The sequence below is a fragment of the Salinivibrio sp. EAGSL genome (assembly GCF_013366455.1).
In the GTDB taxonomy this organism is placed as follows: Bacteria; Pseudomonadota; Gammaproteobacteria; order Enterobacterales; family Vibrionaceae; genus Salinivibrio; species Salinivibrio costicola.
In genome coordinates, this window is the sequence record NZ_JABWMG010000009.1 from 1 (window position 1) to 57,671 (window position 57,671).

General features: G+C 49.8%; 54 protein-coding genes and 1 tRNA gene (1 of these 55 running past the window's edge). 38 read left to right on the forward strand and 17 right to left on the reverse strand.

What is annotated here, in order from left to right:
• The 7 genes from HLG76_RS07105 to purF all read left to right on the forward strand — a co-directional run.
• On the forward strand, positions 1-1,342 hold a 1,342-nt coding region (locus tag HLG76_RS07105; RefSeq protein WP_303245981.1), incomplete at its 5' end, for a FimV/HubP family polar landmark protein.
• A gap of 137 nt (positions 1,343-1,479) precedes the next feature.
• Positions 1,480-2,316: a tRNA pseudouridine(38-40) synthase TruA gene (gene truA, locus HLG76_RS07110; protein WP_021022873.1), complete on the forward strand. Its 837-nt coding sequence runs from the start codon at positions 1,480-1,482 to the stop codon at positions 2,314-2,316.
• A 116-nt stretch (positions 2,317-2,432) separates the two neighbouring features.
• Positions 2,433-3,365 (forward strand): acetyl-CoA carboxylase, carboxyltransferase subunit beta, encoded by a 933-nt coding sequence (gene accD / locus HLG76_RS07115; RefSeq protein WP_077576274.1) that lies wholly within the window; start codon positions 2,433-2,435, stop codon positions 3,363-3,365.
• Positions 3,366-3,430: 65 nt separating this feature from the next.
• The gene (folC, locus tag HLG76_RS07120; RefSeq protein WP_175993361.1) at positions 3,431-4,681 is read left to right on the forward strand and encodes a bifunctional tetrahydrofolate synthase/dihydrofolate synthase; all 1,251 of its coding nucleotides are present in this window, start codon (positions 3,431-3,433) and stop codon (positions 4,679-4,681) included.
• Between the two features lie 12 nt (positions 4,682-4,693).
• On the forward strand, positions 4,694-5,251 hold the full coding sequence (locus tag HLG76_RS15190) for an SPOR domain-containing protein (RefSeq protein WP_021022876.1): 558 nt from the start codon (positions 4,694-4,696) through the stop codon (positions 5,249-5,251).
• 61 nt (positions 5,252-5,312) lie between these two features.
• Entirely contained in the window at positions 5,313-5,810 is a 498-nt protein-coding gene (locus tag HLG76_RS07130; protein ID WP_021022877.1) for a CvpA family protein, read from the forward strand.
• A 31-nt stretch (positions 5,811-5,841) separates the two neighbouring features.
• The gene (gene purF / locus HLG76_RS07135) at positions 5,842-7,356 is read left to right on the forward strand and encodes an amidophosphoribosyltransferase (RefSeq protein WP_175993362.1); all 1,515 of its coding nucleotides are present in this window, start codon (positions 5,842-5,844) and stop codon (positions 7,354-7,356) included.
• A gap of 55 nt (positions 7,357-7,411) precedes the next feature.
• On the opposite strand, the gene HLG76_RS07140 is transcribed toward purF, so the two are convergent.
• On the reverse strand, positions 7,412-8,011 hold the full coding sequence (locus tag HLG76_RS07140) for a Yip1 family protein (protein WP_077460340.1): 600 nt from the start codon (positions 8,009-8,011) through the stop codon (positions 7,412-7,414).
• Positions 8,012-8,518: 507 nt separating this feature from the next.
• Here HLG76_RS07140 and HLG76_RS07145 point away from each other — a divergent pair.
• The gene (locus tag HLG76_RS07145) at positions 8,519-9,574 is read left to right on the forward strand and encodes a response regulator (protein WP_077774223.1); all 1,056 of its coding nucleotides are present in this window, start codon (positions 8,519-8,521) and stop codon (positions 9,572-9,574) included.
• A gap of 160 nt (positions 9,575-9,734) precedes the next feature.
• Positions 9,735-10,235, forward strand: coding sequence for a transcription/translation regulatory transformer protein RfaH (gene rfaH / locus HLG76_RS07150; protein ID WP_077646337.1), 501 nt, complete (start codon positions 9,735-9,737; stop codon positions 10,233-10,235).
• Between the two features lie 109 nt (positions 10,236-10,344).
• On the opposite strand, the gene folD is transcribed toward rfaH, so the two are convergent.
• Positions 10,345-11,205, reverse strand: a complete 861-nt coding sequence (gene folD, locus HLG76_RS07155; protein WP_077460343.1) for a bifunctional methylenetetrahydrofolate dehydrogenase/methenyltetrahydrofolate cyclohydrolase FolD — start codon at positions 11,203-11,205, stop codon at positions 10,345-10,347.
• Between the two features lie 298 nt (positions 11,206-11,503).
• On the opposite strand from folD, the gene HLG76_RS07160 reads away from it, so the two are divergent.
• The 10 genes from HLG76_RS07160 (at position 11,504) to HLG76_RS07205 (ending at position 23,153) form a co-directional block, all read left to right on the forward strand.
• Positions 11,504-11,580, forward strand: a tRNA-Arg gene (locus HLG76_RS07160).
• A 340-nt stretch (positions 11,581-11,920) separates the two neighbouring features.
• On the forward strand, positions 11,921-13,225 hold the full coding sequence (gene tig, locus HLG76_RS07165; RefSeq protein WP_077460344.1) for a trigger factor: 1,305 nt from the start codon (positions 11,921-11,923) through the stop codon (positions 13,223-13,225).
• Positions 13,226-13,502: 277 nt separating this feature from the next.
• Entirely contained in the window at positions 13,503-14,126 is a 624-nt protein-coding gene (gene clpP / locus HLG76_RS07170; protein WP_021022248.1) for an ATP-dependent Clp endopeptidase proteolytic subunit ClpP, read from the forward strand.
• A 144-nt stretch (positions 14,127-14,270) separates the two neighbouring features.
• Positions 14,271-15,548 carry an ATP-dependent protease ATP-binding subunit ClpX gene (clpX, locus tag HLG76_RS07175; protein ID WP_021022249.1) on the forward strand — a complete coding sequence of 426 codons (1,278 nt, stop codon included), beginning with the start codon at positions 14,271-14,273 and terminating at the stop codon, positions 15,546-15,548.
• Positions 15,549-15,686: 138 nt separating this feature from the next.
• On the forward strand, positions 15,687-18,059 hold the full coding sequence (lon, locus tag HLG76_RS07180) for an endopeptidase La (RefSeq protein WP_077460345.1): 2,373 nt from the start codon (positions 15,687-15,689) through the stop codon (positions 18,057-18,059).
• Positions 18,060-18,245: 186 nt separating this feature from the next.
• The gene (gene hupB / locus HLG76_RS07185) at positions 18,246-18,521 is read left to right on the forward strand and encodes a nucleoid-associated protein HU-beta (RefSeq protein ID WP_077460346.1); all 276 of its coding nucleotides are present in this window, start codon (positions 18,246-18,248) and stop codon (positions 18,519-18,521) included.
• Positions 18,522-18,690: 169 nt separating this feature from the next.
• Positions 18,691-20,574: a peptidylprolyl isomerase gene (gene ppiD, locus HLG76_RS07190; protein ID WP_175993363.1), complete on the forward strand. Its 1,884-nt coding sequence runs from the start codon at positions 18,691-18,693 to the stop codon at positions 20,572-20,574.
• Positions 20,575-20,786: 212 nt separating this feature from the next.
• Complete coding sequence (locus HLG76_RS07195) at positions 20,787-21,095, forward strand: helix-hairpin-helix domain-containing protein (RefSeq protein ID WP_021022253.1); 309 nt, start codon at positions 20,787-20,789, stop codon at positions 21,093-21,095.
• A 110-nt stretch (positions 21,096-21,205) separates the two neighbouring features.
• Complete coding sequence (yfbR, locus tag HLG76_RS07200; protein WP_021022254.1) at positions 21,206-21,808, forward strand: 5'-deoxynucleotidase; 603 nt, start codon at positions 21,206-21,208, stop codon at positions 21,806-21,808.
• Entirely contained in the window at positions 21,798-23,153 is a 1,356-nt protein-coding gene (locus HLG76_RS07205) for an anti-phage deoxyguanosine triphosphatase (RefSeq protein ID WP_021022255.1), read from the forward strand. The genes yfbR and HLG76_RS07205 overlap by 11 nt, the downstream gene beginning before the upstream one ends.
• Here the strand turns inward: HLG76_RS07205 and HLG76_RS07210 are convergent.
• Both HLG76_RS07210 and HLG76_RS07215 read right to left on the reverse strand, forming a co-directional pair.
• Positions 23,143-23,772 (reverse strand): tRNA-uridine aminocarboxypropyltransferase, encoded by a 630-nt coding sequence (locus HLG76_RS07210; protein WP_077774289.1) that lies wholly within the window; start codon positions 23,770-23,772, stop codon positions 23,143-23,145. The two genes, HLG76_RS07205 and HLG76_RS07210, sit on opposite strands and share 11 nt — an antisense overlap.
• Positions 23,773-23,848: 76 nt before the next feature.
• Positions 23,849-25,069: a pyridoxal phosphate-dependent aminotransferase gene (locus HLG76_RS07215; RefSeq protein ID WP_021022257.1), complete on the reverse strand. Its 1,221-nt coding sequence runs from the start codon at positions 25,067-25,069 to the stop codon at positions 23,849-23,851.
• Between the two features lie 292 nt (positions 25,070-25,361).
• On the opposite strand from HLG76_RS07215, the gene HLG76_RS07220 reads away from it, so the two are divergent.
• The 6 genes from HLG76_RS07220 to HLG76_RS07245 are packed head-to-tail and all read left to right on the forward strand — an operon-like array spanning position 25,362 to position 32,548.
• A complete protein-coding gene (locus tag HLG76_RS07220; protein WP_158011317.1) occupies positions 25,362-26,660 on the forward strand; it encodes an isochorismate synthase MenF in 1,299 nt (432 codons plus the stop codon).
• Positions 26,660-28,429 carry a 2-succinyl-5-enolpyruvyl-6-hydroxy-3-cyclohexene-1-carboxylic-acid synthase gene (gene menD / locus HLG76_RS07225; RefSeq protein ID WP_175993364.1) on the forward strand — a complete coding sequence of 590 codons (1,770 nt, stop codon included), beginning with the start codon at positions 26,660-26,662 and terminating at the stop codon, positions 28,427-28,429. Before HLG76_RS07220 ends, menD begins: the two co-directional genes overlap by 1 nt.
• Positions 28,429-29,211 carry a 2-succinyl-6-hydroxy-2,4-cyclohexadiene-1-carboxylate synthase gene (menH, locus tag HLG76_RS07230; RefSeq protein WP_077576285.1) on the forward strand — a complete coding sequence of 261 codons (783 nt, stop codon included), beginning with the start codon at positions 28,429-28,431 and terminating at the stop codon, positions 29,209-29,211. The genes menD and menH overlap by 1 nt, the downstream gene beginning before the upstream one ends.
• A 60-nt stretch (positions 29,212-29,271) precedes the next feature.
• Positions 29,272-30,138 carry a 1,4-dihydroxy-2-naphthoyl-CoA synthase gene (menB, locus tag HLG76_RS07235; protein ID WP_077576286.1) on the forward strand — a complete coding sequence of 289 codons (867 nt, stop codon included), beginning with the start codon at positions 29,272-29,274 and terminating at the stop codon, positions 30,136-30,138.
• 8 nt (positions 30,139-30,146) lie between these two features.
• The gene (menC, locus tag HLG76_RS07240; protein WP_077774287.1) at positions 30,147-31,166 is read left to right on the forward strand and encodes an o-succinylbenzoate synthase; all 1,020 of its coding nucleotides are present in this window, start codon (positions 30,147-30,149) and stop codon (positions 31,164-31,166) included.
• Complete coding sequence (locus tag HLG76_RS07245; RefSeq protein ID WP_175993365.1) at positions 31,163-32,548, forward strand: AMP-binding protein; 1,386 nt, start codon at positions 31,163-31,165, stop codon at positions 32,546-32,548. The genes menC and HLG76_RS07245 overlap by 4 nt, the downstream gene beginning before the upstream one ends.
• Here HLG76_RS07245 and HLG76_RS07250 read toward each other — a convergent pair.
• Positions 32,545-34,407 (reverse strand): MFS transporter, encoded by a 1,863-nt coding sequence (locus HLG76_RS07250; protein WP_175993366.1) that lies wholly within the window; start codon positions 34,405-34,407, stop codon positions 32,545-32,547. The genes HLG76_RS07245 and HLG76_RS07250 overlap by 4 nt on opposite strands.
• Positions 34,408-34,522: 115 nt before the next feature.
• Positions 34,523-34,918 (reverse strand): TM2 domain-containing protein, encoded by a 396-nt coding sequence (locus HLG76_RS07255; protein WP_021022265.1) that lies wholly within the window; start codon positions 34,916-34,918, stop codon positions 34,523-34,525.
• A gap of 188 nt (positions 34,919-35,106) precedes the next feature.
• Here HLG76_RS07255 and HLG76_RS07260 point away from each other — a divergent pair, with 188 nt between their 5' ends.
• A complete protein-coding gene (locus HLG76_RS07260) occupies positions 35,107-35,976 on the forward strand; it encodes a Tim44 domain-containing protein (RefSeq protein ID WP_175993367.1) in 870 nt (289 codons plus the stop codon).
• 97 nt (positions 35,977-36,073) lie between these two features.
• Here the strand turns inward: HLG76_RS07260 and HLG76_RS07265 are convergent, their stop codons facing one another.
• Positions 36,074-36,340 carry a YkgJ family cysteine cluster protein gene (locus tag HLG76_RS07265; protein WP_021022267.1) on the reverse strand — a complete coding sequence of 89 codons (267 nt, stop codon included), beginning with the start codon at positions 36,338-36,340 and terminating at the stop codon, positions 36,074-36,076.
• Between the two features lie 164 nt (positions 36,341-36,504).
• Here HLG76_RS07265 and HLG76_RS07270 point away from each other — a divergent pair, with 164 nt between their 5' ends.
• The 8 genes from HLG76_RS07270 (at position 36,505) to HLG76_RS07305 (ending at position 43,041) form a co-directional block, all read left to right on the forward strand.
• On the forward strand, positions 36,505-36,945 hold the full coding sequence (locus tag HLG76_RS07270; RefSeq protein ID WP_175993368.1) for a YcgN family cysteine cluster protein: 441 nt from the start codon (positions 36,505-36,507) through the stop codon (positions 36,943-36,945).
• A gap of 101 nt (positions 36,946-37,046) precedes the next feature.
• The gene (locus HLG76_RS07275) at positions 37,047-37,406 is read left to right on the forward strand and encodes a hypothetical protein (RefSeq protein ID WP_077460358.1); all 360 of its coding nucleotides are present in this window, start codon (positions 37,047-37,049) and stop codon (positions 37,404-37,406) included.
• A gap of 49 nt (positions 37,407-37,455) precedes the next feature.
• Positions 37,456-39,579 carry a protein-disulfide reductase DsbD gene (locus tag HLG76_RS07280; protein WP_175993369.1) on the forward strand — a complete coding sequence of 708 codons (2,124 nt, stop codon included), beginning with the start codon at positions 37,456-37,458 and terminating at the stop codon, positions 39,577-39,579.
• Entirely contained in the window at positions 39,576-40,094 is a 519-nt protein-coding gene (locus HLG76_RS07285) for a protein disulfide oxidoreductase (protein ID WP_175993370.1), read from the forward strand. The genes HLG76_RS07280 and HLG76_RS07285 overlap by 4 nt, the downstream gene beginning before the upstream one ends.
• 29 nt (positions 40,095-40,123) lie before the next feature.
• The gene (locus tag HLG76_RS07290) at positions 40,124-40,855 is read left to right on the forward strand and encodes a DsbA family protein (RefSeq protein WP_175993371.1); all 732 of its coding nucleotides are present in this window, start codon (positions 40,124-40,126) and stop codon (positions 40,853-40,855) included.
• A gap of 119 nt (positions 40,856-40,974) precedes the next feature.
• A complete protein-coding gene (gene dusC / locus HLG76_RS07295) occupies positions 40,975-41,955 on the forward strand; it encodes a tRNA dihydrouridine(16) synthase DusC (RefSeq protein ID WP_021022274.1) in 981 nt (326 codons plus the stop codon).
• Positions 41,956-41,963: 8 nt separating this feature from the next.
• The gene (locus HLG76_RS07300) at positions 41,964-42,599 is read left to right on the forward strand and encodes a YecA family protein (protein WP_175993372.1); all 636 of its coding nucleotides are present in this window, start codon (positions 41,964-41,966) and stop codon (positions 42,597-42,599) included.
• Between the two features lie 4 nt (positions 42,600-42,603).
• Positions 42,604-43,041, forward strand: a complete 438-nt coding sequence (locus HLG76_RS07305) for a (deoxy)nucleoside triphosphate pyrophosphohydrolase (protein ID WP_077660657.1) — start codon at positions 42,604-42,606, stop codon at positions 43,039-43,041.
• 85 nt (positions 43,042-43,126) lie between these two features.
• On the opposite strand, the gene dsbB is transcribed toward HLG76_RS07305, so the two are convergent.
• The gene (gene dsbB, locus HLG76_RS07310; protein WP_077460364.1) at positions 43,127-43,666 is read right to left on the reverse strand and encodes a disulfide bond formation protein DsbB; all 540 of its coding nucleotides are present in this window, start codon (positions 43,664-43,666) and stop codon (positions 43,127-43,129) included.
• Between the two features lie 88 nt (positions 43,667-43,754).
• Positions 43,755-45,347 carry a Na(+)/H(+) antiporter NhaB gene (gene nhaB, locus HLG76_RS07315; RefSeq protein WP_077460365.1) on the reverse strand — a complete coding sequence of 531 codons (1,593 nt, stop codon included), beginning with the start codon at positions 45,345-45,347 and terminating at the stop codon, positions 43,755-43,757.
• 393 nt (positions 45,348-45,740) lie between these two features.
• On the opposite strand from nhaB, the gene fadR reads away from it, so the two are divergent.
• Positions 45,741-46,592 (forward strand): fatty acid metabolism transcriptional regulator FadR, encoded by an 852-nt coding sequence (gene fadR / locus HLG76_RS07320; protein ID WP_077660655.1) that lies wholly within the window; start codon positions 45,741-45,743, stop codon positions 46,590-46,592.
• A 136-nt stretch (positions 46,593-46,728) separates the two neighbouring features.
• Here the strand turns inward: fadR and HLG76_RS07325 are convergent, their stop codons facing one another.
• Genes HLG76_RS07325 through HLG76_RS07335 form a run of 3 tightly spaced genes read right to left on the reverse strand, consistent with a single transcriptional unit; the run spans position 46,729 to position 51,557 of the window.
• Entirely contained in the window at positions 46,729-48,276 is a 1,548-nt protein-coding gene (locus HLG76_RS07325; RefSeq protein WP_077576297.1) for a SpoVR family protein, read from the reverse strand.
• A 41-nt stretch (positions 48,277-48,317) separates the two neighbouring features.
• The gene (locus tag HLG76_RS07330) at positions 48,318-49,589 is read right to left on the reverse strand and encodes a YeaH/YhbH family protein (RefSeq protein ID WP_077460368.1); all 1,272 of its coding nucleotides are present in this window, start codon (positions 49,587-49,589) and stop codon (positions 48,318-48,320) included.
• A 33-nt stretch (positions 49,590-49,622) separates the two neighbouring features.
• Entirely contained in the window at positions 49,623-51,557 is a 1,935-nt protein-coding gene (locus HLG76_RS07335; protein WP_021022282.1) for a PrkA family serine protein kinase, read from the reverse strand.
• 279 nt (positions 51,558-51,836) lie between these two features.
• On the opposite strand from HLG76_RS07335, the gene HLG76_RS07340 reads away from it, so the two are divergent.
• On the forward strand, positions 51,837-52,595 hold the full coding sequence (locus HLG76_RS07340) for a MipA/OmpV family protein (RefSeq protein ID WP_175993373.1): 759 nt from the start codon (positions 51,837-51,839) through the stop codon (positions 52,593-52,595).
• Positions 52,596-52,679: 84 nt separating this feature from the next.
• Here the strand turns inward: HLG76_RS07340 and HLG76_RS07345 are convergent, their stop codons facing one another.
• The gene (locus HLG76_RS07345) at positions 52,680-53,561 is read right to left on the reverse strand and encodes a D-hexose-6-phosphate mutarotase (protein WP_175993374.1); all 882 of its coding nucleotides are present in this window, start codon (positions 53,559-53,561) and stop codon (positions 52,680-52,682) included.
• Between the two features lie 113 nt (positions 53,562-53,674).
• The gene (gene gap, locus HLG76_RS07350) at positions 53,675-54,670 is read right to left on the reverse strand and encodes a type I glyceraldehyde-3-phosphate dehydrogenase (RefSeq protein ID WP_021022285.1); all 996 of its coding nucleotides are present in this window, start codon (positions 54,668-54,670) and stop codon (positions 53,675-53,677) included.
• Between the two features lie 185 nt (positions 54,671-54,855).
• Between gap and HLG76_RS07355 the strand changes: the two genes are divergently transcribed.
• Positions 54,856-55,032 (forward strand): hypothetical protein, encoded by a 177-nt coding sequence (locus HLG76_RS07355; RefSeq protein ID WP_158011824.1) that lies wholly within the window; start codon positions 54,856-54,858, stop codon positions 55,030-55,032.
• Here HLG76_RS07355 and HLG76_RS07360 read toward each other — a convergent pair.
• Positions 55,006-55,854, reverse strand: a complete 849-nt coding sequence (locus tag HLG76_RS07360; RefSeq protein ID WP_175993375.1) for a DUF2989 domain-containing protein — start codon at positions 55,852-55,854, stop codon at positions 55,006-55,008. The two genes, HLG76_RS07355 and HLG76_RS07360, sit on opposite strands and share 27 nt — an antisense overlap.
• 153 nt (positions 55,855-56,007) lie before the next feature.
• On the opposite strand from HLG76_RS07360, the gene HLG76_RS07365 reads away from it, so the two are divergent.
• Positions 56,008-56,289, forward strand: coding sequence for a YeaC family protein (locus HLG76_RS07365; RefSeq protein WP_077460372.1), 282 nt, complete (start codon positions 56,008-56,010; stop codon positions 56,287-56,289).
• Positions 56,290-56,443: 154 nt separating this feature from the next.
• Here the strand turns inward: HLG76_RS07365 and ansA are convergent, their stop codons facing one another.
• Positions 56,444-57,457, reverse strand: coding sequence for an asparaginase (ansA, locus tag HLG76_RS07370; protein ID WP_077576339.1), 1,014 nt, complete (start codon positions 57,455-57,457; stop codon positions 56,444-56,446).
• A gap of 132 nt (positions 57,458-57,589) precedes the next feature.
• Positions 57,590-57,671: the final stretch of a signal peptide peptidase SppA gene (gene sppA / locus HLG76_RS07375; RefSeq protein ID WP_175993376.1), read on the reverse strand. Its footprint extends 1,805 nt past the window's final position; 82 of the gene's 1,887 nt are visible here — the last part of the coding sequence; its start codon lies off the right edge, out of view — the gene reads right to left on this strand; its stop codon occupies positions 57,590-57,592.

Genomic DNA, 57,671 nt, shown 5'->3' on the forward strand with positions numbered 1-57,671 from the left:
TGATCAGCCAGTAGACGCTCAACCCGAAGAAACGGCTGAGCCGGATGACGCCGCCAAGATTGAAGACACATCCGACACTGCACCTGAAGAGTCAGTCGATGACACTGCAGAGCCCGAGACTGAGGACGATGCACAGGATGACGTGGACGAAGCGCCAGTTGATGACACTGCAGAGCCCGAGACTGAGGACGATGCACAGGATGACACGGACGAAGCGCCAGCCGATGACACTGCAGAGCCCGAGACTGAGGACGACGCCCAGGATGACACGGACGAAGCGCCAGCCGATGACACTGCAGAGCCCGATACTGACGACGATGCACAGGATGACGCGGATGAAGCGCCCGTCGCCAACGAGCAGCCTGATCAAGGCGAAAACCTCGATGATATTAAAGAGGAAGATTTACTCGATTTAACCAATCTGCCTGAATATGACGAAGAAGCCGCACTGGCAGATGCAGAACCGGTTGACGAAGAAGAACAAGCTGCACTTGATAGCGTGCCAGAGCCAGAGCCAGAGCCAGAGCCAGAGCCAGAGCCAGAGCCAGAGCCAGAGCCCACCTCAAAAGAGGAACGTGATTACACGTTTGATTCTCTGTCGTTAGACGATTTGGGTGAGTTTGATGAAAACGATGCGCTAGGGGCGGCACTCGATGAACAACGAGAGCTCGAGTCTTATCTCAATGAGCAGCAAGACAACGCGCCAACCTCTGAGGCGCCCGAGCGCGATACACGCAATATCAGTGATCTGGATGACGATGATCACCAGGTAGGTGGTCTGAATATGGAGGCCTTGCTATCGGAATCCGATGACGATGAGCCTCTCGATCTTTCCGCTTTATCCGACGAAGAAGCAGCGGTTTGGCAAGCCGACAATGAACCAGAGCCAGAAGCCGAAAGTGAAGATTGGAGCCAACAACCCGCCATTGATCCGGCCTCGCTTGAAACCTTTGAACTGGAACAGGCCTTGGATGATGATCTGCTCGGTGAGGGTGATGCTGAAAGTGAGCTTATCGGCGAAGAGCAGGAAGATGACGACTACATTAGTATCGAAGAGCTTATGCGCGATGACGGCTCGACGCCAGATATTGATCCCGATAAGGCGGAGATGAACCTTGACGTAGGGTTGGATGAATTCCCTGATGTGTTAGAAGACATTAGTGCGATTGATGTTGATGGCGACACCGCCAGCACAGAGGCATCGACCAATCTCGACTTGGCGAAAGCTTACTTGGAAATGAATGATATGGATGGCGCGATTTCCTTATTAGAAAAAGTGATTCAGTCAGGCAATAAGGCCTTGCAGCAAGAGGCTCGGCAACTGCTTGAACAACTTAGGTGACACCACAATCAGGTAGCACAGGCTACCTGATTGCTTATTAGGCCTCAGAATAGACAGTCGATGTTAAGACCTGCAACAGGCCGGCTTTATGGGTATAATGCTGCGCCTTGTTGAGCAGTAACTAAAAAGGCACAGGCATGAGATTCGCGTTAGGCATTGAATATGACGGCGCCCAGTTTTACGGTTGGCAAAGGCAACGAGAAGTCACCAGTGTCCAAGAACATTTGGAAAAGGCCTTGTCGACCGTCGCTAATCACCCTGTGGCAGTACAATGTGCGGGGCGTACCGATTCGGGAGTCCACGGCACCGGACAGGTGGTGCATTTTGATAGCGATAGCCAACGGCCATTAAAAGCCTGGACGATGGGAGTGAATGCAAACTTGCCTGATGCGATTGCCGTACGTTGGGCCACGCCTGTTCCAGACGATTTTCATGCGCGATTCAGTGCGACAGCACGCCGCTATCGCTATGTGATATACAACCACTCTTTGCGTCCAGCGATACTGGGTAAAGGTATTAGTCACTATCATAGCGAGTTGGATGAAACCTTAATGGCGCGAGCGGGTCAGTACTTACTAGGTGAGAATGATTTCTCGTCATTTCGTGCGGCACAATGTCAATCTCACTCGCCATGGCGGAATGTGATGCATTTATCTGTCACGCGTCAGGGGCGGTTTATCGTGATCGATATAAAAGCGAATGCCTTTGTGCATCACATGGTGCGCAATATCGCGGGCAGCCTCATGGCTGTCGGTCGTAAAGAACAGCCGCCAGAGTGGATCGCATGGCTACTGGCACAAAAAGATCGCACCTTGGCGGCCGCGACGGCCAAAGCGGAAGGTTTGTATTTGGTCGAGGTGGATTATCCGGATCAATATGGCTTACCACGCCCGCCGATAGGGCCTTTGTTTTTGCCCGATCAGGTGATGGAATCCGAGAGCATACTCGGCGCAAAGCGTACGGAGACAGAATAGGTAGTACCAGTTTTTTATCCCAAGTCTGGCAGACTTGTGATTTAATTCGGTCTAATTTGTTACGAATCCAAGATGGTTGTCTAATTGTGATAGCCATGACTAAGTAAAGGTTGTCCATGAGCTGGCTAGAGAAAATATTAACCAAAAGTAATATTGGTTCATCACGCAAGGCGTCGATCCCTGAAGGGGTTTGGACCAAGTGTACGTCGTGTGATCAAGTACTTTATCACGCTGATGTCGAACGTAATTTGGAAGTTTGTCCCAAGTGTGACCACCATATGCGTATGCCAGCACGCCGTCGTCTGGATGTTTTTTTGGATCCTGAAGGACGTGAAGAGATTGCCGGTGAACTGGAGCCTAAAGACGTATTAAAATTTCGTGATTCGAAAAAGTATAAAGATCGCCTGTCAGCCGCGCAAAAGTCCAGTGGGGAAAAAGATGCACTCGTGGTCATGAAAGGCAGTGTGCTAGACGTGCCCGTGATTGCTTGTGCGTTTGAATTTAAGTTCATGGGCGGTTCGATGGGCGCAGTCGTCGGCGCTCGGTTTGTTAAAGCGGTCGAGCACGCGATCGAAAACCATTGTGGCCTGGTGTGTTTTTCGGCCAGTGGTGGGGCGCGCATGCAAGAAGCCTTGATGTCATTGATGCAAATGGCGAAAACCAGTGCGGCACTTGAGCGTTTATCGCGTCACAACTTGCCATTCATCTCGGTACTCACTGATCCAACTTACGGTGGGGTGACCGCGAGCTTTGCTATGCTCGGAGACATTAATGTCGCAGAGCCAAAAGCGATTATCGGTTTTGCTGGCCGTCGTGTCATTGAGCAAACCGTACGCGAGAATCTGCCAGACGATTTCCAAACCAGTGAGTTCTTGCTTGAGCATGGTGCGATCGACATGATTGTTGATCGTCGTGAGATGCGCCAGCGTTTGGCGGGCCTATTGGCGAAGCTGGGTAACATTAAGTCGCCATTAGTCGTCGATGTTGAGCAAGATAAACCTCAACCTCCAGAAGAGCCTGAAGTGGCACCTTCCTCTCAAGAGCAATAATTGACCGTGTTCCATGGCGTTATCCTTGGTATCATTTGCCCATCATCGAGTAACTGACCAAGTCAATGTCTGAACTACAGCATCCAACAGCCACATCCTCAATGGATACGTGGCTGTCTTATCTAGAAAATATCCATACCAGTGCCATCGATCTTGGCCTTGAACGCGTCGCGGCAGTTGCGGAGCACGCCCAATTGACCAAGCCTGCGCCTAAAGTGATTACCGTTGCAGGGACCAATGGCAAGGGGACCACCTGCGCCTTATTAGAGGCAATATTACAGCACGCGGGTTACCGTACGGGGGTTTACAGCTCACCACATCTTATTCATTACAATGAGCGGGTCCGTATCAATGGCGACGTGCTGGCCGATAGTGAGCATACTCAAGCGTTTGAGGTAATTAACCAGGCACGTGGCCAAACCAGTCTGAGCTTTTTTGAATTTGGTACCTTAGCCGCGTTACAGCTATTTAAACATCATGCGCTTGATGTCGTGATCCTCGAAGTGGGTCTCGGTGGCCGTTTAGATGCCACCAATGTGGTGGATCATGACGTATCAGTGATCACCAGTCTCGCGCTCGATCATTGTGATTGGCTGGGCAATGACATTAATCAGATTGGCTATGAAAAAGCAGGCATATTCCGGAAAGATAAACCGGCGATATGTGGTCAGCCTGCGCCACCTGCGAGTGTTGCCGCGCATGCTGATGCGATTGGCGCGGAATTAAATCAGTTAGGCTATCAGTACCACTATGCCATGACAGGCGATACGTGGCGTTGGGCGGTCGGTGCTTTTGAACTGACAGAGCTACCTATTCCGACTATTCCGCTACAAAATGCGGCAACGGCTTTAATGGCGCTGGGCGTCGCTGACCTCGACATTGCTGATACACACATTACTGAGGGATTAGCGTCTGTCGCGGTTACTGGTCGGATGCAAGTTATTGCTGACGCCCCTTACACGATTTTTGACGTCGCCCATAATCCGCATGCTGCCGCTTACCTAGCAAAGAAACTCGCTGAGCAAAAAGCGAGATTGACAGGACGCGTGCATGCTGTGGTGGCGATGTTAGCAGACAAAGATATAGAGGGTACCTTAGCCTGTTTTGATGGCATTGTGGATTGCTGGTACCCCGCTTCTTTAGCCGTACCTCGTGGCGCGTCAGCCGATAAATTGCCGGTGGTGGCATCAATGCAATTCAGCTCACCGAGTGACGCCTATCAACATGCGTTGAGTCAGGCTGAACCTGAGCGAGACTGTGTGGTCGTATTTGGGTCGTTCCATACCGTTGGGCAGGTGATGGAAACGCTTAATTAAAACGGAGTCATTGTGGCCAGTAAGTTACAAAAAAGAGTGGTCGGCACCCTAGTGTTAGTCTCTATCGGTGTGATAGTGCTACCTGATGTGCTCGATGGCAAAAAAGAGCATTACCAAGAAAACTATCAAAGCATCCCCCTGCGGGATGACTTTGATGGCACAGTGAGCCAAATGCCGGTTGAAGAACCCGAGGTGATTGAGGTGACAGCGCCCGATACCCAGGTAAACGATACGCGTTCAGCTGACACAAATGCGCAGGCTGAGACGGAAAAAAGTGACCCAACGCCCACGCCATCAAGTACAGCGTCAGTCAACGACGGAGACAGCGCATGGATGATCCGTTTGGGGACCTTCCGTAACCAAGAGAATGCTCGTCGCTTGGTTAAGCAATTACGTGACAAAGGGTATCAAGCACATATCTTACCCAGAGACATTCAACCCGGTGACTTAGCAAAAGTGGTCGTCGGGCCACATGTTTCTAAAACCACACTCGAATCGCAACTGACTGATCTGCAATCGCTGACAGGATTGAAAGGACAGTTGCGCAAATTTGACCCACTTACCCAATAAGAAAACGTTTGCGTGAGCATTTTTTCTGTTAGAATGCGCACGTCTCGAGCAAGTGAATACGATGAATTGGATTGATTATCTTATTATTGGCGTCATTGGTTTTTCGGCGTTAGTGAGTGTGATTCGAGGCTTTGTAAAAGAAGCCTTGTCATTAGTGATTTGGTTTGGGGCGTTTTTTATTGCCAGCCAATTCTACACGCAGCTAGCGGTGTATTTGACCAATATCCAAGATGCGGTTATCCGTAATGGTAGTGCTATCGCCTTGTTGTTTATTGCCACCTTATTGGTCGGCGCAGTAGTCAATTATGTGATTGCCCAGTTAGTAGAAAAAACGGGATTGTCTGGCACGGATAGAGTGCTTGGTATGGTGTTTGGCAGTGTGCGCGGCGTGTTAATCATCGCGGCGGTGCTTTTCTTCCTCGATGCCTTTACATCGGTCGCCAACAACCAAGCGTGGGGACAATCGCAACTTATTCCTAACTTTGCGGTAGTGATCGAATGGTTCTTCCACTATCTCGAGAACAGTTCCAGTTTCTTACCTGAGATCGCAGGATCTTAGGCTGATATTCGCGTAACAAGGAATCGCTGACATGTGTGGTATTGTTGGAATCGTTGGTAACACTCCGGTCAATCAGTCCATTTACGATGCACTGACTGTGCTTCAACATCGAGGACAAGATGCAGCCGGCATTGTCACTATCGATGACAATCGTTTCCGGCTTCGAAAAGCCAATGGGTTAGTCCAGGATGTGTTCCAACTGAAGCATATGCAGCGCTTGCAAGGCCAGGTTGGAATAGGGCATGTAAGGTATCCAACAGCGGGCAGCTCTAGTGCATCAGAAGCACAGCCTTTCTATGTCAACTCGCCGTATGGGATTACTCTCGCCCACAATGGTAACTTGACCAATGCTGAGGCGTTGCGCCAATCTTTATTTGAAAAAGATCGTCGTCACCTTAATACAACGTCTGACTCTGAAATTCTCCTCAATGTCCTTGCCCATCAACTGTCGACTGCGACTTCTCATCCTCTTACTGTTGATGATATGTTTACCGCGGTGAAAGCGGTCCATCGACAAGTCTCCGGCGCTTATGCCGTTGTGGCAATGGTGATTGGGCATGGCGTTATCGCTTTTCGTGATCCTAAAGGCATCCGCCCGCTTTGTTTAGGGAAGCGCGATACGCAAACAGGTACCGAGTATATGGTTGCGTCTGAAACCGTTGCATTGGATGCCGTGGGTTTCGATTTCGTGCGTGATGTCTCACCCGGAGAGGCGGTTTATATCACCTTAGAGGGACAACTTCATACCTGTCAGTGTGCGGACTCACCGAGTCTTAACCCTTGCATCTTTGAGTTCGTTTACTTTTCTCGTCCCGACTCATTTATCGATAAAGTATCCGTTTATGGGGCCCGTATTCGTATGGGTCAAAAGCTTGGCGCTAAAATTCAGCGCGAGTGGGAAGACGTGGATATTGATGTCGTCATTCCTATCCCTGAGACATCTTGTGATATCGCGTTAGAAATTGCGCAAGTGCTAGGTAAACCCTACCGACAAGGCTTTGTTAAAAATCGCTACGTAGGTCGTACGTTTATTATGCCGGGGCAGCAGATGCGTCGAAAATCCGTACGTCGTAAACTCAATGCCATCCGTTCAGAGTTTAAAGACAAGCGCGTACTCTTGGTCGATGATTCGATCGTGCGAGGCACAACCTCAGAGCAGATCATCGAGATGGCACGTGAAGCAGGCGCCAAAGAAGTTTATATGGCCTCCGCGGCCCCCGAAGTGCGCTTCCCCAATGTCTATGGCATTGATATGCCGACCGCCAACGAGTTGATTGCTCATGGTCGCGAAGTGGATGAAATTGGCCAATTAATTGGTGCCGATGGCTTGGTTTATCAAGATCTGCCTGATCTCGTCGCCGCTGTTGGTGAGGCCAACCCAGCGATTGAGCGCTTCGAAACATCGGTGTTTAGTGGCGAATATGTCACCCAAGATGTGGATCAGGCGTACCTCGAGTATTTACAAAGCTTACGTAGTGATGATGCTAAAACTGTACGAGAGCAGCAACAAGAGCTTGCGAACTTAGAGATACATAACGAAGATTAAACAAATACGCCGCGAGATTATCGCGGCGTATTTGTCTTTTTAGCGAGAGAAGGTCTTAGTGTGTGAAAACAGGCCCCATGCCGACATTCCACAGAATCACGGAGGCGGCAAGGATAGCGACCAACAGGACTAAGCCGCAGGTGACGACGGAGCTTGCATAAATAAAACCGCGCTCTTCAGGGATCTCCATGAGTATCGGCACGCCGGTATACAGCAGATAAACGGAATAAGCGACACCGATCAAGCCGACAATCATGACAAACCATACCACCGGATAGAGCGTTGCAAGCCCGACCATAAAAATCGGCGTCGCCGTGTAAGCGGCCAGCTCAAGGCATTGCGTATAGTTAGGCGCAGAGCCAAATGTTCGACTCATCCACAAGGTTAGGTAGGCAAGGGCAGCAACCCCACCGAGTAACGCTAAATACATAGCACTGGCAATAAAAAGCGCGCTTTGTGGCGTCATGAAAATGGGCTCTCCCGCGCCGATTTGCCAGCCGATATTGACACTCGCGTAGTAGGCACACACAGGTGGGATCAACGCTAACAATAGCGCATGTCCGATGCTACTTGAAACGCCCTCGTGTCGTTCGCCAATTGTTTTCCATTCTTTTTTGGGATGGGTATATAACCCGACTAAGTGACCTAAAATCATAGTAACCCCGCTCGTTATTCCCTAAATATAAACAAAGGTGCAATGGTCGGCGCACGACAGCTGGGTAACGGCTAGCTCGGCTGTGCGAAGACAGATGCCCAAATCTTCTTTCCTTACCTAACGAATAGCTCTTGACATCATAATTGGCAAGTTTTGTGCGCTATAACAACCTTCCTCACGAGGCAAAGGGCGAAGTCGCTCCGAAATAAAGCGAGGAAAATATGCATTATGTGATGATTGTCATGTATTAATTGTTGAACATCTCACTTTTAATACAGAGTGGCGTACCCTGGAGTGTTGCTGATTTTTAAGTGTTTTTATCGTACTCCTTGTTGTACGTTAAGATGCATGTGAGTTTATATTGATAAAATTGTTATTTTAAACAGCTGTTTATTGTTCGCTATCAAATTAAATATCATAAGCAGGCACGGGGTGTCTGAGTTCAGCTACGATTAGTACAGAGCGATTTAAAACAGCCGCTGCTTTGCAGTCCGGGAGGAGAGCGTCGTGTTGCACAGTAAAGATATTTTAATTGTTGAAGATGATCCCGTCTTTAGTCGAATGATTGCCTCGTTTCTTGAAAGAGAAGGTGCGACGGTCCGTGAAGTAGAAAATGGGCTAGAAGGGCTACAAGCATTGAGGCAATCCATCCCTGATTTACTGATCAGCGATCTTTCCATGCCGGTCATGACGGGGCTTGAGTTCGTTGAGGAAGTGAGTCTCGAATACCCGATGCTGCCCATGATTGTGATTTCAGGTACCGGAGGCATGGCCGACGTTGCCCAGGCGCTTCGCTTTGGAGTAAAGGATTTTTTACTCAAGCCCATTGAAGACATCAAATCGGTTAAAAAAGCCATTGAAGCGGTGATTGATGATGCCAACGATGATGTGCATGCCAGTGATGACTTTAGTCAACAGTGGTTTAAAGTGAGTGGAGATGCGGACAAAGGCGCCTCAGAAAGCGAACTAAAATGGCACCTTGATGCGCTACGTCATAATCCTGGCAGTGCGCGAGAGTTGCTGATGGGGTTGATGCCTGAGCCAGACTCACAACAAGGCGCGTGGCGTTTGTCATATCACTCGCTGCAATCGGCAGACGCCAACCCTATTGTGCTCGATTATGCTTGGCTGCTCGGCGGGAAAATGGCGTTCTATGTGGTTGACTCAGCGTCAGCTGAAGAAGATGGGACGGCAACGACTTTGATGATTCGGGCCTTTTTTAATGATTTTGTCCGCTCAAGTGATGTGAATGAACGCGGATTCCTGACGCTGGTAAAACGGATTGAAGATGCGATTCGTGCATCGGCTTATACATCACCGGTCCGTGCCATGTTTGGTGTCTTAAACATGGTTGATAGCCAACTTGATATTCTGCCAGCAGGTTTAAAAGCCACGATTGATAGTAGCGGAACCACGAAATTAGTTCGTAGTGAGCATTGGCTAGGTCGCGATGCCTTTAGCAGTGAATTCCAAACTGTGGATATGCAATCAGGCGATGCGCGTGTGTCTTTAAACGAAGTCGGCCTGAATAGCTTTAGCGTTGATATTCAAAAGATTGCCTAATATAGGCCATCAATGATTGTGGTGTCCTGTCATCTCCATATCACCAGTTCAAGCGATGCACGTCCCGCTCTGCTTGCTGGTGATGATTTACATCCGTATACTCACGTCGCTCTGGATGGGTTGTTACCTTACCTTCGATAGATATCAGGGACAGATCGGCATGAAACATTGGTATTTACTTTATTGTAAACGCACGGAACAACAACGTGCGGAACAAAACTTGAAGCGGCAAGGCGTGGACTGTTACTACCCGATAGTCACAGTCGAAAAGTTGCGTCGAGGCAAATACCGGCAAGTTGAAGAACCGCTCTTTCCGAATTACATCTTTGCTTGTTTTGATCCTGAATCGGTTCAATACACGTCTGTTCGCTCTACACGTGGCGTTGTTGATTTTGTTCGCCAAGGTGCGAAGCCAATCCACGTCGATATTCAATTAATTCAACACTTGATGATGATGGAAGACAGTGATGAGCAACGAGAATTACTGTATCAAGGCTTTAAGCCTGGTCAAAAAGTGACCGTTGAGAGTGGCCAGTTTGCTGGGGCTGAAGCGATTTTTAAAGAAAAAGACGGCGAAAAACGCTGTATCCTTTTAATCAAAATACTCAATCAACAAACAGAATTACGGATCAATAACTCAGATATAAAAGCGTCATGCTAAGCGACTTACGCGTCGTAGAACGTGCCGATAGGTCGTTGTATCAGGCCAAAAAAGATGGGCGAAATCAATGTGTGAAAGCTAATCAAATTGACTTCGCCACCTTGTGATGCTAGCCAACGTCGTGATACTGCTCGCACGCCATGAGTGTGTTTTCAATCAAGGTGGCGACTGTCATAGGGCCGACCCCGCCAGGTACAGGGGTGATATGACTGGCTCTTTCATACGCGACATCGTACTCAATATCCCCGATTAATTTACCGTCATCCATGCGGTTGATGCCCACATCAATCACGATTGCCCCGGGTTTTATCCAATCGCCAGGGATGAACTTAGGTTTACCGACCGCAACCACGAGCACATCGGCTTGTCGAACATGCGTTTCTAAATCTTGGGTAAATCGATGGCAGGTGGTGGTGGTGCAGCCGGCGAGCAACAGCTCCAACGTCATCGGGCGACCGACAATATTGGATGCTCCCACAACCACAGCATGTTTACCACGTAGCGGTACATTATAACGATCGAGAAGAGTAATAATTCCTTTCGGCGTGCACGAGCGTAGTGTCGGCATACGTTGGCACAAGCGGCCCACATTAAAAGGATGAAAACCATCTACATCTTTATCTGGGCGGATTCGTTCCAATACGGACGTGGCATCAATCCCCGCCGGCAACGGCAGTTGAACGAGAATACCATCAATGCAGTCATCGTCATTCAAAGTGTCAATCAACGAGAGTAGCTCATGCTGTGAGCAAGAGGCTGGGAGGTCATAGGAGCGTGATACAAATCCGACTTCGTCACAGACTCGGCGTTTACTCCCCACGTAAACTTGTGATGCAGGGTCCGATCCGACCAAAATAACGGCTAAACCAGGTGCGCGGCGACCTGCCTCTGTGCGGGCGGCGACGCGTGCAGCGACCTCACGACGCACCGTTTGCGCGATCAGCTTTCCATCAATCAATTGTGCGGCCATAACTATCCTTTGGCTAAAGCAATATTCGTCAGTATTGTGACAAAAATCGCGGCTAAAAGCTATTACGCAAACGTTTGCTTTGGTTTTGATGGCGGAATATGCCAGATATCCTATTGAGAGAGAATATCACGTCATTGTCTAGCCCTTCGCGTCATTAGGTTGGCAAAGTGGCTCAAAAAAGCGATAGACGGTGATTGACAATAAAATGGCGCGGTTTTGAGCAACTAGGTCAACATTTTAGGGAAAAGCGTTGACGGGACCTGACGTCGCTTTATAATCCACGCTGCATATCGTTATTGCGCCCTTAGCTCAGTTGGATAGAGCAACGGCCTTCTAAGCCGTGGGTCACAGGTTCGAATCCTGTAGGGCGCGCCATTCTTATGCGTCTCCCCGTATTTGCCTTGTCTGAGTGCTCTGAAAATAATCAATCGCGCATAAAACAGTAAAATCTGTGATCTTACGCGGTTGAATTGTGAGATATCACCCCAATTTCGATATTGAAACGCCATCGGTTGCCCCTTGTCTCGACTCAGTTGACGGGTGCCGCTATAATAGCGCGTCTTAATTTTCAGTCTCGGATGAGATAGCTCGATACGCCAATTGCGTGTATCCGGATTCGCAGGGGCTATGACGGACTCATAGCTCGGATGATGCCACCAGTCAAACTGGTAAACATCACTCAGTACCCCTGAGTAAATTTGAGGTTAAATTTATAATGCAAGTTACCGTTGAAACCACCGAAGGCCTTAAGCGCCAAATGACCATCACAGTGCCTGCTGCCAATATCGATGATGCAGTCACTAAAGAGCTACGCAATATCGCTAAGAATCGTCGTTTTGATGGTTTCCGTAAAGGTAAAGCGCCATTGAAAATGGTGTCACGTATGTACGGTGATACCGTGCGTCAAGACGTGCTGGGCGAAGTGATGCAGCGTCACTTTATTGAAGCGATGATCCAGGAAAAAGTGAACCCAGCGGGCGCACCAACCTTTACCCCTGTAGAGAACGAAGCAGGAAAAGATCTGGTATTTAAAGCTGACTTTGAAGTGTATCCAGAGGTTGAGCTACAAGGCCTAGACGCGATCAGCGTCGAAAAGCCAAAAGCGGACGTGCAAGAAAGCGACGTTGAAGAAATGCTCACCACCTTGCGCAAGCAACAAGCGAGCTGGGTAGAAGCAGAAGGTGAAGCGAAAGATAACAGCCGTGTGACGCTGGACTTCGTCGGCACCATCGACGGTGAAGAATTTGAAGGCGGCAAAGCCGAAGGCTTCCAGCTAGAAATGGGTCAGGGTCGCATGATCCCAGGCTTTGAAGACGGTCTTGTCGGCAAAAAAGCCGGCGAAGAATTCACCATCGACGTGAACTTCCCTGAAGACTACCATGCTGAAAACTTGAAAGGCAAAGCGGCTCAGTTCGCGATTAAACTGCATCAAGTAGAAGAGCAAGAGCTACCCGAGCTAACAGAAGAATTCGTTCAGCGCTTCGGCATTGCAGATGGCAGTGTTGAAGGCCTGAAAGCGGAAGTACGCAAAAACATGGATCGCGAACTCAAGCAAGCGATCAAAAACAAGGTAAAAGAACAAGTACTGGACGGTCTGGTTGAGCAAAACCAAATCGACGTACCGTCAGCCTTGATTGACCAAGAAATTGGCACATTGCGTCAGCAAGCGGCACAACGTTTTGGTGGCAACATGGATAGCGCTTCTCAGCTACCGCGTGAGCTATTTGAAGAGCAAGCGAAGCGTCGTGTTAGCGTCGGCCTGCTGCTTGGCGAAGTGATCAAGTCTGAAGAGCTTAAAGCCGATGATGAGCGCGTTAAAGCACTGATCGAAGAAATGGCGTCTGCGTATGAAGACCCATCAGAAGTTGTCGCTTACTATGAAAAAGACGAGAAGCTGATGGAAAATATGCGTAACGTTGCGCTTGAAGAGCAAGCGATCGATGCGTTATTAGCAAAAGCAACCGTTACTGAAGCTGAAGTCGGTTTCAGTGATCTAATGAACGCTTCTCAGCAAGCGTAATTCGGATTAAAAAACGTCTGTGTTTTATTGACACTGCGTAAACGTATCTGCTTACAATGGCCCTAATGACTTGTCATTCGGGCCATTTTTTCCATCTATTGGTCGCAATGGTGATGAAACCAATCGACGTTAGAGAGCCTTGTTTTTAAGTAAAAACTCTCGATGGATCATCAAGCTGCATACACCGATATAAGATTTTAGTGACCTGTTACAGCATTTTGTGCTAAACCTTGGTTAAGGCAAGAGTGATAACAAATTCGATTAGGGATATTACGTTATGAGCCATCAAGATAGAAATGCCATGCCACCCATTACGGACGCCCTTGTCCCTATGGTGGTGGAACAAACCTCGCGCGGTGAGCGCTCTTACGATATTTACTCTCGCCTACTCAAAGAACGCATTATCTTCCTGACAGGGCAAGTGGAAGACCAAATGGCGAACTTGATTGTGGCGCAGATGCTGTTCTTGGAATCTGAGAACCCAGAAAAAGACATTTATCTGTATATTAACTCACCAGGCGGCGTGGTGACTGCGGGGATGGCGATTTATGACACCATGCAGTTTATTAAACCGGACGTGAGCACCTTATGTACAGGCCAAGCCTGTTCGATGGGCTCTTTCCTGCTTGCGGGTGGCGCCAAAGGTAAGCGTTATTGTTTACCAAACTCGCGCGTGATGATTCACCAGCCGCTAGGGGGCTTCCAAGGCCAGGCGTCTGATATTGAAATTCATGCGCAGGAAATGATCAAAACGAAGCACCGTCTCAACACTATATTGGCTGAACATACTGGCCAGCCGATGGAAGTGATCGAGCGCGATACTGACCGTGATAATTTCATGGCGGCGCAAGAAGCGGTGGACTATGGCTTAGTTGACGCCGTATTGAGTCAACGAGACTAAACCCAATTCGCCGCAGAGCGTTGAAATGAGACAAACTTCGCTCATTAGCCAAGGCTTGATGGTTGTTGGGTCGGAAAAAGTGGCCGATTTGTTGTAAACTCAACATAAGGCAACGACGGGCAAGTGCCCCAAAGAGGTTAGCGAATGACAGACAAGCGAAAAGACGGTGGAAGCGGAAAGCTGCTTTACTGCTCATTCTGTGGTAAGAGCCAACACGAAGTTCGCAAGTTAATTGCTGGGCCATCGGTCTACATTTGTGACGAATGTGTTGACCTATGTAATGACATTATCCGTGAAGAGATCAAAGAAGTGATGCCGAAGCGTGAAGGTGATTCTTTGCCTGCGCCAAGCGAAATTCGCGAGCATCTGGACGATTATGTCATTGGCCAAGAGCAAGCCAAAAAAGTGCTTTCGGTTGCGGTATACAACCACTACAAACGCTTGCGAAACGGCGATAAAAGCGCCGAGGGCGTGGAGCTAGGTAAGAGTAATATCCTGCTGATTGGCCCCACAGGGAGTGGTAAAACACTGCTGGCTGAAACCCTCGCCCGCTTCTTGGATGTGCCATTTACGATGGCTGATGCAACGACATTAACCGAAGCCGGTTATGTGGGTGAAGACGTCGAAAATATCATCCAAAAGCTGTTGCAAAAGTGTGACTACGACGTCGCTAAAGCAGAGCGCGGCATCGTGTATATCGATGAAATCGACAAGGTGTCACGTAAATCGGATAATCCATCGATTACCCGTGATGTTTCTGGCGAAGGCGTACAGCAAGCCCTGCTTAAACTGGTCGAGGGAACGGTTGCATCGATCCCGCCACAAGGTGGGCGTAAACATCCACAACAAGAGTTTCTCCAGGTTGATACCTCGAAAATTCTATTTATTTGTGGTGGTGCGTTTGCAGGACTAGACAAAGTGGTGGAGCAGCGTGTTGATACCGGCTCTGGCATTGGTTTTGGCGCGCAAGTAAAAGGCGCGACTGATCGGTCAGTCGACGAGTTCTTCGGCAAAGTAGAACCAGAAGATATGGTTAAATATGGCCTGATCCCTGAGTTCATCGGCCGTTTGCCAGTGACCGCTGTGCTTAGAGAGCTTGATGAAGACGCACTCGTACAGATTTTGCGTGAGCCAAAAAATGCCATCACCAAACAATACAGTGCGCTGCTTGAGCTAGATGGTGTCGAGCTTGAGTTCCGTGATGACGCCCTACGTGCGATCGCCAAAAAAGCGATGACCCGCAAAACAGGTGCACGAGGTTTGCGTTCGATTGTGGAATCTGTGCTGCTAGATACTATGTATGATCTGCCATCCATGAAAGGGGTGACCAAGGTCGTCATTGATGACTCAGTGATCCGAGGCGAATCCGCACCTCTATTGATGTATGAGCACACTGAGAATCAAGCCGCAGGCGGTGAATAACGCTTTCACTTGTTTTATCAGCGATAAAGAAAAAAGGGAGTTATCACTCCCTTTTTTATTTTCTGACGGTTGAGCCGTTGAAACCTGTCCAACAGACCCCATATACTCTTAATCAGATTGAACGGAAGAGAGAAGCATATGAACTTGGAGCGTTCCGAGCGCATTGACATTCCGGTGCTGCCACTTCGGGATGTGGTGGTTTATCCTCACATGGTGATCCCGCTCTTTGTGGGAAGGGAAAAGTCGATACGCTGCCTTGAAGCGGCGATGGACAACGATAAGCAGATTCTATTGGTGGCGCAAAAAGATGCGGCAACCGATGACCCAAGTATCTCAGATTTATATACCGTTGGTACGGTAGCAACCATCCTACAGCTTCTTAAACTTCCAGACGGAACGGTAAAAGTTCTGGTCGAAGGGATGCAGCGTGCAAGTATTGACCAGTTTAGTGAAGACGATTTCTTCACCGCGCAAGCTGATTATCTAACCACGCCAAGTTTGGATGAGCGCGAGCAAGAAGTCTTGGTACGGACGGCGATCAGCCAGTTTGAAGGCTTTATTAAGCTCAATAAAAAGATTCCGCCGGAAGTACTGACGTCGCTAAATGGGATTGAAGAGGCGGCCCGTCTCGCTGATACCATTGCGGCCCATATGCCGCTTAAGCTTGAAGATAAGCAACAAGTTCTTGAGCTTGTTGATATTTCCGAGCGTCTAGAATATCTGATGACGATGATGGAATCTGAGATTGACTTGCTGCAAGTCGAAAAGCGGATCCGTGGTCGCGTCAAAAAACAGATGGAAAAAAGCCAGCGCGAGTATTATCTCAACGAGCAAATGAAGGCCATCCAGAAAGAACTGGGTGAGCTAGACGATGCGCCGGATGAGTTTGAAACGCTGAAGCAGAAAATCGAAGAATCAAAAATGCCGCAGGAAGCACGGGAAAAAACCGAGCAAGAACTGCAAAAGCTTAAAATGATGTCGCCGATGTCTGCCGAAGCCACAGTGGTGCGCAGTTATATTGACTGGATGATCAGCGTACCTTGGGCGAAACGCTCGAAAGTGAAGAAAGATTTAGCGCGCGCTGAAGAAGTATTGAATGCCGATCATTACGGCCTTGAGCGTGTCAAAGACCGGATTTTGGAGTATCTTGCGGTTCAAAATCGGATGAAAAAACTAAAAGGTCCGATTCTTTGTTTAGTCGGTCCTCCGGGGGTCGGTAAAACGTCTTTGGGGCAATCTATCGCTCGGGCGACGGGACGTAAATATACCCGTATGGCACTGGGCGGGGTTCGCGATGAAGCGGAAATCCGAGGTCACCGTCGTACCTACATCGGTTCGTTGCCCGGTAAATTGATCCAGAAAATGTCAAAAGTCGGCGTGCGTAACCCACTATTTTTGTTGGATGAGATCGATAAAGTCTCCTCTGACATGCGTGGCGATCCTTCCTCTGCGTTGTTAGAAGTGTTGGATCCCGAACAAAATAACGCCTTCAACGATCATTACTTAGAAGTGGACTATGACCTTTCTGATGTAATGTTTGTAGCAACATCGAACTCGATGAATATCCCTGGCCCATTGTTGGATCGGATGGAAGTGATTCGTCTATCGGGTTACACCGAAGATGAAAAATTGAATATTGCCAAGCGTCATTTAGTGGATAAACAAGTTTCACGGAATGGTTTGAAGCCGCACGAGATCACTATCGAAGACTCGGCGATTATCGGCATTATTCGTTACTACACTCGTGAAGCGGGCGTGCGTAATCTAGAGCGTGAAATTTCTAAGCTGTGCCGTAAAACGGTTAAAGAAATTTTGCTCGATAAAGACCTAACGCAAGTCACGGTAACCAATGACAATCTATCCGACTATTTGGGTGTGCGTCGCTTCGATTATGGTAAAGCCGATGAGCAAAATCGTATCGGTCAAGTTACCGGTCTCGCTTGGACCGAAGTGGGCGGTGATCTGTTAACGATTGAAACCGAGTCCATGCCTGGTAAAGGTAAACTGACACATACCGGCTCATTGGGTGATGTGATGCAAGAATCGGTGCAAGCGGCCATGACAGTGGTGCGTAGCCGAGCCGATAAGTTGGGGATTAATAGCGACTTCTATGAAAAGCGTGACATCCATGTGCACGTTCCAGAAGGCGCGACACCGAAAGACGGCCCCAGCGCGGGCATCGCGATGTGTACAGCTTTGGTCTCAAGCCTCACGGGTAACTCAGTGCGCTCCGACGTGGCGATGACTGGCGAAATCACGCTGCGCGGCGAAGTGCTTCCTATTGGTGGATTGAAAGAGAAGCTGCTAGCGGCACGGCGCGGTGGGATCAAAACGGTGGTGATTCCAAAAGAAAATGAGCGTGACTTGGAAGACATTCCAGCCAATGTGAAAGAAGAATTATCGATTCATCCAGTACGATGGATTGATGACGTGTTAACCATCGCATTAGTGAATAATCCGCTTGGGATTGAGCTGGTTGACGCTGAAAAGAGTGACATGCAGCAAAATTAAGCAACGTAAAACGCTGACAGACCGCAAAAGGCTTGTCAGCGTTTTTTTTGCTCGCTAACGTTGCTCAGGCGTACTGTCTGCATGGGGCAGGCAGTTGCTTACAACGTCTTGCGTCGACAAAGCGTCTGTTATTGAAACCGCAATGCGCATAGGATTTGCGGAGAAGTTATTTAAGGGGATGAAAAAGTGAATAAGTCGGAACTGATTGATCATATTGCAGAGAGTGCTGATATTTCTAAAGCCTCGGCGGGGCGAGCACTGGATGCGTTCGTAGACTCTGTCTCTGACACACTCAAGTCAGGTGATCAAGTCGCACTCGTCGGTTTTGGTACCTTCTCAGTGCGCGAACGTGCCGCACGTAAGGGACGCAACCCGCAAACCGGTGCTGAAATTGATATCGCCGCTGCAAAAGTACCGGGCTTTAAAGCCGGTAAAGCGTTAAAAGACGCGGTAAACGAGTAATTATCACGTGAGGTCGTGCCGAATTATTCGCGTTTGACAGGGTGTTGGAGCTGCAAAGCCACTAACAACCGCGTATAATTCGGTGCACAAGAGCGTAAAGGCGCATCAAAAGATGCGCCTTTTTAGTTGAAAAACAACCAGTCCAAACCAGTTGGAGTACCGGCCCGTTATGATGGAACGTATACGCGAAGGCACCAATAGTCTTCCGGTTAAGATCATTTTAAGCCTTATTATCTTTTCCTTTGCTTTTGCCGGTGTCGGTAGTTATCTGGCCGGTGGATCTACACCGCCTGCTGCAACCGTCGGTGATAAAGAAATTAGCCGAGCGGAACTGGATCGCGCGTATCAAAATGAGCGTGCACGTATGCAGCAACAAGCGGGCGAGCAATTCAATCAGCTTCTCGGTAACCCCGAATACGTAAAACGTTTTCGCCAAAATATTCTTGATCGTATGGTGAATGACTTGCTTTTAGAGCACGAAGCCAGTGAATTAGGATTACGCGTCAGTGATGCACAAGTGAAAGCGGCGATCCGTGCCATGCCTCAATTCCGTCAGGCGGGTCAGTTTAATAACGAGCGTTATCAAGCGGCATTGCGTCAAACCGGTATGAGTGCAGATGAATTTGCTAACTATATGCGCACGGATTTAATGCGCCAGCAGTTGGTCAATGGCTTACAAACAACTGCATTCGTATTACCTAGCGAACTGGAAAGCTTATACCGTCTCGAAGCACAGAGCCGTGAAGTGCGCACTTTAACCTTGCCAGTTGAGGACTTTGCCAACCAGGTGTCGTTAACGGATGAGGAGCTGGAAGCCTATTACCAAGCGAATCGTGATGATTATATTCAACCACGTATGGTGAAAGTCGCGTATGTGGAATTAACCGGTGAAGGGCTAGCCAGTGACATTCAAGTCACGGATGAAGACATTGCCACTTACTACCAAGACAACCAATCTCAGTATGGCTCACAAGAGCGCCGTAAGGTTAGCCACATCTTAATTGAAGGAACAGGAGACGACGCCAAAGCTCGTGCTCAACAAGCGTTAGATCGCCTCAATCAAGGTGAAGCGTTTGCGACCTTGGTCAAGGAAGTTTCTGATGACACCTTTAGTGCCGAGCAAAACGGATCATTGGATTGGATTGAACCAGGTGTGATGGATCCTGCGTTTGAAAAAGCCGCTTACGCACTGGCGCAAAAAGGCGATATTAGTGGCTTAGTTAAATCTGATTTCGGCTATCATATCATTCGCTTAGATGATATTGACCCAGCCGATGTTACGCCATTGTCTGACGTAAAAGACGACATTCGTCTTGCTCTGCAACAAGAGCAAGCGGCGGATCGTTTCTATGCACAGTCAACGCAACTGGCTGAAGTGGCGTTTGAAGAGGCGAATGGCCTTGAGCCAGCCGCAGAGGCGGTGAATGCGAAGGTGCAGTTTACGGATTACTTTGCGCTCGATAATGCCCAAGGCTTAATGGCGCGCCCTCAAATCCAGCAAGCGCTTGATAGCTATGATGTGCGTGAAAATGGCCTTAACTCTGAGCTGATTGAGCTGTCAGGTGAGCACGCGATTGTGGTTCGTCTCGACGACGTGAAGCCTGAAAAGCAATTGAGTTTTGCCGAAGTAAAAGACCAGGTGCAGGCGACGCTCGTGGCAGAAAAAGGCCGTCAGCAGGCGCAAGAAAAAGCGGACCAATTGGTCGCGCAACTTGAGCAGACCGGTACGCTAGATCAGGGTGATTATGTGTTCAGTGATGCGCAAGTGATCAATCGTGTTTCTCAGCAGCAAGCGGTGTCGGAGCTCGCTTTCTCGTTGCCTCAGCCTAACGATACAGGCGCAAGTTATGGGGTGACGCAGAACCGTCAGGGCGATATTGTGGTGATTGCGCTGGATAACGTGATTAACCCAGCGATGCCAGACATTAGCCCACAAAGCCAAATGGCGGATCGCGTTGCACGTGCGATGAGCAATATGTCTTTGTCTGCCACACTCGAAGCGCTGCGTGAGCAAGTGGATGTGACTTATGCAGAGGTTGACGCACAACAATAAGCGAGTGCAGTGAGCGTTTAAACGCGAGAAAGCGCTCAGCGTGAGCGCTTAACAGGATCGCAGAGAGTTAGACGTCTCTCGCATTCGTTTGTGTGAAAATAGAAAAACGACGCTAGGATTTTGTCCTGCGTCGTTTTTCTGTTTGCGGGGACATGAAAAGGCGCAAGCAGTGATTTACCGTGTCGGCGATATTGATGACATGGAGATCAAAAATGAAACACCTACTATCCAGTATTCTATTTGTGTTGGCACTAGTGACTGCACCCACTGTGCTAAGCGCCAGTCAAGATGCGTCTCAGTCCTCTGAACAGGTTGAGACGCGCTCGGTGGATATTAACACTGCCAGTGTACAAATCCTCTCAGAGCAGCTCCGCGGTATTGGCCCTGCTAAAGCGAAAGCCATCGTCGACTATCGCCAGAAACACGGAAAGTTCGCCTCACCAGACGATTTAGTCGAAGTAAAAGGCATTGGCGCATCGACACTGGAGAAAAACCGCGACCGAATTAACGTGTCGTCATAGTGATGGAGAGTTCAGCGCAAAGGCGTCACCGTCTTTGCGCGAATAATCCTTGTGTCTGCCGGCCGGAATGCACACAATGAAATCTGGTTGTAGGAAAGTAGCAGGACGCAATGACTCACAAACAAAGTCACTTTTTTGCTCATCTTGCCCGGATGAAGCTGATTTACCGTTGGCCTTTGATGCGCAATGTTTCCGTCGAAAATATCTCTGAACACAGTTTACAAGTCGCGTTTGTCGCCCACGCCTTAGCGCTTATTCACAATAAACGTTTTGAAGGGCAGTACCAGCCAGAACGTATTGCGGTACTGGCGATGTTTCATGACTGTAGCGAAGTCATCACAGGCGATTTACCCACCCCGGTCAAATACTTTAATCCGTCGATTGCCGCTGAATATAAAAAAATCGAGAAAATGGCGGAGAAAAAGTTGATCGCCATGCTGCCGCCAGAGCTGCAGGATGAATACAGCGGGTTGATTGATTCAGACCATATTGATCCAGATGATTATTTGTTGGTGAAACAAGCGGATATTTTATGTGCTTACTTAAAGTGTCTGGAAGAAATCGCTGCCGGTAATCATGAATTTGAGCAAGCTAAGAAGCGACTTGAAGCATCACTAGAAAAGCGTCGTTCGCCAGCCACCGATTACTTTATGGCCACCTTCGTGGATAGCTTCACCTTATCGCTGGATGAGATCAGTGACGATGGATTTTGAACTACCAGATACCTGGCAAACACGCCAGATGAGCAATGAGAACAAGAAGCGCCGTCATGATAAGCGTACCGTTTATCAGCGTGACCGTGCGCGTATTTTACATTCAGCCGCATTTCGCCGCTTACAAGCCAAAACACAGGTGTTGGGGGCTGAGCATAGCGACTTTTATCGCACCCGTTTAACCCACTCGCTCGAGGTGTCACAAATTGGCACCGGCATTGTTGCGCAGCTTAAAGAAAGACAGCCTGAGTTTCGGCCACTTTTACCGTCCACTGGGCTGATGGAAAGCTTATGTCTTGCCCATGACATTGGCCACCCGCCATACGGACACGGTGGTGAAGTGGCATTAAATTATATGATGCGAAACGACGGTGGCTTCGAAGGCAATGCCCAGACATTTCGGATCGTGACGCTGCTTGAACCTTATACCCAACATCATGGCATGAACTTGGCGCGTCGTACTTTGCTGGGCGTAATGAAATACCCCGCGTTTATTAGCGCCGCACACAATGGTTCACAGCCAACGCCTGTCAGCGACTTTCGTCATCTCAAAGCGCGTGATTGGCAACCTGCTAAAGGTATTTATGATCATGACAGTGTACGCCGAAACTGGGTACTTGAGCCGTTCAGTGCCGCCGATCGGGCGTTATTTTTGACGTTCAGAGACAACACGCCTGCTGACCAGCATCGCAAGACGCGTTATAAGTCGTTGGATTGCTCCATTATGGAGTTAGCGGATGACATCGCTTATGGTGTCCATGATCTGGAAGATGCAATTGTGATGGGATTGGTCACCCGCGAACAATGGCAAGAGGCCGTGGCAAGTTATATCGCTGAATGCGGCGATCCTTGGTTAGAAGCCAATATTGGTGAACTGAGCGAACAAATGTTCGGTCCTCCGTATGAGCGCAAAGATGCGATCGGGGCCTTGGTCAACACCTTATTAACCTCCGTCGAGGTGGCCCCGACGGTTCAAGATGGTACCTACCGCTTTACGTCTCCTTTGTTAGCCTGGAACGCCTATCTAACCGAGGTGATGGCTGGCGTGCTGGAGGTACTGAAGCGATTTGTCAGTGAATTTGTAGTGAAGCAGCCTGAGCTTCAGGTGGTTGAGTATAAAGGTCAGCAATTGGTGATGGAGTTGTTTGACGCCTTTGCCTCTGATCCCGAGCGCCTGTTGCCTAAAGACTATCGACAAGATTGGTTAACAGCACAAACCGCAGGGGAGTCGGGCATGCGCGTGATTGCCGATTACTTATCGTCGATGACAGACAGTTTTGCTCAGAAGCTACACAGCACCATGTTTACCGCCGCGAGTAACGGTCCCCTGTACGCTATTCGCTAGGACGGGGATGATTGGATGATGCCGGCATAAAGGCAAGCTGGCGTTCGATCATCGCCTCAAAGCTTGTGAGTAAGGGCTGATAATGTTCACGATCACCACTTAACTCACTCAGTGCAGCAAATCCGGCCTCAAGGGTCGAAAGGGCCCCTAGCTTACTACTTTTGCGGATGGTGTATTGGCTCGGTGGCATGGTGGTAATCTTGACTGTGGGTAAATCATGGAGATTCTTTGATAACTGATACAGTTTGTAAGCTTTTTTCCATGTTCCGTCGAGTAATATGATCCCCCATGGTATCTCGCGGTCGCTTTCTTTGGCTGATGCTAATGGCTTGGTCAGCGATGATAGAGCGATAGCATGCTCGCCCGGATATAACACTGCATAGCGGCGCTGGGACCGTGCGAGCCTTTCATTCAGCGCGCGGTGCTCGCTAAAATCTTCTCCTATCCAACGCTCACAATGCTCTAATGCTAACGCGAGTAAACAAGCACTGTTTTTCGGGTGCGAGACTTCATCGGGATGCTGCAAGATAATCACCGGGATTGTATTGGTGATTGGTGTAATGGCATCGCATACGCAAATGGCTTTCGCTTTATGGCAAGATGAGCAGTATCGAGACATGATGGTCACTGTTTAATAACGGAATCAAGCAGCGTTTTACCGCTGCTTGATAATAAACGCAAGGTCGATCAAGCCGTTAGGTGGCTTGGCTATAACCGCAGAGAAAACGCTCAAAACGACTGATTGCCATTTCCAAATCATCCACCCGCGGGAGCGTGACTAACCGGAAATGGTCCGGCTGTTGCCAGTTAAAGCCGGTGCCGTGCACCATGAGGACTTTTTCTTGCAACAAAAAGTCGAGCATCAGCTTTTCGTCGTTATGGATGCTGTAGCGCTTGGTGTCGATTTTAGGAAACAAATACAATGCTCCCTTGGGTTTTTTACAACTGACACCAGGGATCTGATTGATCAGCTCATAGGCTTTGTCGCGCTGCTCCAGTAATCGACCGCCCGGCAGGATCAATTCGTTAATGCTTTGATAGCCGCCGAGCGCAGTTTGAATTGCATGCTGCATCGGTACGTTGGCACACAGGCGCATCGACGCCAGCATTTCAAGCCCATCGATATAACCACGCGCATGCTGTTTGGGCCCGGTCACGAGCATCCAACCGGCACGAAAACCACAGACTCGATACGCTTTAGACAAACCGTTAAAGGTCAAACAAAGCACATCGGGAGCGAGGGTAGCGATAGAATAATGCTGCGCCCCGTCATAGAGAATTTTATCGTAAATCTCGTCGGCAAAAATGATCAAATTATGCTGGCGGGCCAGCTCGACAACCTGCAACAAAAAGTCACGGCTATAGACGGCGCCGGTCGGGTTATTGGGGTTAATCAGCACCAGTCCGCGAGTCTTTGGCGTAATTTTGCGCTTGATATCGTCTAAATCTGGATACCAATCAGATTCCTCATCACACAGATAGTGGACTGGATTACCGCCTGATAACGATGCTGCGGCTGTCCAAAGTGGATAATCCGGCGAGGGCACGAGTAGCTCATCGCCATTATTCAGTAACGCTTGCATGGCCATGACGATCAGTTCGGAGGCGCCATTGCCCAGGTAGACATCTTCGACATCCAGATCCATCAAGCCGCGCTTTTGGTAGTGCTGTACAACGGCTTTTCGGGCTGAATAAAGGCCTTTCGAATCACAATATCCTTGCGAGGTCGGCAAATTCCGAATCACATCGACCAGGATTTCGTCTGGGGCATCAAAACCAAACGGCGCAGGATTGCCGATATTGAGCTTTAAAATCCGGTGGCCTTCCTCTTCTAGCCGTTTGGCTTCTTTCATCACTGGGCCGCGAATGTCATAACAGACATTATCCAGCTTGGCGGACATACCGATTGGTTGCATTACCCTTCCTGTCAATCAAAGGTGAAAATTGTTATTAGGCTTTTTAAGTAACTTACACTATTTCTCACCCTCTTCGAAAGATGGTTGATCGATTTGATCAGTATTGGTTGAATCGAGTGCTGTTTCGCTTGTGTCGGCAAAAAATCAGCCAATTTTAACCGAAGACTGATCTAGCGCATATTTGTCTTATGCCCTGACAGGTTAGACTGACAAGCAAGAATAACGTGCTACATAAATAGCAGCAGGTACAGACTTGCGAATAGGACTGCCGCCTAGGCGGTTGGAGGATGTCGTGACTACCTTGATTCAAGCGGCCAATCACTTGCAAAGCCAGTTGGCGATCAGTCAAGCGCCAACACAGTTGCAAACCGATTTTACTTGGCCAGGAGATTTATCACCGATTGCGTGGCTAGACGCCCAGCCTGTCTACCCGAAAAGCTATTGGCAGTCGCGTGATGGCCGGGAAGAGGTGCTAGTACTGGGCGCTTGTCGTCAGTTTACGCAAATTCAGCAGGCGCAGGCTAGCTTATTACCCGAGCAGCGAATCTGGGGATGCGTTGCGTTTGATGATACACCAGGCAGTGGTGATTTCTTTCTTCCCGTGGTGGAGCTTATTCGTCGCGATAAGCAGTGGCAGCTTTGTGTCAATCTTATCGCTGAAACCGACAGCCAAGCTATTCTCAGCCAAATTATCTGGCAAGGCCGACCCCTCGCGCCGATGGCTGGACGGATCCGTCAAGAAGTACATACCCCAAACCATCATCAATGGTGTCACTCGGTGACGCGTGCATTGTCAAACATGGCCCACACTGAGCTGAAAAAAGTGGTGCTTGCGCGGCAAACCCGTTTAACCTTGGACGGGGCGGTGAGCGGTGGACAGCTTCTTAGCCACAGCCAACAACATAACAGCGAGAGTTTCCATTTTCTGTTCGCAACGGGACCTGAAGATGCTTTTGTCGGATCGACCCCAGAGCGACTCTATCGGCGTCGAGATTGTCGCGTGACCACAGAAGCGGTCGCGGGCACCGTACGTCGCGGCGCGAGCTTTAGTGAAGATCATCATCTCGGTGAGTGGTTGCTAAACGACAGTAAAAACGTTCATGAGAATCAGTTGGTCGTTGATGATATTTTTGCCGGCTTACGGCGTCATTCGTTAACGATTACCGTTGATCCTGAACCCCATTTGATTGTGCTCCGTCATCTTCAGCATTTGCGTCGTCGTATTAGTGCCATCGTTGGTCCTGGTGTCGATGACAGTGTGATCTTGGGCGCGCTTCAACCGACTGCTGCGGTGGCGGGACTTCCTCGTGATACGGCCCGCGCGTTTCTCGCCGAACAAGGGATCACACGCGGTCGTTACAGTGGAGCCGTGGGCTATATTTCACAACGTGAAAGCCAATTTTGTGTGGCGATCCGAAGCGCGCAATTGACCGATAATACGGTGGATTTATTTGCGGGGGCAGGAATTGTTCCCGGCTCTGATCCTGAGGCTGAGTGGCAAGAGTTAGATAACAAACTGACGACCATGCGTCAGTGTCTCCCTTATCGTCATGCCCACGAGCACGACGACGCCATTGTTGGAGTGTGTTAATGTCGCTGACACTCACGCATATATGGGCCGAAACCCTTATCGACGAGTTATCGCGCTTGGGCGTCAAACATATTTGTATTGCCCCAGGATCGCGATCGACGCCGCTCACACTGGCCGCCGTGAAACAAAGTCAGCACCCTCAGCGTCCGGTGACCTTACATTGTCACTTTGATGAACGTGGTCTTGGTTATCTTGCCTTAGGCTTAGCCAAAGCCGGACAGGCACCGGTGGCGGTGATTGTCACTTCCGGAACCGCGGTGGCGAATTGTTTGCCTGCAGTAGTCGAGAGCGGGTTAACCGGTGAGCCATTAATTATTCTGTCTGCAGACCGTCCGTTTGAATTGGTCGATTGCGGGGCGAACCAAGCGATTGTGCAGCGCGATCTGTTTTCGTCCCATGTTACTGCCCAACTGGATTTACCTACGCCAGACGCGGGGATGCCACTGAGTGCTTTATTGACCAAGGTGGATCAGGTGCTTGCCCATCAAGCGGCATGTGGTGGCAGTGTGCATATTAATTGCCCGTTTCGAGAGCCATTCTATGGCGAACGAGATGCAGCGCTTGAGGCTGAGATCCGTGCGCCGATTGCTAACTGGTATCAAAGCCAACAAAGCTATACGCGCCATCATGGACGGTTTTCTACGCCGATAGAGCGAGATAGCCTCCCGCCCAGTTTGCCATCCGATCGCCCCGTAAAAACGGTGATTGTGGCGGGTGCGCTGCCGCACGGATTATCAGCATCGGTTAACCGCTTAGCCACAGCGCTGAATGCGGTGGTATTAGCCGACCCGCAATCGGGCATCACGAGCACAGCACCTGGCTACGATCTTTGGTTAAACCATCCCAACTTGCAGGCGCAGTTGTCTCAGGCGCAATGGGTGATCCAGCTCGGCGGGCGTTTAGTGTCAAAACGCTTGGGACAATGGTTGGCGCAAACCTCTGCGCAATATTGGTTGGTGACGGATAATGCGCAGCCACTTGATCCTCATCATCGGGCTATTGAACAGTGTGTTGTCGACAAGCGCCACTGGTCGTTATGGCTTGATGCACTGACTGACCAGGTGAGTGCGGCGTGCTCAACGTCTGAAGGGTTCACATCGTCGGTGGGCTCGCCCCTTGTTTGGCAACAAACATTGACGAATGAGGCGAGAGCACAGATGGAGAAAGCGACTGACAGGCTCTCTCCCTCATTGCTGTCAGAGCACCGCTTATTTCAACAATTACCCACGATGCTTCCCGAGCACGTCGATATTTTTATCGGCAACAGCCTAGCGATTCGTTTGGCGGATATTTGGTCGCAACTTGGCGCCTATCCGGTGTTTGCCAATCGCGGTGCGTCAGGCATTGATGGGCTATTTGCCTGCGCTGCAGGCGTTCAGCGATGCCGACGTCAGCCGATGCTGGTGGTGCTTGGCGACACGAGCGCGCTTTACGATCTTAATAGTCTTGCACTATGGCGTGAGACGGCTGCCCCGGCAGCCATGCTTATCCTCAATAACAATGGCGGCGGCATTTTTGATTCCTTGCCAGTCGATCCGCAGCTTTGTGACGCCTATTATCGCATGCCGCACGGTCTGCACTTTGAGCAGGTTGCCGCGCAGTTTTCCTTGAACTATCAACAACCAACCTGCGAATCTGATCTCGCTGCTGCGCTCGTCCAAGCGTTTAATACACCAGGGACTGATGTGATTGAAGTGGTGACGCCCGCGGGTGAAGCGGGGAAAATCTTAACAGAGCAACTTGCCAATATGGCAGCGCAGGAGGGGTGATGTTGGGATATCAGCAGGGGGGCAAGGTGGACGGTCCCAAGGTGGTTTTTTTGCACGGTTTGCTGGGGAGTCAACAAGATTGGCAAGGTGTTACCTCGCGCTTAAAAGCCTGTCACTGGCTCTGTCTTGATTTACCCGGCCATGGTGACAGTGTTGATTGTCCAAGCGTTGATTTTGCCACTACTGTCGACGCGGTGCGCCAGACCTGTGACCAGGTGTGGGGTAATCAGCCAGCGTATTTAGTGGGGTATTCGCTTGGTGCGCGCATCGCGATGCATTTAGCCACCGCGTATCCAGCTCGTTGGCAGGGCGTATTCCTCGAAGCGGGACACCCTGGTTTACTGCATCGCCATGAACGTCATCAACGGTTGGCCCACGATCAAGCCTGGGCTCAGCGCTTTACGCATGAGCCGCTCTCGATGGTATTAAACGATTGGTATCAGCAATCGGTGTTTCAATCCCTTGATGCGACGCAGCGCGCCAAACTGATGACAGTGCGTGGTGACAACCATGGGCCCGCGATTGCCGCTATGCTCGATGCCACATCGCTCGGTCGGCAAGCTGATCTGCGTCCCGCATTAGGTGATGCGTTGCGACAAGGGTTGTCGATTGACTACCTTTGTGGGGAGCAAGATCCTAAGTTTATCTCGTTGGCCCACTCGCTACAGCGCACAACCGGGATCCCCTTCACTTTGATAAAAGGGGCGGGACATAATTGTCATTGGGCCAATCCGTCGTCGTTTGTGCAGGTGCTATCAGATAACGACCGGTTATCAGCGTAACGATTTTTATCTTCCAATTTTCGGGGCCTTGTACCCCATCAACCAATTAAGGGGAAAGCCATGGCTGTAACGCCGGGAATGACCGAACAAGAACTGTATGCACCCATTGACTGGATGCCGACTGAGCTAACGTTTAGCGATATTTTGTATCACAAATCCGCCGATGGTATTGCGCGTATCACTATTAACCGCCCTCAGGTTCGTAATGCGTTTCGTCCGCAAACCGTTAAAGAAATGATGCAAGCGCTCGCTGATGCTCGCTATGACAGCCGAGTAGGCGTGATCATTCTGACCGGTTTAGGCGAAAAAGCATTTTGCTCTGGGGGCGATCAATCGGTACGTGGTGATTATGGCGGCTATCAAGACGACGAAGGCACTCATCACCTGAATGTGCTCGACTTCCAGCGTCAGATCCGCACCTGTCCCAAACCTGTGATTGCCGCGGTTGCCGGTTATGCTGTCGGTGGTGGTCATGTTCTGCATATGATGTGTGATCTAACCATTGCGGCCGATAACGCCCAATTTGGTCAAACAGGCCCCAAAGTAGGCAGTTTCGACGGCGGCTGGGGTGCCTCTTATATGGCGCGGATTGTGGGGCAGAAAAAAGCGCGTGAAATCTGGTTCCTTTGCCGTTTTTACAATGCGCAAGAAGCGTTGGACATGGGACTGGTCAATACAGTGGTGCCCTTGGACGAGCTCGAGCGAGAGACCGTACGCTGGTGTCGCGAGGTGCTGCAGCATAGCCCAATGGCATTGCGGTGTTTAAAAGCGGCACTCAATGCCGATTGCGATGGTCAAGCAGGGCTTCAAGAATTAGCCGGCAACGCCACCATGATGTTTTACATGACCGACGAAGGGCAAGAAGGGCGAAATGCCTTTAACGAGAAACGTCGGCCAGAGTTTGATCGTTTCCCACGCAACCCATAGAGGTCTTTATGAGACAGGCACGGATATATCAATACACCTTGCCGGTCACTGCCGGTCTATTTTTACGTGACCAGCGTTTAACCCAGCGTGAAGGCTTGGTGGTGGAATTAAGCGAAGGCGCACAACGCGGGTGGGGCGAAATTGCCCCTTTGCCTGGATTTAGTCAGGAAACCTTCGCCGAAGCACGGCACGCTCTGATTGCCGCGACTGCTGTTTGGTGTGATCACCGTAATATCGCCATGCCCCAATTGCCACCTTCGGTTGCATGGGGGTTAAGCATTGCCCAAGCGGAGTTGGATCAACGCTTGCCGACCCCGTCCTCGTTTCAGACGGTGCCCGTGTGTACCGGGGATCCGGACGCGCTATTCGCCGCACTGGGACATGTGTCGGGTGGCCCGCATTCGGATGGCCCGCACTCGGATGATCCATCCGATCAAGCCAAAGTTAAAGTGGGTGAGTATGAAGTGGCGCGTGATCGCTTAATGGTGACCACGTTGCTCGATGCCATTCCTCACCTTAGGTTGCGTCTTGATGCTAACCGTCGTTGGCGGCCTGAACAATTTGCGGCCTTTTGGTGTGGTCTGAGTCAGGCGCATCAAGCGCGAATAAGCTGGATTGAAGAGCCCTGTCGTGATCCTTATCAGTCTCTTGCTCAAGCAGAGGCATTAGGGGTGCCATTAGCATGGGATGAAACCTTGCGAGATAGCGACGACACAGGGTTAAAAGAAAGTGATCATGTAAGGACTTGGGTGATCAAACCAACAATGATGGGTGATTTCGCGCAGGTGAGTCAATCCGTTACACGCGCACACGCACTCGGTAAAATAGCCGTCATTAGCTCATCACTTGAAACCAGCTTGGGACTGACGCAATTATCGCGCGTTGCCAGCTCGCTCACCCCGAATGTTGTGCCTGGGCTCGATACCTTGGGCGTGTTTGAACAACAGCTGGATCGAACCTGGCCTGGCGCCAATCAGCCTTTGATTCCACTCGATGACCAGCCGTTAATTTGGGTCAATACCTTGTGACGTCGCCATGCTTTGCTTTTAACACCTGGCCGTGGCGTTACTGGGCGGCTGACGCGCCTGATGCCATCGCGATAGATAGCGAGACCCCCCTCACATGGCAGGCGTTGCGTGCTTTAGTCGATGCCCAGCATCGGACGTTCAATGATGCGCCAGTGGTGGTATTAAATAGCCACGATGCCCTGCAGTCTTTGGTGGTCACCTTGTTGGCTGCTTGGCAAGCCGGTAAACAAACCTTGGTGTTAAATCAGGCATTAAGTGCGGATGTACAAACGGCAGTGCTCGATAATCTAGGTCCTTTTCAATGGGCCCACGCTCACCAATCGGTGCCTGACGCGCAATCGGCACGCAATATGGCGCCTTGGCATATCGACATGCCGTTAACCCTTACCTTGACGTCAGGATCGACTGGCGCGCCCAAAGCGGTGGTACACGGCGCGCGTCAGCATCTTGCCAGTGCTGCCGGTCTGATCAAGCGGCTACCGTTTACAGGCGTCCGTGCCTCTCAAACGCCGGATCGTTGGTTGCTTTCTTTACCGCTTTATCACGTCTCTGGTCTTGCCATTGTGTGGCGTTGGTTGTTAGCCGGGGGGGAGCTTGGCATTTATCCGTGTCGAGGCGAGCACTTAGTCAATGCGTTAAAACGGGTGACCCATGCATCACTGGTCCCAACCCAGCTCTATCGTGTCTTGCCCGCATTGAAGGACGAGGCCGAACCATGGCGTTTGGCCCATGTATTATTAGGCGGTGCGGCGATCCCTACCGCTTTAACCCAAGACGCCGAAGCGATGGGTATTGCCTGCTGGTGCGGCTATGGTATGACGGAAACGGCATCAACCGTGACGTTAAAGCGTGCCGATGGTCAAGATGATGTCGGCGCGCCGCTGCCTTATCGTGATGTGCAGATACGTGACGATGGTGAGATTATCCATCGTGGTGAGACGTTAGCTTTGGGATATTGGCAAGCGGGCCAGCTACACCGCTTAGATGCAGAGCAAGGCCTTGCGTCGCGGGATCTCGGCCGTTGGCAGACCCAGCAGGCGGTATCGGTACTGCGCGTTGTCGGACGTCTAGATAATCAATTTATTTGCGGCGGCGAGAATGTTCAACCTGAAGCGATCGAAGCGCATTTACAGCGGTTGAGAGGCGTGACGCAAGCGATGGTTGTTCCGATTGTCGATCGCGAATTCGGTCATCGCCCACTAGCCATTGTGCAGAGCGCGAGCCCTTTTTCGCCCCAAATATTGGCCGAGCATTGTGCCTCACTGGCGCCGTATCAGCGCCCGGCACATTACCTTTGTTGGCCTGAGACGCAACAAGACGGCCAAATCAAACCGTCTCGTCACGCTTTGGCCCAATGGGCGCAAGCTTATATGAAGAGTTAAGCGTTATCTTCTTGGAGGCGAATCACTTCGTCACGCAAATAGTCAGCATTTGCTTGCTCAGGTTCAACCGCTGGCCCGGCGGCAACCGTCACCTTAGACCAAAACCGTTTTGGAAGCTTTAACATCGCTTTGCCGCCATGGCGGCTGAAGTAACTGCCCCACAATCCTTGCAATGCAAGGGGCACAACGGGGACAGGTGAGCGTTGCAATATCATGTCCATACCCCGGCGGAACTGATCAACCTCCCCATCATAAGTAAGGTGTCCTTCAGGGAAAATGAGCACGACTTCGCCATTATCCAGCGCACGTTGGATCTCATTCATCGCGGTACGAATTGTGCGGCCACGATGACTAATAGGGATCACTTTTGAGGTGCGGAAAAACCAATGGAGAACCGGGATCTTGTATAAGTCTTCAAACATCACAAAGCGTATAGGGCGATGACAGGCGCCCGCGAGTAAAGGGGCATCCATATAACTGACATGATTACAAATCAGCAGTGCGCCCCCTTTGTCGGGAATATGGTGCAGATCTTTGTGCGTCACACGGTATAAGGTGTGCGTGATCATCCAGGTAAAAAAGCGTAGAGCAAAAATAGGCACGAGCTTACTGACGTAAAGTGCGACCACCAGATTGAGTGAAGTGAGCAACAGAAAAAATTCCGCAATCGAGAGCTCAACGACCACCAACATGGTGATCCCCAGTATGGCACTGGCCACCATAAACAAGGCATTAAAGATATTGTTCGCGGCAATCACACGCGCACGTGCGGCTTTATCGGCGCGTTGTTGCATCAAGCTATACAGGGGCACAATAAATATGCCACCAAAAACGCCGATCATCAGCAGATCAATAAACACCCAAGTTAACGCCGGGTCGGTGACAAAAGCGAGCAAATCGGCGTGAGGTGTTGGGTTGGCCGGAGTAGCAAAAAATAGATGCAGTCCAAACACCGTTAAACCGATGCTGCCCAATGGCACAATCCCAGGTTCGATACGATGGCCAGAGAGTTTGTCGCACAATAATGCGCCGACCGCGATCCCAATCGAAAATAGCGTCAATAAAAACGAGACACCTGTTTCACCGCCCCCGAGCAGTGCCGTGTATTTCGGAAATTGTGTGAGATAACTTGCGCCTAAAAACCAAAACCAGCTTATGCCTAGTATCGCTTGCAGGGTTACCTTATCTTTACGCGCAAAGCGCAAGGTTTGCCGCATCAGTGATACGGGTTTGTAGCGTAAGTTGAGTCCGGGGTTACCTGCTGGCGCGGGGGGGATAGCATGAGCGGAGAGCACCCCCAGTAAAGCAAAGACGAGTACCGCAATCCCCGCAATAAGATTGGAATCAGGATGATGGGCGATAAATCCCGCTAATAATGTCCCGAGCAGAATGGATAAAAATGTCCCCGTTTCTACCAACGCATTGCCAGAGACCAGCTCTTTATCATTCAAGGTTTGCGGTAACAGCGCATATTTCACCGGACCGAAAAAGGCCGATTGAGTGCCCATTAAAAACAAGAGAGCCAAGAGAACGATCCACGCTTGGACATACAGTGCGACGGCTGCACAAGACATAATCAGCACTTCCAGCCACTTTACTCGTCGCATAATCCACGCTTTATCGTGTTTATCGGCAAGCTCACCGGCAAACGCTGAAAACAAGAAAAAGGGAAGAATAAACAGCCCGGCAGCCGCATTGATAAATAAGGTGGCATCCATAGGGAGCTGATCTGCGGAGGCAAACGCGACCATGATCACCAATACGTTTTTATAAACGTTGTCGTTAAAGGCGCCCAGTGCCTGAGTAATAAAATAAGGCAAAAAGCGTCGCTCGCGCAAAAGTTGAAACTGTTGGCTCATGAGTGCATTGGTCCATTTTAGCAAGGCGGTCAGCGCGTTATACTAGCAATGCGAGGCGAGGGCGCAACCCATTAAAGATTGCGCCGTCATAACGTTAGCGGGGGATTAGCGATAATTACGAAAAGGTTTGCATGTTTTTAATCGAGACTTGCTCGTTCAAGGTCCAAAAGTCGTAGAGAATACCGACTAAGAAAAAGCCCCCCGTAAACAAGTAGATAATCCCCGTGATCCACTTTCCCATATACATACGGTGAATGCCTAAGACCCCTAGAAAAGTCAGTAAAAGCCAAGCAATGGTAAAGTCAGTCGAACCGCTACGAAAACGAAGGTCGGCTTCTTTATCCATGGCCGGAATTAAGAACAAATCGACAATCCAACCAATTAAAAACAGCCCTAGAGTAAAAAACCAAATAGTGCCGGTCACCGGTTTACCGTAATAAAAGCGGTGTGAACCAAGAAAACCAAAGATCCAGAGTAGGTAACCGACGACTTTGCTGTGTGTATCATTCATGGTTCGGGCCTGTATGTGTCTTTAAGTTAGATAATGGCTTGGAGTGCAGTGGCGTCAAATGGTTCCTCAACGCGCAAAAACAACGGCGAAGAGGTGATGTTTGGTAACAATTTCTTTACTCCCTTTAATTGACTTCATCGATAAAGACTCTAGCATGAGAAGCGTCTTAAACCACAGATGATGCGATCATGAAAAAATTACTCTCTGTTGCAGCTTTGATGTTTGTCTTTGTTGTCACAGCGCCTTATGCAGAAGCGAAGCGCTTTGGCGGCGGCAAGTCCTTCGGTAAAAGCTTCAAAACTTCGCCAGCGCCAAAAAATAACACCACAAACACTAACACGCTCAAGCAAAATACCACTAAAAGCGGCAAAAAAGGGCTCGCGGGTGGTCTGCTGGGTGGCTTGCTTGCTGGTGGCCTGCTCGCGGCCTTCTTTGGCGGCGCCTTTGAGGGGATCCAGTTTATGGACATCCTGATCATGGGTCTGATTGCCTACTTTGCACTGAAGTTTTTACGCGGATTGACGCAAGCGAAGGCGGGGGCCCAAGCACAAGGGCCAGCCTATGCGGGTGAGAGTAAAGGTTATTATCATCAGCAACCTAATGCCTTTCGAAACCATGCGGCTGATGGCTCAAGCGGGGCTGCGACAGGTGGTTTTGGTGCCGACACGCAAAATGATGTGCCGTTTAACTTTCCGCCACAGTTCGATATGCAAAGTTTTTTAAGTGGTGCGCGTGAGCACTATCGTATTTTGCAAGGTGCATGGAACCACAATGAATTAGAAAAGATCCAAGAATACGTCACCCCTGAGTTATACAACGACTTAGCGGCAGAACGCGCGCGCTTAGGTACTGAGCAACATACCGAAGTGATGTACGTCGATGCAGAGATTGTCCGTGCTGATCACGACAGCCGTCGCGCACAGTTAAGCTTAAAATTCACCGGCCGTTATTGTGACCGTGTGGAGGGTGTCGAAGAAGATATTACTGATATCTGGCATCTTGAGCGTGACTTGTCCCAAGCCAATGCGCCTTGGCTGATTGTGGGTATCCAAAGCTAATTCTGCAGAAAAGCGCCAATAATACAGAAAGGCTAGTACTGCGGTAAAAACAAGCCAATATGATGAAAGCGCTAGCTTGTAGTGAGGTAGCGCTTTTTTATGTCGCCGCTTCCAGATATATCAAGTTGTCGAGCGCTTGTTGGTAATGATCGCCACAGACATCCGGGTCGGCGTCAAATGCGGCGCAAACGCCTGGGCGGTCGGGCGTACCGAAAAGCTGGCATAAATTGTTGTCATCGAGCTGCACACAGCGAGTGCCTGCAGGTTTACCATAAGGCATACCTGGAATGGGAGATGAAATACTAGGCGCGATGCAGCAGGCGCCACAGCCTAGACGGCACGAAAATGTCGATGCAGTGGGCATATTGTCGGCTTCCTCAATGTGCAGGGGCGGGCACTTTATCATTCGGCTGTACACTCTCCAACCCATCCCAATGCCTGCTTGCACTTTATCGCTATGATGGTTATAACAGCGGCGCAATGTCTTGCCGCTCCGCGCGGTTTTATTATAAAAAGAGAGCCAGCATCATGAGCACGCCCTTTTGGCAACAAAAAACCTTAGCGCAAATGAGCGATGAGGAGTGGGAGTCGTTATGCGACGGTTGTGGCCGTTGTTGTTTGCATAAGTTGATCGATGAAGAAACTGATGAACTCTACTATACCAACGTTGCCTGCAGTTTGTTGGATGATAAAACCTGCTCATGCAAAGACTATCCTAATCGTTTCTCGTATGAAGAGTCCTGTTTGAAGCTTACCCGCGACAAAATCGACGAGTTTTACTGGCTGCCAGAAACTTGTGCCTATCGTTTGTTGGCAGAAGATAAACCGCTACCTGATTGGCACCCGCTGATCACCGGATCAAAAGCGGCAATGCACAAAGCGAGTATTTCGGTCAAAGACAGCGTGGTGTATGAAATTGATGTGATTGACTGGGAAGATCATATTCAGCTCACCACGCGGCCAAGATAGGGATGCGAACCGTTAGCCTCCCGTTTGCCTAGCATCAAGGCTAACCCATTGTTTATTTTCGAGCGTGGGGCATAATGAGTGCCAATTCGACAGGAGGTGGAATGCAAAGGTACACGCGTCGTTCTAAAGCTGGCTGGGCCCTCGCAATAGCGTTATGGGTTCTGGCAGTTTGTGCCTTGCAAAATCAGCTTAGCCTGCAATCAGGGGCGCAAGCTGCCTGCCAAGTTGGCAACTTGGGAGAGCATGGTGATGAGGTCAATACAGTGGGCAAGAAATGTTCGCTGTCTGAGCAATTGATGCATCCTTCTGTACTGACCCTAGATTGGCTGCCTTCTCCACTTTGGTGGTTGATTGTGTTGCTTGCCGTTATGGCAACCGTCAGCCTCGCGGTGGTATTACCCACGCATGACCCACCCACGTATCGACGGCGGCATCTTTGCTTTTGTGTGTTCCGAGAATAAAGCGCCTTTTCTTTCCATGGCGTATTTATTTTCAACAAGGAACAGATTTATGACTCGAATCAATCACTATTGGCGCAGCGTAACACCAAGTAGCGTATGGCAAGCTTTGGTCTTACTACCGCTTTTGTCTTTATGTTTACTGTTACTCAGCCCTTCTGTACTGGCAAATACACCCGATACAGGTTGGCTGTCTAACCCTGATCACCCTCCCGTTGAGGTGCGTTTAGCGCTCACTGGTCAAGGTAATCCAGAGACTCACCACCTCGATGGCTTGCTTTCCGTCCGTTTACAAGGCGATTGGAAAACCTATTGGCGCTCGCCAGGCGAGGGCGGGGTCGCCCCAGAGCTTATCATTAACGATAGCCAAAACCTGGACGATATTACCTGGCATTGGCCAGCACCGAAGCGCCACGAGCTACTTGGCCTGACCATGTTGGGCTACAAGGGGCAGGTGACTTTCCCGCTGACCTTTGAGGTTGAAACCTGGCAACAGCCGGTTTCTTTGGATGCTACCTTGCGCTTGTCTTCGTGCACCAGTGTGTGCGTGATCACTGACTACCCTATCTCGCTCGACGTGACGCCCAGCGCACTGAAGGCTGATGGTGAGCGGATGTATCAGTTCAACCAAGCGATGAGTCAGGTGCCTAAGCCGCTACCCAGTGTGCAGGTTGAGTCTGCGGTCTGGGATGCTAACAAGCAGCAGCTCGCCGTCACTGTCACCGGTAACCAAGCTTGGCAACAGCCAGATATGCTGGTGGATGGCGAGGCGGTTATTGATGACACCTTTGGTGTACCCAGTCTCCACCGTGATGGCGACACCCTGACCGCGACCTTTGATGTCACCAATTGGATAGAACCCCCCAAGCTGACCGGTAAACCGATTCAAGTCACTGTTATTGATGAGCAGCTTCTGGCTGAGCATAGCACCACAGTGCATGCCGGAAGTGTCGCGTCGCAAGCCGGATTATCTGTTTGGGTGATTGGTGGCATTGCCCTCTTGGGGGGGCTGATTTTGAACGTGATGCCCTGTGTGCTCCCTGTACTTGGACTCAAACTTAACAGCATTGTCGCCAACCCGAATGCGACCCGTCGGGTGGTTCGTAGCCAGTTCCTGGCCTCTGCTGCCGGTATTCTGGTGTCGTTTTGGGCGATAGCTGGGCTGCTGATGACATTAAAGCTAACGGGGCAAGCCGTGGGTTGGGGCGTCCAGTTTCAAAGTCCAATCTTTATCGGCGTCATGACGCTGGTCATTTGGCTATTCGCGCTGAGCTTGTTTGATGTGCTGCGTATTGATTTGCCATCAAGCTGGCAAACTTGGCTTGCGACACGCGGTGGCCACACAACAAGCGGTCACTTTGTCCAAGGGGTATTTGCCACCTTACTAGCCACACCATGCTCGGCACCTTTTTTAGGCACTGCGGTGGCATATGCACTGGGGGGATCCTTGACCGCGCTCTGGCTGATTTTTACCGCGCTGGCGGTCGGGATGGCGCTGCCGTGGTTGCTTGTGGCGGTTTTCCCTGGATTAACTCGCACGCTGCCTAAACCGGGTCCGTGGATGAATCACGTGAAACGGGTATTTGCGCTCTTGCTGGTTGCTACCACGGTGTGGCTATTCTGGCTGTGGATGCCTTATCTGGGCGTTGTTGGCGCTATCGCAGTGGGGGCACTGTTGCTTGCTACCAGTGTGTGGCTGACATATCGTACCCTTGGTAAGCTTGCCGCGATTAAAGGCGCAGCTGGACTATTGGCCGTTATGGTATTAGCGATTGTTGGCGCCTCCTTGACGGCAGAGCGCTGGGCAACGCCGATGAACTCGGATCCGGATTGGGTGGCGTTGGATGAAGCTGTGATCGCTCAAGCGGTGGACCAGGGCAAGCTGGTGTTTGTCGATGTCACCGCGGATTGGTGTATTACCTGTCATGCCAACAAAGTGGGTGTGATATTGCAATCGCCCGTTTATGATGCCATTACCGCGTCTAATGTGGTAGCAATGCAAGGTGACTGGACCCGCCCCAGTGAACGTGTGACGCAATATTTACAAAAGCACCAGCGCTATGGTGTGCCGTTTAATATTGTTTATGGTCCAGGTGCACCAAACGGCATTGCACTGCCGGTAATTTTGACCGATAAGGCCGTCATGAGCGCGCTTGAGCAGGCAAAAACACCATGACGAGCAGTAAAATGAAACGGTCGTGGCGTGAGCGGGTCAAACGTGGTGCGCGTGACGTGTGCTGGCTCATCGTGTTTGTGCTGATATCTAGCACTGCCGTCGATTGGTGGCGAAGCCGTGATATCGACACCAGTCAGTTTCCTGTGGACACGGTCCGCTTGCTGGATGGCCGCCAACAGGATTTGCTCGCCATGTCGCAGCACGAACCCGTGCTTATCTATGTATGGGCGAGTTGGTGCGGTGTGTGCCGTTTTGTGACTCCCTCGGTAGATTGGTTGAGTGATCATGCGCAGGTGGTCTCGATCGCGTTACGCTCGGGCTCAGCGAAAAAAGTAAATGGATACCTTGCTCATCATGGTTACGATTTTTCGGTCGTCAATGATCCAGATGGACAACTCTCACGTCGATTGTCAGTGAAAGTGACGCCGACGGTAATGGTGGTTGAGCAAGGAAAAATTACTGCGATAACAACAGGCCTTACCTCACCGGTTGGCCTATGGTTAAGAATGTTGTGATGACGACAAACGTTAAAAAAGGAAACCGAATGTCCCTATCTCGTTTTTTTGCACCTTGGCTGGTGCTTCTTATGCTGGCTTTTCCGGTGAGTGCTAATACGCTATCTGATACGGAGCAAACACAGCTGGATGAAATCGTCGATTTGCTCGAAGCGAACCCTGCGCTGATTGCGAATCTTAACCAAAGCTTGCAAAAATATGTTGAGCAGCAAAAGACATTAAAACAAAACCTCGCCGCGCGCCGAGACTGGTTTGAGTCTGAGACCCATAGCTGGATTGGCGCGGAGGATCCGACGGTCACCGTGGTTAACTTTATGGACTACAACTGTCCATACTGTAAAAAGCTTGAAGACGAGCTACAGAAACTGGTTGCCGCCCACGACGATGTGAAGGTGATTAATATTGCCGTGCCGCTAAAACAACAGAATATCGAATCGCTTGATACCAACTCTGCCGTGTATGCGATGAATGTGTGGCTGGAAAAACCTGAGGCCTTTGCGCAGGTTCATGAATTATTGATGAAAAAGCGCGGTATGCATGATGCTCGTTCTTTAGAGAAAATTGCGCAAAAAACCAATACCGAATCACTGCTTGCGGGCAAAGAGCGAACCGGAGAAGCGGTAGCTGACAACTACCGCGCCTTCATGGAGCTTGGGTTGCGTGGTACACCAGCGATGATTATTGGTGATCAAGTTGCACCTGGCTATCTACCCTATCCACAGCTAGAAGCCATGGTTAAGGCGGCCAAACAAGAAGGCTAAGCGTGAGTGATACTCGCTAACCATTTGAAAGCCAGTCAAAAGATGACTGGCTTTTTTTGTGTGCTGCGATTTGAAGGAAAAGCTGGCAAAATAGCGCGCCTTAACGGTAAAGGTACGGCATGAGTCAAACGAATTATCAATCACCACGCATTGTATTAGGCCCCATGGAAGGCGTACTTGATCCCTTAATGCGCAAGCTACTGACTGAGATTAATCACTATGATCTCTGCGTGACTGAGTTTGTGCGTGTGGTGGATCAGCGTTTACCGGAAAAAGTCTTTTATCGCTTCTGCCCTGAGTTACATCAAGGTGGCTTCACCGATGCGGGGACGCCGGTTCGGGTCCAACTACTGGGGCAAGATGTTGATGCGATGGCCAGTAACGCGCAGCACGCGATTCAATTAGGGTCGCAAGGGATCGACATTAACTTTGGTTGTCCCTCTAAAACGGTGAATGGCAACCGCGGCGGCGCAGCGTTATTAAAGACGCCTGAGCATATCTACGAGGTGGTGAAAGCGGTGCGTGAAAGCGTCGCGCCTGAACATACGGTGAGTGCAAAAGTGCGTTTAGGATTCAATGATCTGGATGACTATTTAGACATTGCCCAAGCGGTTAATGATGCGGGAGCCGACGAGCTGGTGGTCCATGGCCGTACCAAGCGCGACGGTTACAAGGCAGGGACGATTCGTTGGGATTTAATTGCGGAGATTAACCAACAGTTTGCGATCCCTGTAACGGCAAACGGTGATATTTGGGGACGGGATGACGCGCTTAAGTGCCAAGCACTCACAGGCTGTGACACATTAATGGTTTGCCGTGGCGCGCTAAATATGCCCAACCTGGGTCAACATATTCGTGACAATGTTGAGCCCATGGATTGGCCTGCGGTGTTGGCCTTGTTAGTGCGCTATAGCGCACAGGAGCGCCAAGGAGACAAGGCGGTGTATTTCCCTAACCGTATTAAGCAATGGTTTAAGTATTTGCGTCAGTATTATCCGCAGGCTGACGCGTGCTTTAAGGTTATTCGCGTCCTTAATCGCGCTGATGAGATAGCCAGAGCGCTCGATAACGCGCGTGCGCAAACAGAATTCATAAAATAGGAAACCTTATGTCAACACTTATGACACTCTCTGATGACTGGGACGGCATGCCGGCCAGTTTTGTTGAAGGGGCGCTGCTGGCTGCCAACATTTGTCCTGTGCCGATGGACCCAGATACTTGGTTGTCGGTGTTAGTGACCGCCGGGGTTGAAGACGATGAAGTCGTGGCGCTTAATGACACGGACAAGCAGGCCATACTCGCGCACCTGGAGCAGCAATATCATGCGTTGATGCGTAATGACTACACCTTGCCTGACGCGTTAATGATTGCGATGCGCGGCGAGCTCGCACAAGCCTTTTCGGAAGGGTTTCTTGCCGTATGGCCCCATATTGAGCCGCATTGGCATGATGTCACACTCAATGATGGTAGCCGCCGCATGCTTTCCGCATTAGTGACCACTATGCTGCTACTGCATGACGAGGCCGGTACCTTAGCGCAAATGAAAGAGGTAGGGATTGATGTTGAGCCTGGCCAATATGTAGAGCAATTAGATCTTATGATCCAAGAAGTCGCGAAAGCGGCCGATGAAGCACAACAAGGAACGCACGGTGCGCATCAGGTGAATCCGTTTAAATCGGTTGGTCGTAATGATGCCTGCCCGTGCGGTAGTGGCGCTAAGTTCAAAAAATGCTGCGGGCGTTAATCGGATGATATCAGCAGCGCAGACGACTGCAATTCGCGTAGTGGCCGGTGTGGCCACGCACAGTCACCACGTTTTAGTGGCGCAACGACAGCCAGATTCGCAGTTTATCAGCTGGTGGGAATTTCCTGGCGGCAAAGTCGAGCAAGGCGAGACCGACCAGCAGGCACTTAAGCGTGAATGGCTTGAAGAGTTCGGCGTTGAAATCAACGTCGGCGCAGCCATCGTCGAAACCGAATACGATTATGGTGACAAGGTGATTTTACTGTGCAGCTATTGGTGCGAGATCCTGGATACGCCATTAACGTTGAAACAGCATCAGGCCGTATACTGGAGCGACCCCCAGCGGCTTGACCCCGGGGTATTTAGCGCCGCAGACCGGCCGTTAATACGTCAGTTGTGTCATTCAGTAAGCGACCATCAACTCATGCAAAGCGCCGAGTAAATCGGCGTTTTCTTTTTTATCCGGTTATCTTGGTGCCTAGTGCCTAGTGCCTAGTGCCTAGTGCCTAGTGCATAGCCGCGTGTTATTAAGAAAAAATCCGACGCGGTGGGCGACCGATAAACTGGGCGATAACCACCAGCCCCCAGATCACGAGCATGGCCGAGAAAATGCCCACCAGCCATTGTGGCATGGACCAACCTAACCATTGCCAGACCACTTTACTGCAATCTCCAGACGCTTCAAACACCTGAGGCAGCCACTGGTTTAAAGGGGCCCAAGAAGGGAAGTTTACCGCTACATCACAGGTGGGGCCAAAGAGTTGGTTAGGATCGGGGAATTGATAACTGACATGCTCTAATGAAAGCTTTAGCCCCCAAGCGGCGGTGATGCCATAGGCCAGCAACCCTAGGGTGCGCCAAAAGGGCTCCTCGGGAGCAATCAGTCCGAGTAACGCTGCCGTGCCCACACCAAATAAGGCGACACGTTCATAAATACACATCACACAGGGCGCAAGTCCTTGGCCATGTTGGAAATACAGCGCGGTTGCTTCGAGGCCAACCACACAGAGAAGCAACAACAGCCAGGACGCTCGGCTGCGAGAAAATTGATTTAAGGCGCGCCACATAACTCACTCCTGATAAAAAACAAGGCTCTACACTGAGAGCCTTGCTATTCAATCGTTTGTTGAGACGAAGGTCAATGATAGAAATGCGTTAGTGCGCACTGGGTATCGCTTGTTGGGTCATATGGATGGTTTCAGATATCCAGCCTTGGTGTAGCATCCACTCGGTTGCTGGCACCAAAAAGAACTCGATACCCATCACGCCCAATAAGCCCATCACAATGGTATAGGGCAGCGCCATATACACCATGCGCCCGTATGACAGGCGTAGCAAGGGAGCCAGCGTCGAAGTAAGCAAGAACAAAAACGCAGCTTGACCATTAGGGGTCGCAACGGACGGCAAGTTAGTCCCTGTATTGATAGCGACCGCCAACATATCAAACTGCTCGCGATCAATGACCCCATTGAGGAGCGCTGTTTTCACCTCATTGATGTAGACGGTCCCCACAAAGACATTATCAGACACCATGGACAGCAAGCCGTTTGCTACATAAAACATGGTAAGTTGCAAATGGCCTTCCAATGACAGCACCAGATCAATCACCGGTGCAAACAAGTGCTGGTCAATAATCACCGCGACTATTGAGAAAAAGACCGCCAATAGCGCAGTGAAAGGGAGTGCCTCTTCAAACGCTTTGCCGATATGGTGTTCATCGATTACCCCGGTAAACGAGGTGGCCAAGATGATAATACTGAGACCAATTAAACCGACCGCGGCCAAGTGAAGAGCAAGCGCGGCGATTAGCCATACGGCGATTAACGCTTGAACCACGAGCTTCGCGACATCTTGTGGCGTGCGTTTTGCGCGTTGTACTTTATCGTACTCGACCAATATGTTTAGCACGTTATTCGGCAATTTTGCCCCGTATCCAAACCAGCCAAACTTTTCAACGATTATGCAGGTTAACAAACCAGCAAAGAAAACGGGCAGGGTCACCGGTGCCATGCGTAGGATAAATTCACCAAAATGCCAGCCAGCTTGATCGGCAATAATCAGGTTTTGCGGCTCACCGACCATCGTCATCACGCCCCCGAGTGCAGTTCCCACCCCGGCATGCATCAATAGACTGCGCAAGAAGGCACGATAATTCTCCAGATCGTTGCGGCTAAGCTCATCACTTAAGCTGTCATCTGAGGTGTGGTCATGGGCGGCACCAAGCTCCTTCCCCGAGGCAACGCGGTGATAAATAGAGTAAAAGCCGACGGCGACACTGATCACCACCGCGATCACGGTTAAGGCATCAAGGAAGGCCGAAAGTGCTGCTGCCGCGCTGCAAAATGCTAATGAAAGGGCAATTTTAGAGCGAATGCCCAGTAGTATTTTGGTGAAAATAAAAAGCAACAACTGCTTCATGAAGTAAATGCCGGCGACCATAAAAACAAGCAGCAGCAGAACTTCTACGTTGGCTACCAGCTCGTGCTTAACTTGATCTGGGCTGGTCATCCCTATCGCGACCGCTTCAATCGCCAATAGCCCGCCAGGCTGAAGTGGGTAGCATTTTAACGCCATGGCCAGAGTAAAAATAAACTCGACCACCAGTAGCCAACCGGCCATGAAAGGGTTAATCGAGAAAACGATCGGATTAATAATTAAAAAGCCAACAATGGCCAGCTTGTACCAATCAGGGGCTTTGCCGAGAAAGTTCTTTAAAAACGCGGTGCTGAGCGTAATGGTCTTAGCCATAATGATAGTCTCATTGTTATCTATGTCTCTTAACGCGCACGGATGGGCGAGTTACGTGCTACATCGCTTAGTGTGGTGAGCCCATAAAGCTCGCACGCGAGAGGGTGACAGTTAAAAGTGACGGTACGACTATCGGTATGAGTTACCCGTTCAGAGCAACGAAGGATAGCCTTGTCAGACAGTAAGTGTGCGCCAGTTTGCCTTAGACATATTTTGTTACATCTTGTATGACGTAGTTTTGCGAGTTATGCCCAAATTTTCATTGATCTGGTACAAAAAGATAGCAGATGTCACGCGATTGGTGGCGATATCACAGAGCTGTTTCTGCAGCTCATGACTAGTGGTATGATGACTTATTAATCAGAGCAAGAAGCAAATTGGAATTTAGATTCAATGGTTATAAAGGCGGATAGCCCAGCAACATTTGCTGAAAAATATATAATTGAAAGTATTTGGAACAATCACTTCCCAAAGGGCTCTATTTTACCCGCAGAGCGTGAATTGTCTGAACTCATTGGCGTGACGCGCACCACGTTACGGGAGGTGCTTCAGCGCCTCGCCCGCGATGGTTGGTTAACCATTCAACATGGCAAACCTACTCGGGTCAATGATTACATGCGAACCTCGGGGCTCAGTATTCTTGATACGCTGGTGACCCTGGAAGGGCAGGACGTGCATGGGGTTCTCGAGGATTTACTTGCGGCGCGGACAGATATCAGCGGTGTCTATATGCGTTATGCGGCTAAAAATCGCCCGCAAGACTGCTTGGACCTAATTGATTTGGTTATTAAGCGCTGCCAACAAGTACTTGAGTGCGAGCGCTTTGAACAGTTCTTAGATCTGATTGATGAGAAAAGCGAAGTTCTGAAAGACGTCAAAAAAATTCAGGACAAATATGGTAAGCAGGATCCTGAGCTGTGTGAGCGTATTTGTATGGGCCGTGCTTTTAATCATTTCGATTATCGCTTGTTCCAAGGCATGGCGCACTTCTCTGGCAATAAAGTCTATGTGTTGACGATTAATGGTATGCGGCAAATTTATTCACGCGTGGGGGGCTATTACTTTATGGACCGCCGTGCCTGTGAAAATGCGCTGAGCTTTTATAGTGATCTACGCGAAATGGTGGCCAATAACCAACATCCAGCCATTGGTGACCGGGTAAAACAATACGGACGTGAGTGCGGTGGCTTATGGTTTAGTAACCGTGAGACCATTGCCTCTCACATGGCTGAAGAAGAAGCATAGGTCTTGGCGTAAAGACGCATAAACCTGAGCGTAAAGGCACATAAACCTGAGCGTGCATAACAAAAGCCGCCGTGATGAAAGCATCAGGGCGGCTTTTTTAATGGCGCTGGATGTCCCCTTAGGCTGGGGGCTGTTCCTAATGGCTACCCATTAACATATCAGGATCAAACTGGGGACGCTTGGGACAACTGCTAAGAATTTTTCCACGTCCTTCGCTGGTTTCTTCTTCCAAAACCACTTCAAACCCCCAGAGTCGGTGGACATGTTTTAACACTTCTTCATGAGAGTTGGCGAGCGGAATACGGTTATGCGGCACATACCTCAGTGTGAGTGAACGATTACCGCGCAAATCGACATCAAAGACTTGAATGTTTGGCTCGCGATTACTCAGGTTATATTGTGCTGATAAGTCTTCACGTAGCTGACGATACCCTTGTTCATTATGAATGCTGGTGACTTCAATATAGTTTTGTCGATCGTCGTCATTGACCGCAAAAAATTTCATATCCCGCATCACCTTGGGGGACAAGAACTGACTAATAAAGCTCTCATCTTTAAAGTTTGCCATCGCAAAATGGACCGTCTCAAGCCAGTCTTTGCCGGCAATGTCAGGGAACCAGTATTTATCCTCATCGGTTGGCTCTTCGCACATGCGGCGAATGTCCTGAAACATGGCAAACCCGAGCGCGTAGGGATTAATGCCGGAATAAAACTGACTATTGTAGGGCGGCTGCGCGACCACATTCGTATGGCTATGTAAAAACTCCATAATAAAGCTATCCGTGACCAAGCCTTCATCGTAAAGGTGGTTAAGAATAGTGTAATGCCAGAAGGTCGCCCAACCTTCATTCATCACTTGCGTTTGTTTTTGCGGATAAAAATATTGGCTTACTTTACGGACGATCCGCACAATCTCACGCTGCCAAGGCTCTAGAAGTGGAGAATGTTTCTCAAAAAAGTAAAGCAGGTTTTCTTGTGGCTCTGATGGAAAACGGCGCGTTTCTGCCTCCTGCTCTTTTTTCCCGCCTGGGATGGTCCGCCACAGTTCGTTAACTTGGGTTTGCAGATAATCTTCTCGGGCTTTCTGGCGTGCTTTTTCCTCGGCAAGTGAGATCTTTTGCGGACGTTTATACCTGTCGACGCCATAGTTCATCAGCGCGTGGCAGGAGTCGATCAGATTTTCGACTTCCGCGAGGCCGTACTTTTCTTCACACTCGCTAATGTAGTGTTTGGCGAACAGCAGGTAATCAATGATCGAGCCGGCATCGGTCCAGGTTTGGAACAGATAGTTGCCTTTAAAGAAAGAGTTATGACCATAACAGGCATGCGCCATGACTAGCGCTTGCATGGTGATGGTGTTTTCTTCCATAAGGTAGGCAATACACGGGTCCGAGTTGATCACAATCTCGTACGCCAACCCCATGTACCCATGCTTATAGTTGCGCTCGGTTTCAATAAATTTTTTGCCGAATGACCAGTGGTTATAGTTGATGGGCATTCCCACACTGGAGTAAGCATCCATCATCTGCTCGGCGGCGATGATTTCGATTTGATTGGGATAGGTGTCGAGCTTGTAGTGTTCGGCAACCCGTTTAATTTCCTTGTGATACTGCTCAAGCAGGTCAAAGGTCCAATCCGGCCCATCGTGGAGTGGAGTCTTGTGTTTACCTTTGGTGACAGCCATACCATGCCTCCCTGATAAAATGCGTCTATGCCGGTATGGCGTCAGGCTTCGACCTGACGCTTAAACAATTCGCGAAATACGGGGAAAATCTCTTCCGCGGAGCGAATGTTCTGCATAGCAAAATTGTCATGGCTTTCGGCGAGTGACTGATACTCACGCCACAGTGTTTGGTGCGCACGACGTGTTATTTCAATATAGGCGTAATAGCGGCTCACCGGTAACAGCGTTTTTTGCAACAACTCGCGACAGCCCGGTGAGTCGTCAGCCCAATTATCGCCATCTGAGGCTTGAGCGGCGTAAACATTCCATTCTGTCGGGTTGTACCTGTCTTTGATGATGTCATCCATCAGTCGCAGGGCGCTAGACACAATGGTGCCGCCGGTTTCTTGCGAATAAAAGAACTCATGTTCGTCGACTTCTTTCGCCTGCGTGTGATGGCGAATAAATACCACCTCGACATTTTTGTAAGTCCGTGAGAGAAACAGATACAGCAGAATATAAAAACGCTTAGCAATGTCTTTGGTGGCTTGATCCATCGAACCAGACACATCCATTAAGCAAAACATCACCGCCCGACTGTTTGGCTGAGGTCGCTTCTCGTAGTTTTTGTAGCGTAAATCGAAGGTGTCGATAAACGGCACGGCAGCAAGTTTGTTTTTGAGTGCCGCGATCTCTTCTTCGAGGCGTTTTTCTTCTAACGGTTGAGCAGGCTCAGCACGTTGAATCTGTCCGAGTGCTTGTTCAAGCTCAGCGAGCTCGCGGCGTTTTCCGGCTGACATCGCCGTTCGTCTCGCAAGCGAATTTTGTAAAGAACGGACGATAGCGATATTGGAAGGCACGCCGTTTGAGGTATACCCAGAGCGGTGTGTTTTGTACTCCACCATTTTCGCCATCTGGTTCTTTTTTAGATTCGGTAGTTCGAGATCTTCGAACAACAGATCCAAGTATTCGTCTTTCGAAATTTGGAAAACAAACTCGTCTTGTCCCTCACCATCTGGACTTGCTTGCCCTTCACCGGCGCCGCCGCCTTCGCCACCCGGTGGGCGAGCGATACGATCGCCAGGACTAAATTGGTCATTACCCGGGTGGACAGCCTCCCGCTGTCCCCCTTTGCCTTGGTGAAACGTGGGTTCACGGATGTCGCGTGATGGAATCGAAATGTCCTCACCACTTTCGATATCGGTGATCGAGCGATTGTTGACGGCGTCGGCAATGGACTCTTTTATCTGCCGCTTGTGGCGGCGTAGAAAGCGCTGCCGGTTGACAGTGCTTTTGTTTTTGCCATTGAGACGACGATCAATAAAATGCGCCATAACTTTCTCCCGTCATCTGCGTCAACCCGTAGGCTACGACGATTTACGCACGCGCAAATACCATTCGGCGAGCAAGCGAACTTGCTTGCGGGTATAGCCTTTTTCCATCATTCGGGCGACAAAGTCGTCGTGTTTTTTCTGCTCGTCGCTTGAGGTCTTAGTATTGAACGAAATCACTGGCAGCAGATCTTCCGTATTGGAGAACATCTTTTTCTCAATCACGGTTTTCAGCTTCTCATAACTGGTCCACGCCGGATTCTTGCCTTCATTATTCGCTCGGGCACGGAGCACAAAGTTAACGATTTCGTTACGGAAATCTTTCGGATTACTGATACCCGCTGGCTTTTCGATTTTCTCCAACTCGCCATTAAGCGCTGAACGATCAAACAGCTGGCCAGTATCTGGGTCGCGGAATTCTTGATCTTGAATCCAGAAATCGGCATACGTGACATAGCGGTCAAAAATATTCTGGCCGTACTCAGAGTACGACTCGAGATAGGCGGTTTGGATCTCTTTGCCAATAAACTCGATATATTTGGGAATTAAGTAGCCCTTCAAGTGCTCTAAATAGCGCTCGGCGACCTCTTGTGGGAATTGCTCCCGCTCGATTTGCTGCTCCAGGACATAGAACAAATGCACAGGGTTAGCGGCGACCTCGGCGTGATCAAAGTTGAAAACACGTGACAAAATCTTGAAGGCAAAACGGGTTGATAGTCCATCCATACCCTCATCGACCCCAGCAAAATCTCGGTATTCTTGGTAAGACTTGGCTTTTGGATCGGTATCTTTGAGTGTTTCCCCATCATACACACGCATCTTCGAATAAATGCTTGAGTTTTCGGGATCTTTCAAGCGCGACAACACCGTAAAGCGCGCCAGAATATCGAGTGTGCTTGGCGAGCAAGGCGCATGGCGTAATTCACTGGTCGCCAACAATTTGTCGTAAATATGGATTTCATCCGAAATTCGCAAACAATAAGGTACTTTGACAATGTAAACCCGGTCGAGGAAGGCCTCGTTATTTTTGTTATTGCGGAATGACTGCCATTCGGATTCATTTGAGTGGGCCAAAATGATGCCGTCAAATGGCAATGCCGAAAGCCCTTCCGTACCGTTGTAGTTACCTTCTTGCGTTGCCGTGAGTAGGGGATGAAGCACTTTAATCGGTGCTTTAAACATCTCGACAAACTCCATCATGCCTTGGTTAGCCCGGCAAAGCGCACCGGAGTAGGAATAGGCATCAGGATCATCTTGTGAATAATGTTCAAGTTGGCGAATATCCACTTTACCAACCAAGGCAGAGATATCCTGGTTGTTTTCATCGCCTGGCTCCGTTTTGGCAACGCCAACTTGATTGAGAATAGAGGGACGGAGCTTAACCACTTTAAATTGGCTGATATCGCCGCCAAATTCTTTTAATCGCTTAGCGGCCCAAGGCGACATAATATGTTGAACGTAGCGCTGTGGAATGCCATATTCTTGTTCGAGTAGGTGGCCATCTTCAGTCGCATCAAACAGGCAAAATGGGTGATCATTCACTGGGCTACGTTCGCCATTGGCGGTTAGTACATAAATCGGCATCTGCTGCATCAAGCTTTTTAGCTTCTCGGCCAATGACGATTTCCCCCCACCGACAGGGCCCAGTAAGTAAAGAATTTGTTTGCGCTCTTCTAAGCCTTGAGCGGCATGTTTAAGGTATGAGACGATTTGCTCGATCGAATCTTCCATACCATAAAAGTCTTTGAACGTTGGGTAACGTGAAATGACACGGTTAGAGAAAAGTCGGCTGAGCCGAGGGTCGAGCGAAGTATCAACCTTTTCCGGTTCGCCAATCGCCATCAGCAAACGTTCCGCGGCATTGGCATACGCGCCGCGATCATCTCGGCATAGATCCAAGAATGCTTGAAGGCTCATTTCTTCGTCTTTCGCTTCTTCGTAGCGCTGACGATAGTGATCAAAAATAGTCATGGTCTTGCCCCCTAAATCGTCTGATAACTCGAAAAGAAAAGGCGCAAAGTTGGCTGGATGTTCCCTTTCCTTTTTATAAGGTTAGACCGCATTGCTCGATCTTGCGTGAAAGAATTGTTTGTTTTTTCGATAATTTTTGTTGAGTGATTTGTATGCCTGTCTTGCCAATATATTGACAGCGGGTGTTCAAGCTAGTGAGATATGCTGGTGGTGATCATTTTGCCAGCTAGGGGGACTGGGCTTACATTGGCCAGCCGTTAAACAATAAAGGAAAGGATGATGAATATAGCAAGAGAAACGGCTTGGGTAGCGTGTGCGTTGGCACTGACTTCCGGCAATGTTTATGCAGACACGCGGGTATCGGCAGGGGTGATCGGCGCGTTTTCACCCCAGGTGTACAAAGACACGGATACCGACCCACTTGTGGTACCGACAGTCAACCTTGATACCGACCACTTTTACTTTCGTGGTCTCACTGCCGGCGCACGTCTGGCACCGAAAGACTCGACACACAATCTCGTCGTATCAGCGACCTATGACCCTCGTCGTTTCGATCCTGCAGATACCGACGATCCGCAATTGAGCCAGCTCGACAAGCGCGATGCATCGATTGTGGCAGCGCTTGCCTACCAATACCATTCACCTATCGGACGTTTTCAGGCGGCTGTTGGCGAAGGCGTGACCCATGATAGGGACGGGGTATACGGCGAAGTGAGTTGGAAATATGGATTTAATCACCCGCGTTGGGGCGTTTCTCCGGAAGTAGGGTATGCCTACAACAGTCATGAGTTAAATAAGCACCTTTATGGGGTCAGCGCCACTGAAGCATCGCGTGTTTCAGGCATTGAGGCGTATGAGCCAGGCTCTGCGGGCCATTACTTTGTTGGTGCCAGTGGCTATTTTATGCTGACCGAGCGCATCCAACTGCTTGGTGGCGTGCGCTATACCAACCTCGATGATGAAATAGCGAACAGCCCAATGGTGGACCAATCTACCGCCGCTTCCGGCTATCTCGGTGTTAATTATGTCTTTATGTAGCCAAGTGTTTATGTAGCCAAGTCTTTATATAAAAAAGTCTCTATGTAACAACGCGGCCACCTTATACCAAGGTGGCCGCTTTGTTTAGCGTCGCGCTTTTTCATCACATAACGTTGTGGCCAGGGTATAGGTTTGCCCTGGCGATACCAGGGTATCTGGTTGCTCAAGCGCGGCCTCAATGCAAACAAAATGTTGATAGCCATCGTCATCCATGTCTGCCATTTGTACTGAGGCAGCTTGTCCAGGGTTCCATATCACCGCGCTGGTCGCACCTTGGTTGGTGACATAAACGCGACGGTTACCGGCCGGATCGGTGAGTGACAGTGTATCGCGCGCCCCGGTATAAATGCGATCAACGGGGCTTTCAAACGTGACCTTTCCCGGAGCAGGTTGAGCCGCACCGGCACTGAAATTATCGAGGTACTGATTACCAACCCCGTCTACATAAGCCTGCTCGCTGTCCGCGACGGTCAGGTAGCTGTGTAATGCGCCGCCCATCGTCCAATCATGCTGATCGGTATTGCTGACGGCGAGGGAAATCGTGGCTTTTTGTGTCAGGGTGAAAGTGACGGTTGCTTCAAAACGATGGGGCCAGAGTGCCATTGACTGGGCAGATTCAGACAGCTTCAGTTGCACAATCACGCCATCCGGTTGCTCGTCAACCTTCGCCAATTGCCACATCTGTCGACGCGCAAAGCCATGCGAAGGAGAGCCCGATTGTCCAAACCAAGGCCAACAAATAGGGACGCCGCCTCGTAATGGTGTTTGCGCATCGTAGACGGCGTTGCGACTCATCCAAACCAGTGAGGATTCACCTGTAGGCGCAAAGGAGAGTAAGTGGCCGCCGAAAAGACTGATAGTGGCGGCGCACGATGGGTGACTCACGCGAAGAATCGGGACCGATTGCCGATAGCATAAATCGACCGAGGCGGAGAGTTGACGTTCAAAAAGCAAAGACATGGACATAGCTTAAACCTCTTCGGGGAGTGTCTACGAACAAAAACCGGCTCATTGGATAGGCGCCAGATACACAAAAGGCGGCTCTAGGCCGCCTTTATCGATACTATTGTAATTGCTACTTACTTAGAGATGTGTGCAACTAGGTCAAGTACTTTGTTTGAGTAGCCGATTTCGTTGTCGTACCAAGAAACGACTTTCACGAAGTTGTCAGTCAGCGCGATACCTGCTTTAGCATCGAATACTGAAGTTTGTACTTCGCCGATGAAGTCTTGAGAAACAACTGCATCTTCAGTGTAACCAAGTACACCTTTCAGCTCGCCTTCAGACGCTTCTTTCATTGCCGCACAGATTTGGTCATAAGACGCTGCTTTTTCTAGGTTAACAGTCAAGTCAACCACTGAAACGTTGGCAGTTGGCACTCGGAACGCCATACCAGTCAGTTTACCATTAAGCTCTGGCAGTACTTTACCAACCGCTTTGGCTGCACCTGTTGAAGATGGGATGATGTTCTGAGATGCACCACGGCCGCCGCGCCAGTCTTTCGCAGAAGGACCGTCAACGGTTTTCTGAGTCGCAGTGGTTGCGTGAACAGTGGTCATCAGGCCAGATACGATACCGAACTTGTCGTTCAGTACTTTCGCGACAGGCGCTAGGCAGTTCGTGGTGCAAGATGCGTTAGAAACGATATCTTGACCCGCGTAATCGCTGTGGTTAACACCCATAACGAACATTGGCGTTGCGTCTTTTGATGGACCAGTTAGAACAACTTTCTTCGCACCCGCTTGGATGTGTTGACGCGCTGTTTCGTCAGTTAGGAAGATACCGGTCGCTTCAGCAACAACGTCAACACCCACTTCATCCCACTTAAGGTCTGTTGGGTTACGTTCTGCTGTTACGCGTACGGTTTTGCCGTTAACGATCAGGTTACCACCTTCAACTTCTACGGTGCCGTTAAAACGGCCGTGAGTTGAATCGTATTTCAGCATATAAGCCATGTATTCAACGTCGATAAGATCGTTGATTGCTACCACGTCGATGTCGTTACGTTCTACAGACGCACGAAATACGAAACGGCCGATACGGCCAAAACCGTTAATACCTACTTTGATAGTCATTATGTTGCTCCACAACTTAATTTCTAGTGAGATTAAACTGGTAGTAAAATTACAGAATAGGACCCCGCCATGCAAGGGTAATCGCAGCCAAAATTGTCTAAAATCAAAAAAAAGTACGGATTTTTTTTACATCGCCTAAACATTTGGCGCCCTTACGGCCATGCCTGTGTTGTCTTTAATCAACCGTGGATAAAGAACAATCAGGCTTGGCGCAACAACTGGTACTTGATAGCGTAGAAGCAGAAGGGCAATTACGAAAGGTAAACTGGTACGACAAGTTTGACGTGACCGGTTTACCTTTGATTGAGCGTTGCTTTTTACTGAGTGGTTGCCTTTTACTGAGTAATGGGTGCGAGCAATGACGCTTGAAAATTGCCATCGTCGATCGCGGCTGATATTTCAAATGCCAATCGCTGCAGTGACGTCTCCTGTTGTTCGCTCAGTGTGTAAAGTCGAGACAAACGATCACTGTTGGCAATGGGAAGATTGTAACTTTGCCCCACTTTCGCCCACAAATACGCATGTTCAAAGCGTTTAAGCGCATGATTGGTGGTGGCGAGTGATTTAATCACCTCTGGAATCACGTCTTGCTTTACGGTGAGATCGCGGCCGTCATACAGCTCCAACGCGTGCAATAAAATCTCCACGGTTTTAGCTTTATCCCGTGAGACATAATAGGTCGCCAGACCAAGTTGTAACTGGGGCGTTTCCAGATGGGGAGTGCCTTCAAGCTTTAAAAACTGGGGTAGGGCGCCGTTGTCACCCTGAGACCAACGGTAGTAAATCACCGGTGGTTGATAAGAGGCTTCCAGTTCATCTTCCAAACGAGCAATCGCATCATAAGCATGGTAGACCGCCTCCGTACGCTTGGTTTTGCGTTGTTTGAGTGTGGTAGGCTCAATTTCAGCTACCAGCTCCATACAGCGCAAGTACGCCTTTGTTTGCTTGAGTTCGGTAAGTTTATTGAGATCGGTTGGCTTTTGGTCAACCGCCAAACGATCGAAAATCAGGTCCGAGCGCTCAAATCGGCATTGTCCGTCGCCAATGTTTAGCCCTTCGCATAATTCGGGGTGCGTTTCGCACACTTGATTGGTGGTCGGTTGTCCATCGCAGCCGACGAGTAGCAGTAAACTCGTGACAAGACCGAGAGGATAAACGTAGCGAGTAAGTAATCGTAAATTCATTATTTGTCGTACCCTGAGTCAACTACGTCGAGTATACGTTATCTTTGAGTGTAGTTGATGCGTAAAAGCGTGATAAAGCGCACTGTGCTAAACATGCCGTCTACCGACCAAGATCAGGCATAATAGTCGGACCCGGACCACACAGAGGTAATCATGGATATAGAACAAGTCTTAAAAGCAATGACGCCTGAAATATACGATCGTTTGTGTTACGCGGTAGAAACCGGTAAATGGCCTGATGGTACCAGCCTTAATCAAGCACAACGCGATCAAGCCTTGCAAGCCGTTATGCTTTATCAATCACGTCATAACAGCCAGCCTCAGCATATGACGGTCGCGAAAGGGGGTCAGGTGACTTGGAAATCAAAAGCCGAGCTCAAGCGTGAATTTGCCGGTCAAGATGGGCAGCGCATCGATATTGAGACCAAGCACTAGTGCTAACTCAATCAGCACCAATGCTGATCGAATAGATTGGGCGGCACGCCTTGTGGGATATGCTTTGCTGAACGTGTCCTCGCTAAAAAGTAAACGCCGGCATTCGGCCGGCGTAATCGTCACAATAGCGTTCACTGTCACTTCTGTTCACACACTAATAATAGCTGAGCTCACCACGTAAATCTTTTTGCACCCAAGTTCGCAAGGTTTCAAAGGGTAATGACTGACTGAGCAAGAAGTGAAGCTTGGCTAACGCCGCTTCGGGTGTCATGTCATAGCCACTCAGTACACCCGCATCGGCCAGCGCACAGCCGGTCGCATAGCCACCCATATTGACCCGTCCTGCCAAGCATTGAGTGAGATTCAACACCAGCACACCGCGATCCGTAGCCTGTTTGAGTAAATCGAGTAACTCGGGATTTTGTGGTGCGTTGCCGACCCCAAAGGTTAATAAGATCATCGCATTGACGGGCTGTTTAAGCGCATTTCTGACAACGTCTGGCGAAATGCCCGGATACATCATGATCACGGCAACCGGTTGATCGCTAATAGTATGGACCTTAAACGGCCCTTGCGAAGGTTGATTGAGCTTGTCCGCTTTTACCTCAATATGAATCCCAGCTTCAAGCAACGCTGGCAAGTTGGGTGAGGTAAACGCGTTAAACCCGTCAGCATGCGACTTAGTGCTCCGATTGCCGCGCAGAAGTTGGTTGTTAAAAAACAGCGTCACTTCGTTCACCGGATAATTCGATGCAATATGCAGTGCGTTGAGCAGGTTGGCTTGCCCGTCGGAACGCAACTCAGCAATCGGGATCTGGGAGCCGGTGACTATTACCGGCTTTTCTAAATTTTCTAACATAAATGACAGCGCCGATGCTGTGTATGCCATGGTATCTGTGCCATGCAATATCACAAAGCCGTCATATGCGTGGTAATTTTCGCCAATATCGTCCGCAATCCGTTGCCAATCCGTTGGCGTCATGTCCGATGAATCAATGAGTGGTTCGTACTCATGGATAGTAAAAAGCGGCATTTCTGGACGATGGAATTCAGGCATGTTTTCCAACTGTTGCTGGAGAAAGCCGGACACTGGGACATAACCATGATCAGATTTTTGCATCCCGATCGTGCCACCAGTGTAAGCAATATAAATATGTTTACGTTCCATCATGTCAAATCTGCATTTAATGAGCGTGAGCACAGTATACATGTAACGATTACATCGGTAATACCGAGCGACACACAGAATAGAAGAAAAACAGAGAAGAGGCCCTGACCGAACGGCCAGGGCGAGTGGTTCCTACTGATACTCACAGTTTAAGCAGAATAAGTAACGACCTTGCGGATCGTTAAACTTTTCCAGCAAGGTTAACGACTGCCAC

Bases quoted from the DNA above. Each gene is read 5' to 3' on its own strand.
- folD (WP_077460343.1), bottom strand. From the start codon at position 11,205: ATGGCCGCACAATTGATTGATGGAAAGCTGATCGCGCAAACGGTGCGT.
- HLG76_RS07305 (WP_077660657.1), top strand. From the start codon at position 42,604: ATGATATCAGCAGCGCAGACGACTGCAATTCGCGTAGTGGCCGGTGTG.
- HLG76_RS07335 (WP_021022282.1), bottom strand. From the start codon at position 51,557: ATGACTATTTTTGATCACTATCGTCAGCGCTACGAAGAAGCGAAAGAC.
- HLG76_RS07360 (WP_175993375.1), bottom strand. From the start codon at position 55,854: ATGAATTTACGATTACTTACTCGCTACGTTTATCCTCTCGGTCTTGTC.
- menC (WP_077774287.1), top strand. From the start codon at position 30,147: ATGAGACAGGCACGGATATATCAATACACCTTGCCGGTCACTGCCGGT.
- HLG76_RS07285 (WP_175993370.1), top strand. From the start codon at position 39,576: ATGACGAGCAGTAAAATGAAACGGTCGTGGCGTGAGCGGGTCAAACGT.
- HLG76_RS07290 (WP_175993371.1), top strand. From the start codon at position 40,124: ATGTCCCTATCTCGTTTTTTTGCACCTTGGCTGGTGCTTCTTATGCTG.
- HLG76_RS07345 (WP_175993374.1), bottom strand. From the start codon at position 53,561: ATGTCCATGTCTTTGCTTTTTGAACGTCAACTCTCCGCCTCGGTCGAT.
- rfaH (WP_077646337.1), top strand. From the start codon at position 9,735: ATGAAACATTGGTATTTACTTTATTGTAAACGCACGGAACAACAACGT.
- fadR (WP_077660655.1), top strand. From the start codon at position 45,741: ATGGTTATAAAGGCGGATAGCCCAGCAACATTTGCTGAAAAATATATA.
- lon (WP_077460345.1), top strand. From the start codon at position 15,687: ATGAACTTGGAGCGTTCCGAGCGCATTGACATTCCGGTGCTGCCACTT.
- HLG76_RS07250 (WP_175993366.1), bottom strand. From the start codon at position 34,407: ATGAGCCAACAGTTTCAACTTTTGCGCGAGCGACGCTTTTTGCCTTAT.
- folC (WP_175993361.1), top strand. From the start codon at position 3,431: ATGTCTGAACTACAGCATCCAACAGCCACATCCTCAATGGATACGTGG.
- HLG76_RS07365 (WP_077460372.1), top strand. From the start codon at position 56,008: ATGGATATAGAACAAGTCTTAAAAGCAATGACGCCTGAAATATACGAT.
- clpP (WP_021022248.1), top strand. From the start codon at position 13,503: ATGAGCCATCAAGATAGAAATGCCATGCCACCCATTACGGACGCCCTT.
- menD (WP_175993364.1), top strand. From the start codon at position 26,660: ATGTCGCTGACACTCACGCATATATGGGCCGAAACCCTTATCGACGAG.
- dsbB (WP_077460364.1), bottom strand. From the start codon at position 43,666: ATGTGGCGCGCCTTAAATCAATTTTCTCGCAGCCGAGCGTCCTGGCTG.
- HLG76_RS07265 (WP_021022267.1), bottom strand. From the start codon at position 36,340: ATGCCCACTGCATCGACATTTTCGTGCCGTCTAGGCTGTGGCGCCTGC.
- HLG76_RS07325 (WP_077576297.1), bottom strand. From the start codon at position 48,276: ATGGCTGTCACCAAAGGTAAACACAAGACTCCACTCCACGATGGGCCG.
- gap (WP_021022285.1), bottom strand. From the start codon at position 54,670: ATGACTATCAAAGTAGGTATTAACGGTTTTGGCCGTATCGGCCGTTTC.
- HLG76_RS07195 (WP_021022253.1), top strand. From the start codon at position 20,787: ATGAAACACCTACTATCCAGTATTCTATTTGTGTTGGCACTAGTGACT.
- menB (WP_077576286.1), top strand. From the start codon at position 29,272: ATGGCTGTAACGCCGGGAATGACCGAACAAGAACTGTATGCACCCATT.
- truA (WP_021022873.1), top strand. From the start codon at position 1,480: ATGAGATTCGCGTTAGGCATTGAATATGACGGCGCCCAGTTTTACGGT.
- menH (WP_077576285.1), top strand. From the start codon at position 28,429: ATGTTGGGATATCAGCAGGGGGGCAAGGTGGACGGTCCCAAGGTGGTT.
- purF (WP_175993362.1), top strand. From the start codon at position 5,842: ATGTGTGGTATTGTTGGAATCGTTGGTAACACTCCGGTCAATCAGTCC.
- nhaB (WP_077460365.1), bottom strand. From the start codon at position 45,347: ATGGCTAAGACCATTACGCTCAGCACCGCGTTTTTAAAGAACTTTCTC.
- HLG76_RS07210 (WP_077774289.1), bottom strand. From the start codon at position 23,772: ATGTCTCGATACTGCTCATCTTGCCATAAAGCGAAAGCCATTTGCGTA.
- HLG76_RS07330 (WP_077460368.1), bottom strand. From the start codon at position 49,589: ATGGCGCATTTTATTGATCGTCGTCTCAATGGCAAAAACAAAAGCACT.
- accD (WP_077576274.1), top strand. From the start codon at position 2,433: ATGAGCTGGCTAGAGAAAATATTAACCAAAAGTAATATTGGTTCATCA.
- HLG76_RS07260 (WP_175993367.1), top strand. From the start codon at position 35,107: ATGAAAAAATTACTCTCTGTTGCAGCTTTGATGTTTGTCTTTGTTGTC.
- ppiD (WP_175993363.1), top strand. From the start codon at position 18,691: ATGATGGAACGTATACGCGAAGGCACCAATAGTCTTCCGGTTAAGATC.
- HLG76_RS07300 (WP_175993372.1), top strand. From the start codon at position 41,964: ATGTCAACACTTATGACACTCTCTGATGACTGGGACGGCATGCCGGCC.
- dusC (WP_021022274.1), top strand. From the start codon at position 40,975: ATGAGTCAAACGAATTATCAATCACCACGCATTGTATTAGGCCCCATG.
- HLG76_RS07255 (WP_021022265.1), bottom strand. From the start codon at position 34,918: ATGAATGATACACACAGCAAAGTCGTCGGTTACCTACTCTGGATCTTT.
- HLG76_RS07205 (WP_021022255.1), top strand. From the start codon at position 21,798: ATGGATTTTGAACTACCAGATACCTGGCAAACACGCCAGATGAGCAAT.
- HLG76_RS07215 (WP_021022257.1), bottom strand. From the start codon at position 25,069: ATGCAACCAATCGGTATGTCCGCCAAGCTGGATAATGTCTGTTATGAC.
- HLG76_RS07275 (WP_077460358.1), top strand. From the start codon at position 37,047: ATGCAAAGGTACACGCGTCGTTCTAAAGCTGGCTGGGCCCTCGCAATA.
- HLG76_RS07280 (WP_175993369.1), top strand. From the start codon at position 37,456: ATGACTCGAATCAATCACTATTGGCGCAGCGTAACACCAAGTAGCGTA.
- HLG76_RS07340 (WP_175993373.1), top strand. From the start codon at position 51,837: ATGAATATAGCAAGAGAAACGGCTTGGGTAGCGTGTGCGTTGGCACTG.
- ansA (WP_077576339.1), bottom strand. From the start codon at position 57,457: ATGGAACGTAAACATATTTATATTGCTTACACTGGTGGCACGATCGGG.
- HLG76_RS07140 (WP_077460340.1), bottom strand. From the start codon at position 8,011: ATGATTTTAGGTCACTTAGTCGGGTTATATACCCATCCCAAAAAAGAA.
- HLG76_RS07270 (WP_175993368.1), top strand. From the start codon at position 36,505: ATGAGCACGCCCTTTTGGCAACAAAAAACCTTAGCGCAAATGAGCGAT.
- yfbR (WP_021022254.1), top strand. From the start codon at position 21,206: ATGACTCACAAACAAAGTCACTTTTTTGCTCATCTTGCCCGGATGAAG.
- clpX (WP_021022249.1), top strand. From the start codon at position 14,271: ATGACAGACAAGCGAAAAGACGGTGGAAGCGGAAAGCTGCTTTACTGC.
- HLG76_RS07130 (WP_021022877.1), top strand. From the start codon at position 5,313: ATGAATTGGATTGATTATCTTATTATTGGCGTCATTGGTTTTTCGGCG.
- tig (WP_077460344.1), top strand. From the start codon at position 11,921: ATGCAAGTTACCGTTGAAACCACCGAAGGCCTTAAGCGCCAAATGACC.